General features: G+C 44.9%; 40 protein-coding genes and 3 pseudogenes. 27 read left to right on the top strand and 16 right to left on the bottom strand.

Annotation, left to right across the window (positions count from 1 at the left end):
• Positions 1-46 precede the first annotated feature (46 nt).
• From BN35_RS10905 to BN35_RS10885, 4 genes are all read left to right on the top strand, one after another.
• Entirely contained in the window at positions 47-3,184 is a 3,138-nt protein-coding gene (locus BN35_RS10905) for a SusC/RagA family TonB-linked outer membrane protein (protein WP_025072646.1), read from the top strand.
• Positions 3,185-3,221: 37 nt separating this feature from the next.
• Positions 3,222-4,745, top strand: a complete 1,524-nt coding sequence (locus tag BN35_RS10900; RefSeq protein WP_025072647.1) for a RagB/SusD family nutrient uptake outer membrane protein — start codon at positions 3,222-3,224, stop codon at positions 4,743-4,745.
• 294 nt (positions 4,746-5,039) lie between these two features.
• Positions 5,040-6,062 (top strand): phosphate acetyltransferase, encoded by a 1,023-nt coding sequence (gene pta / locus BN35_RS10890; RefSeq protein ID WP_025072649.1) that lies wholly within the window; start codon positions 5,040-5,042, stop codon positions 6,060-6,062.
• 189 nt (positions 6,063-6,251) lie between these two features.
• Complete coding sequence (locus tag BN35_RS10885) at positions 6,252-7,451, top strand: acetate kinase (RefSeq protein WP_025072650.1); 1,200 nt, start codon at positions 6,252-6,254, stop codon at positions 7,449-7,451.
• A gap of 140 nt (positions 7,452-7,591) precedes the next feature.
• Here the strand turns inward: BN35_RS10885 and BN35_RS10880 are convergent, their stop codons facing one another.
• From BN35_RS10880 to rpmH, 6 genes are all read right to left on the bottom strand, one after another.
• The gene (locus BN35_RS10880; RefSeq protein ID WP_025072651.1) at positions 7,592-8,248 is read right to left on the bottom strand and encodes a NigD1/NigD2 family lipoprotein; all 657 of its coding nucleotides are present in this window, start codon (positions 8,246-8,248) and stop codon (positions 7,592-7,594) included.
• Positions 8,239-9,390, bottom strand: a complete 1,152-nt coding sequence (locus tag BN35_RS10875; protein WP_025072652.1) for a 1-acyl-sn-glycerol-3-phosphate acyltransferase — start codon at positions 9,388-9,390, stop codon at positions 8,239-8,241. The genes BN35_RS10880 and BN35_RS10875 overlap by 10 nt, the downstream gene beginning before the upstream one ends.
• 7 nt (positions 9,391-9,397) lie before the next feature.
• Positions 9,398-10,399 (bottom strand): D-alanine--D-alanine ligase, encoded by a 1,002-nt coding sequence (locus BN35_RS10870; RefSeq protein WP_025072653.1) that lies wholly within the window; start codon positions 10,397-10,399, stop codon positions 9,398-9,400.
• Positions 10,400-10,417: 18 nt separating this feature from the next.
• Positions 10,418-11,485, bottom strand: coding sequence for an RluA family pseudouridine synthase (locus tag BN35_RS10865; protein ID WP_028901076.1), 1,068 nt, complete (start codon positions 11,483-11,485; stop codon positions 10,418-10,420).
• Positions 11,486-12,325 carry a PASTA domain-containing protein gene (locus tag BN35_RS10860; protein ID WP_025072654.1) on the bottom strand — a complete coding sequence of 280 codons (840 nt, stop codon included), beginning with the start codon at positions 12,323-12,325 and terminating at the stop codon, positions 11,486-11,488.
• 424 nt (positions 12,326-12,749) lie between these two features.
• On the bottom strand, positions 12,750-12,905 hold the full coding sequence (gene rpmH, locus BN35_RS13270) for a 50S ribosomal protein L34 (RefSeq protein ID WP_008124876.1): 156 nt from the start codon (positions 12,903-12,905) through the stop codon (positions 12,750-12,752).
• A 189-nt stretch (positions 12,906-13,094) separates the two neighbouring features.
• Between rpmH and efp the strand changes: the two genes are divergently transcribed.
• The 8 genes from efp (at position 13,095) to BN35_RS10820 (ending at position 19,566) form a co-directional block, all read left to right on the top strand.
• Positions 13,095-13,661: an elongation factor P gene (efp, locus tag BN35_RS10855; RefSeq protein WP_025072655.1), complete on the top strand. Its 567-nt coding sequence runs from the start codon at positions 13,095-13,097 to the stop codon at positions 13,659-13,661.
• A 241-nt stretch (positions 13,662-13,902) separates the two neighbouring features.
• Positions 13,903-14,955 (top strand): glycosyltransferase, encoded by a 1,053-nt coding sequence (locus tag BN35_RS10850; protein ID WP_025072656.1) that lies wholly within the window; start codon positions 13,903-13,905, stop codon positions 14,953-14,955.
• Between the two features lie 56 nt (positions 14,956-15,011).
• The gene (radC, locus tag BN35_RS10845; protein ID WP_257009523.1) at positions 15,012-15,791 is read left to right on the top strand and encodes a RadC family protein; all 780 of its coding nucleotides are present in this window, start codon (positions 15,012-15,014) and stop codon (positions 15,789-15,791) included.
• 67 nt (positions 15,792-15,858) lie between these two features.
• A complete protein-coding gene (locus BN35_RS10840) occupies positions 15,859-16,041 on the top strand; it encodes a hypothetical protein (RefSeq protein ID WP_036909201.1) in 183 nt (60 codons plus the stop codon).
• 218 nt (positions 16,042-16,259) lie between these two features.
• On the top strand, positions 16,260-17,042 hold the full coding sequence (locus BN35_RS10835) for a ZIP family metal transporter (RefSeq protein ID WP_025072658.1): 783 nt from the start codon (positions 16,260-16,262) through the stop codon (positions 17,040-17,042).
• Between the two features lie 122 nt (positions 17,043-17,164).
• Entirely contained in the window at positions 17,165-17,485 is a 321-nt protein-coding gene (locus BN35_RS10830; protein WP_025072659.1) for a metal-sulfur cluster assembly factor, read from the top strand.
• A 40-nt stretch (positions 17,486-17,525) separates the two neighbouring features.
• Positions 17,526-18,290, top strand: a complete 765-nt coding sequence (locus BN35_RS10825) for a UDP-2,3-diacylglucosamine diphosphatase (protein ID WP_025072660.1) — start codon at positions 17,526-17,528, stop codon at positions 18,288-18,290.
• A gap of 49 nt (positions 18,291-18,339) precedes the next feature.
• A complete protein-coding gene (locus tag BN35_RS10820) occupies positions 18,340-19,566 on the top strand; it encodes an anaerobic sulfatase-maturation protein (RefSeq protein ID WP_025072661.1) in 1,227 nt (408 codons plus the stop codon).
• 101 nt (positions 19,567-19,667) lie between these two features.
• Here the strand turns inward: BN35_RS10820 and BN35_RS10815 are convergent, their stop codons facing one another.
• A complete protein-coding gene (locus tag BN35_RS10815) occupies positions 19,668-20,624 on the bottom strand; it encodes an NAD-dependent epimerase/dehydratase family protein (protein ID WP_025072662.1) in 957 nt (318 codons plus the stop codon).
• Between the two features lie 194 nt (positions 20,625-20,818).
• On the opposite strand from BN35_RS10815, the gene kbl reads away from it, so the two are divergent.
• Positions 20,819-22,006: a glycine C-acetyltransferase gene (gene kbl, locus BN35_RS10810; protein ID WP_025072663.1), complete on the top strand. Its 1,188-nt coding sequence runs from the start codon at positions 20,819-20,821 to the stop codon at positions 22,004-22,006.
• A gap of 79 nt (positions 22,007-22,085) precedes the next feature.
• On the opposite strand, the gene BN35_RS10805 is transcribed toward kbl, so the two are convergent.
• The 4 genes from BN35_RS10805 to argR form a co-directional block, all read right to left on the bottom strand.
• Positions 22,086-23,750: an AMP-binding protein gene (locus tag BN35_RS10805; RefSeq protein WP_025072664.1), complete on the bottom strand. Its 1,665-nt coding sequence runs from the start codon at positions 23,748-23,750 to the stop codon at positions 22,086-22,088.
• A gap of 13 nt (positions 23,751-23,763) precedes the next feature.
• Complete coding sequence (locus BN35_RS10800) at positions 23,764-24,318, bottom strand: helix-turn-helix domain-containing protein (RefSeq protein ID WP_025072665.1); 555 nt, start codon at positions 24,316-24,318, stop codon at positions 23,764-23,766.
• Positions 24,319-24,610: 292 nt separating this feature from the next.
• The gene (locus tag BN35_RS10795) at positions 24,611-24,790 is read right to left on the bottom strand and encodes a PspC domain-containing protein (RefSeq protein ID WP_028901074.1); all 180 of its coding nucleotides are present in this window, start codon (positions 24,788-24,790) and stop codon (positions 24,611-24,613) included.
• A 114-nt stretch (positions 24,791-24,904) separates the two neighbouring features.
• Entirely contained in the window at positions 24,905-25,378 is a 474-nt protein-coding gene (argR, locus tag BN35_RS10790; RefSeq protein ID WP_025072666.1) for an arginine repressor, read from the bottom strand.
• A gap of 328 nt (positions 25,379-25,706) precedes the next feature.
• On the opposite strand from argR, the gene BN35_RS10785 reads away from it, so the two are divergent.
• From BN35_RS10785 to BN35_RS10775, 3 genes are read left to right on the top strand one after another with little or no spacing between them, the layout of a single operon-like run.
• On the top strand, positions 25,707-26,912 hold the full coding sequence (locus BN35_RS10785; protein WP_025072667.1) for an alpha/beta hydrolase family protein: 1,206 nt from the start codon (positions 25,707-25,709) through the stop codon (positions 26,910-26,912).
• 2 nt (positions 26,913-26,914) lie between these two features.
• Positions 26,915-27,283 (top strand): thioesterase family protein, encoded by a 369-nt coding sequence (locus BN35_RS10780; RefSeq protein WP_025072668.1) that lies wholly within the window; start codon positions 26,915-26,917, stop codon positions 27,281-27,283.
• A 29-nt stretch (positions 27,284-27,312) separates the two neighbouring features.
• Positions 27,313-27,582, top strand: a complete 270-nt coding sequence (locus BN35_RS10775) for an RHS repeat domain-containing protein (protein ID WP_234396750.1) — start codon at positions 27,313-27,315, stop codon at positions 27,580-27,582.
• A gap of 145 nt (positions 27,583-27,727) precedes the next feature.
• Here the strand turns inward: BN35_RS10775 and BN35_RS13265 are convergent.
• Positions 27,728-27,901: pseudogene (locus BN35_RS13265) on the bottom strand (IS1380 family transposase); the annotation flags it as partial.
• A 393-nt stretch (positions 27,902-28,294) separates the two neighbouring features.
• On the opposite strand from BN35_RS13265, the gene BN35_RS10770 reads away from it, so the two are divergent.
• The 3 genes from BN35_RS10770 to BN35_RS10765 all read left to right on the top strand — a co-directional run bounded on the left by BN35_RS10770 (position 28,295) and on the right by BN35_RS10765 (position 31,733).
• A complete protein-coding gene (locus BN35_RS10770; RefSeq protein WP_248616669.1) occupies positions 28,295-28,903 on the top strand; it encodes a GLPGLI family protein in 609 nt (202 codons plus the stop codon).
• A 129-nt stretch (positions 28,904-29,032) separates the two neighbouring features.
• The gene (locus BN35_RS14210; RefSeq protein ID WP_257009521.1) at positions 29,033-29,164 is read left to right on the top strand and encodes a hypothetical protein; all 132 of its coding nucleotides are present in this window, start codon (positions 29,033-29,035) and stop codon (positions 29,162-29,164) included.
• Positions 29,157-31,733 (top strand): TonB-dependent receptor, encoded by a 2,577-nt coding sequence (locus tag BN35_RS10765; RefSeq protein ID WP_036893425.1) that lies wholly within the window; start codon positions 29,157-29,159, stop codon positions 31,731-31,733. Before BN35_RS14210 ends, BN35_RS10765 begins: the two co-directional genes overlap by 8 nt.
• Before the next feature lie 302 nt (positions 31,734-32,035).
• Here BN35_RS10765 and BN35_RS14370 read toward each other — a convergent pair.
• Positions 32,036-32,167: pseudogene (locus tag BN35_RS14370) on the bottom strand (IS1380 family transposase); the annotation flags it as partial.
• A gap of 137 nt (positions 32,168-32,304) precedes the next feature.
• Here BN35_RS14370 and BN35_RS10760 point away from each other — a divergent pair.
• On the top strand, positions 32,305-33,531 hold the full coding sequence (locus tag BN35_RS10760) for a hypothetical protein (protein ID WP_025072929.1): 1,227 nt from the start codon (positions 32,305-32,307) through the stop codon (positions 33,529-33,531).
• 139 nt (positions 33,532-33,670) lie between these two features.
• Here BN35_RS10760 and BN35_RS14315 read toward each other — a convergent pair.
• Positions 33,671-34,484: pseudogene (locus tag BN35_RS14315) on the bottom strand (DUF4372 domain-containing protein).
• Between the two features lie 624 nt (positions 34,485-35,108).
• Between BN35_RS14315 and BN35_RS10750 the strand changes: the two are divergent.
• The 6 genes from BN35_RS10750 to BN35_RS10725 all read left to right on the top strand — a co-directional run bounded on the left by BN35_RS10750 (position 35,109) and on the right by BN35_RS10725 (position 47,500).
• Entirely contained in the window at positions 35,109-36,284 is a 1,176-nt protein-coding gene (locus tag BN35_RS10750; RefSeq protein WP_025072932.1) for a FecR family protein, read from the top strand.
• A gap of 81 nt (positions 36,285-36,365) precedes the next feature.
• Complete coding sequence (locus BN35_RS10745; RefSeq protein ID WP_025072933.1) at positions 36,366-39,920, top strand: TonB-dependent receptor; 3,555 nt, start codon at positions 36,366-36,368, stop codon at positions 39,918-39,920.
• 15 nt (positions 39,921-39,935) lie between these two features.
• The gene (locus tag BN35_RS10740) at positions 39,936-41,717 is read left to right on the top strand and encodes a RagB/SusD family nutrient uptake outer membrane protein (RefSeq protein ID WP_028901072.1); all 1,782 of its coding nucleotides are present in this window, start codon (positions 39,936-39,938) and stop codon (positions 41,715-41,717) included.
• Positions 41,718-41,797: 80 nt separating this feature from the next.
• Positions 41,798-42,697, top strand: coding sequence for an endonuclease/exonuclease/phosphatase family protein (locus BN35_RS10735; RefSeq protein WP_036893428.1), 900 nt, complete (start codon positions 41,798-41,800; stop codon positions 42,695-42,697).
• A 9-nt stretch (positions 42,698-42,706) separates the two neighbouring features.
• On the top strand, positions 42,707-44,866 hold the full coding sequence (locus BN35_RS10730; protein ID WP_025072935.1) for an alpha-N-acetylglucosaminidase: 2,160 nt from the start codon (positions 42,707-42,709) through the stop codon (positions 44,864-44,866).
• Positions 44,867-44,944: 78 nt separating this feature from the next.
• Complete coding sequence (locus tag BN35_RS10725; RefSeq protein WP_025072936.1) at positions 44,945-47,500, top strand: glycoside hydrolase family 3 C-terminal domain-containing protein; 2,556 nt, start codon at positions 44,945-44,947, stop codon at positions 47,498-47,500.
• Between the two features lie 69 nt (positions 47,501-47,569).
• On the opposite strand, the gene BN35_RS10720 is transcribed toward BN35_RS10725, so the two are convergent.
• Both BN35_RS10720 and BN35_RS10715 read right to left on the bottom strand, forming a co-directional pair.
• Positions 47,570-48,247 (bottom strand): RNA polymerase sigma factor, encoded by a 678-nt coding sequence (locus BN35_RS10720; RefSeq protein ID WP_234396778.1) that lies wholly within the window; start codon positions 48,245-48,247, stop codon positions 47,570-47,572.
• Between the two features lie 36 nt (positions 48,248-48,283).
• Positions 48,284-49,000, bottom strand: coding sequence for a Bax inhibitor-1/YccA family protein (locus BN35_RS10715; RefSeq protein WP_028901069.1), 717 nt, complete (start codon positions 48,998-49,000; stop codon positions 48,284-48,286).
• A 252-nt stretch (positions 49,001-49,252) separates the two neighbouring features.
• Here BN35_RS10715 and BN35_RS10710 point away from each other — a divergent pair, with 252 nt between their 5' ends.
• Positions 49,253-49,807 carry a sugar O-acetyltransferase gene (locus BN35_RS10710; protein WP_028901068.1) on the top strand — a complete coding sequence of 185 codons (555 nt, stop codon included), beginning with the start codon at positions 49,253-49,255 and terminating at the stop codon, positions 49,805-49,807.
• The last annotated feature ends 478 nt before the right edge of the window (positions 49,808-50,285 follow it).

Genomic DNA, 50,285 nt, shown 5'->3' with positions numbered 1-50,285 from the left:
GAATTATCTTTAACCTTAAAACATTAATTAACTAAAAAGAGAACTTATGGAAAAAAGACTAACATTGTTTCTCGCTTGCCTGTTCCTAAGCATAGGTATGGCAATGGCACAAACACAGATTAACGGTACTGTGATTTCTGCGGATGATGGTCAGCCAGTTGTTGGCGCCTCCGTCGTAGTTCAGGGAACCAAAAATGGTACCGCTACTAACATTGAGGGTAAGTTTACCTTGAGTGTACCTGCTGGTGCAAAACTCATGGTTTCTTACATTGGAATGGTGACCAAAACAGTTGTTGCTACCAACAACATGACCATTAGATTGGTAAGCGATGACAGTAAGCTCGATGAAGTAATCGTTGTAGCTTATGGTACAGTAAAGAAATCTACCTATACAGGTTCTGCAACGAATGTAGACTCTAAGAAATTGGAGAAAGTGCAGGCTGCCGATGCTTCTAAGGCTTTGGAGGGTATGGTTGCTGGTTTGTCAGTTACATCTCCCTCAGGACGTGCAGGATCGTCAACAACGATGCGTATTCGCGGTATCGGTTCGTTGAACGCTTCCAGTTCACCATTGATTATTCTCGATGGTGCTCCTTACAGTGGCGAGATTAACGCTATTAACACCAAGGATATCGAGAGCATCAACGTACTGAAAGATGCTGCTTCTGCTGCTTTGTATGGTGCACGTGGTGCCAATGGTGTCATCATGATTACCACCAAGAGCGGTAACAAGGGAAAAGTTCAGGTGTCTTTCGATGCCCGCATTGGTACCAATCAGCGTGCTGTTCCCGAATATGATATCATTACCGACCCCGGTATGTATTATAAACTTACTTGGGAGGGACTCAAAAACTCGGTTACTTTCATTGATGAACCTGAGAAAAACCCTGGACAATGGGCTTCGGCTAATTTGATAGATGAGTTGGGATATAATGTGTATAGTACACCCGATGACAAAGTAGTTGACGAAAAAGGTAATCTGACCACAGCACCTATTCGCTACGAAGATGCTGCCAACTTCAACGATTGGATAGGTACATTGTATGAACCCAAGACACGTGAAGAATATAACCTGAGTATCACCAAGGGTTCGGCTAAGTCGAAGGTGTATTTCTCTGTAGGTTACTTGAACGATCGTGGCTTCAGTATGAAGACCAAATTTGAGCGCTTGACGACTCGTATGTCATACGATTCGGATATTACCGACTGGTTACGCATCGGTGCTTCTTCGCAATTTGCCAGGACTACTGCACAAAATCCTGCGCAATATGAGGAAGGCAACTATAGTAACTTGTTTATGTGGAGCCGTATGATTGCGCCTATCTATCCTATTTTCAAGCATGATAAAGATGGTAAGATTTTGCGTGACGCTCATGGAGAGATGGTTTACGACGATTCTCAGTCTCGAATGTATGCTGGAGGTATGAACCTGATTCGGCAAACCGAACTCAATATTACGAAAAATATCAACTACTACCTCACGCAAAACGCGCGTGTAGATGTGAAACTGCCTTACAACTTTAAGTTTAGCTCTACGGCTACATTTAATGGCAACTGGTGGCGTTGGACCAACATGATGAACCCACTCGTTGGTGATGGACAGGCTTATGGTGGTATTCTTGATAAAGAAGTGAACCAAACAGTGTCACTGAACTGGAACCAAATATTGAAATGGGACAAGACCTTCAATGATTTTGGTGTACATGTGATGCTGGGACATGAAAACTATAATGAGAAATCCAACTTCTTAAAAGGCGAGAAGAAAGGGTTGCTCGATCCTACATTGCCAGAATTCCGTTCGGGTGCCAACATTTCCGACTTAGACTCTTATGGTCGCGAATATAAGGTAGAAGGCTACTTCGGACAGGTAACAACCGACTACATGGATAAATATTACGCTTCTGCTTCTTTGCGCCGTGATGGTTCTTCCGTATTCCATCCCGATCATCGCTGGGGTACATTCTGGAGCTTGGGCGCATCGTGGCGCATCAATCAGGAAAACTTCTTGAAAGACGTTGATGCTATCCAAAACCTGAAGCTGCGTGTTAGCTACGGTGTACAGGGTAATGACTATCTGTACTTGCCAAATACGGATCCTCCTTTGCGTGCTTATACGCCGTATACCAACCTTTATCGTATTGCCTCTACGGGTACCGAAAGTGTTTACGGACCTGCTTATAAAGGTAACGAAAGCATTACTTGGGAAAAGAACAACAACTTTGACGTTGGTTTGGAATTCTCATTATGGAAAGGTTTGATAGCTGGTGAACTCGACTTCTTCAGCCGTCGTACATCCGATATGCTCTTTAACCTTCCTATCTCTTCAACGACAGGATTCGATTCTGAACCAGTGAATTTCGGTAAAATGGTAAATACAGGTTTTGAATTCAACCTCTCGTCCAATGTTTACAACGACCGCAATGTCAATGTAAATGTAGGTGTGAATGGAACTACTTACACGAACAAGATTACTGAATTGCCCGAACAGTTCAGAGAAGACGGTATCTCCAAAGGTTTCCGTATCCTGAAAGAGCAGGGTGGTATCTTCGATTACTATATGGTTAAATCGGCAGGTGTCAATCCAGAGAATGGTGACCAAATGTACTGGTGCTGGAATAAGAAAACAGAACAGTTTGAGAAAGTTGGCAGCAAAGATTACAGCAGCTCGTTAAAGGACAGACAGTTTGTGGGCTCGGCTTTACCAAAAATAGCAGGAGGTTTCTATGCGAATGCAGCAGCTTATGGGTTCGATTTCTCTATTCAATTCTCTTATAGAGTGGGTGGAAAGGTTTACGATGGTAGCTATAGTGAATTAATGTCGTCAGGTAGGCCAGGTACGAACTGGCACAAGGATATCCTGAATCACTGGACACCCGAGAACACCAACACCGACGTTCCACGTTTGCATAACCAAAACCAAAAACTCAATCAGGCTTCTGACCGTTTCCTCATTGATGGCTCTTATCTCAGCTTGAATAACCTTACATTGGGCTACTCATTGCCAAAGAGCGTGTTGAATAAGGCTAAAATCCAGGGACTTCGTCTTTACTTCGCAGCCGACAACTTGGGGCTGTGGACAAAGAGAAAGGGGCTTGACCCACGTATTGCTCTCAACGGAACACAGCAGTATAGTGTCAACAGCGCCGTTCGCGCACTCTCGTTTGGTATCAACCTGAATTTATAAGAAACAGCTTTATAAACGACTATAAAACATAAGAAATATGAAGAATTATATAAAAGTTGCAGCTGCACTCGCTTTCACGTTTGGTATCGTAGGGTGCAATCTCGATCCCGAGGTTTCTGAATATGAAACTCAGCAGCGACACGATGAATTGATTGCTAATCCTGAAACACAGACAGGAGTTGCAAAGGCTGCCATTGCGAAGATCTATACGATTTTCCAAGATTTTTATGACTCCCACGATGATTTCGGTTTGAAAGCATTCCAGATAGCTACTGACTTGATGTGTGAGGATGTGGCTTATCAAAATTGGAACTGGTTCCAGTATGATTATCAAATCGATAACCGTATGGAGAATTACCGCCGTACCCGTTCTACATGGGGGCAGTTCTATGAAATCATTGCAAAGGTGAATCTGCACTTGGAGACTTACTTTGCACAAGAATCAACCGACCCTGGAGTGTTGGCTGCAAAAGGAGAGGCTTTGGCACTTCGTGGCATTGCTTATTTCCACTTGATTAACTTCTATCAGCATACGTACAAAGGACACGAAACTGCTTTGGGCGTGCCTTTGGCTTTGAAATCGACTGACCAGAACCTGTCTCGTGCTACCGTACAAGAGGTGTACAAACAGATTATTGAGGATTTGACCTTTGCTGTTAAGAACTGTAAGAACACAGGTGTTCGCACAGATGCCGATCGTGCCGTGGCTGCTGCTTATTTGGCTAAGGCTTATGCACAAATGGAAGATTGGGCTAATGTGGAAAAATATGCAAAGATTGCTGCCGAAGGTGGATCTGATAAGGTGTCCGAACCTGCTCGTGGATGGGATATTGGTCAGGCTGATATCTTGTGGGGATATGACATCAACTCACAAAACTCTACACTGTGGGCATCTTACTGGAGCCACATGGATCACTTCTTGGCTCGTGGATATGCAGCAGGTGGTAAGACAAAACTGATTTACAACTATCTGTACAACCAGATTCCGAAGACCGACTCACGTAGAAAACTTTGGATTAATAAAGAAGAATATCCTGATGTAGCATCGTCAATGCTTGCTCAAACACACAATTCAGGAATGAAATCAATTGATGATCTCGATGATTTTGAACAAGTGAAGTTTATCGCTGGAGAGGCAGGTATGGAACAAGATTATTGTTTTATTCGCGTTCAAGACCCTATCTTGCTCGAAATAGAAGCATTGGTTGAACAAAACAAATTAAGCGAAGCACAGGCAGAGCTTAACGCTTTTGCTAAAAAACGCAACCCTGCTTTCGAGGCTCCTTCTACACAAGATGCACTTCGCAAGGAAGTCCGTTTCCAACGTCGTATAGAACTTTGGGGCGAAGGTACCAACTGGTTTGATATGAAGCGCTGGAAGGAAACCATTGACCGCACCAAGGGCTATAAAGCGATAGATAAAGATGGCAAGGAGGTTGTAGTTCCTTCTAACCACAAGGCTTCTGCACAAAAGAAGATGGCAACAGACGCCAAGGAATTCTTGCATCAACTTCCTGTAAAGGAAATCAATGCTAATCCTAACTTGAAACAGAATCCTTAATAGGGTAACGTCCTTCTATAGCGTTGTTGCTATAAAGAGATGGACGCCTTCATCAAGTAGATTCAAAATATAAACTGAGGACTGTATTCTTTCGTGGAATACAGTCCTTTTTGCGATGTTTGGTATTTTTATGGGCGTTTCATTCCGCATGTCGATAATATTTGTTATTTTTGCAACTGCAATCTTGATGGATGCCAATGGATTCCCACTTCTTTTAACATCGGTGTCCAGCGGAGGTTGAAGGCATGTGGATGCCGCTATTATGACACAAATCAAAATATAAATAACAACATCATGGATTTATTACAGCAAATTGTTGAGCGAGCAAAAGCCGACAAACAACGTATTGTGCTCCCCGAAGCATTGGAGGAGCGAACGCTACGTGCCGCTGACCGTGTATTGGCCGACGACATTGCAGACATCATCTTGATTGGTAACCCAACGGAGATTCAAAAAATGGCAGAAGCGCGAGCGCTGAAGAATATCGGCAAGGCTACCATCATTGACCCTGAAAACAATCCCAAGAGTGAAGAATATGCTTCGCTGTTAGCCGAACTTAGAAAGAAAAAGGGTATGACCATTGAGCAAGCACGCGAGTTGGTGAAGAATCCTTTATACTTAGGTTGCATGATTATCAAGACCGAAGGTGCCGATGGACAGATTAGCGGAGCCTTGAGTACGACAGGAGATACTTTGCGCCCAGCATTGCAAATCATCAAGTGTGCGCCCGGTGTCACTTGCGTGAGTGGTGCCATGCTGTTGATTACGCAGGCAAAGGAGTATGGCGAAAATGGTGTAGTGGTTATGGGTGACGTGGCAGTTACCCCTGTTCCTGATGTGGATCAGTTGGCTCAAATTGCCGTGACTACCGCTGAAACGGCAAAGAGTGTGGCAGGTTTCAAGGAACCACGCGTAGCGATGTTGAGCTTCTCTACTAAGGGCAGTGCCTCTCATGAAGTGGTGTCCAAGGTTGCTGAAGCTACAAAATTAGCAAAGCAGCGTGCACCACAACTCAAAATCGATGGCGAGTTACAAGCCGATGCCGCTTTAGTGATGTCGGTAGGACAAAAGAAAGCACCGGGAAGTGCTATCGCTGGCAATGCCAACGTATTGGTGGTTCCCAATTTGGAAGTAGGAAACATTGGCTACAAGCTGGTACAACGCTTGGGCAATGCCATCGCCATAGGACCTATCTTGCAAGGAATTGCACGCCCAGTGAACGATCTTAGCCGTGGTTGCTCGGTAGATGACATCTATTATATGGTTGCCATCACCGCTTGCCAGGCACAAGATGCCAAGAAAGAGGAGGAGAAGTGATATAGTTGACGAGCGAACTCGGAATAATTCATAATTCTTAATTCATAATTCATAAATCAACAACTCGTGAACTCGGAATAATTCATAATTCCTAATTCATAATTCATAAACTAACAACTCGTCAACTCGTGAACTCGTCAACTAAAAAAACTTATAAACTCATCAACTTAAAAACTTAAAAACTTATAAATGAACATCTTAGTATTAAACTGCGGAAGCAGCTCTATCAAGTATAAACTCTACAACATGACCGACGAGTCAGTGTTGGCTCAGGGAGGTGTAGAACGTATTGGTCTCGATGAGGCCTTTGTGAAAGTAACCTTGCCCAATGGCGAGAAGAAGAAAATCATGCACGACATGCCCGACCACAAAGAAGGTGTGAACTTCGTGTTCTCTCTGCTCACCGACCCCGAAATTGGGGCTATTAAGTCCTTAAACGAGATTGACGCAGTGGGGCATCGTATCGTGCAAGGCGGCGACCTGTTCGAGGATAGCGTGATTGTAGATCAGCACGTAGAAGACGGAATCGAGAGCCTGTGCGATTTGGCTCCTGTACACAATGCAGGTCACCTGCGTGGCTTGCGTGCCGTGGATGCACTCATGCCCACCACACCACAGGTGTGTGTGTTCGACAATGCGTTCCATAGCACCATGCCCGATTATGCTTACCTCTATGCAGTGCCATACGAACTGTACAAAAAATATCATGTACGTCGTTACGGCTTCCATGGCACCAGTCACAAATATGTGTCACAACGTGTGTGCGAATTCTTAGGTAAGGACATCAAGGACATGCGCATCATCACCTGCCACATCGGCAATGGTGCCAGTGTTACAGCCATCAAGGGCGGCAAGTGCATCGATACCTCCATGGGATTGACCCCCTTGGCTGGTGTGATGATGGGCTCGCGTTCGGGCGACATCGACCCATCTGCTGTTACCTATCTCATGGAGAAGTTAGGCAAGAAGCCTCAAGAGATGGCCGACTTTCTGAATAAGGAGAGTGGCGTACTCGGTATTACCGGCATCTCATCAGACATGCGCGAGATAGAATCGGCAGCCGATGAAGGCAACGAACAAGCTCAGTTGGCACTGAAGATGTACAATTACCGCATCAAGAAATACATCGGCGCATACGCTGCTGTCATGGGAGGCGTTGATATCATCGTGTGGACAGCTGGCGTAGGCGAGAATCAGATAGGTACTCGCCTCGAGGCTTGTAGTGGATTAGAGTTCTTGGGTGTGAAGATGGACGCTGAAGCCAACAAGGTTCGTGGCAAGGAAGCTGTCATCTCTGTTCCCGATTCCAAGGTGACGGTTTGTGTGATTCCTACCGATGAGGAGATTGTCATCGCCCGCGACACCATGCGATTGGTGAACGGAAAATAATTCTCTCGATATAATAATGAGCAAAGGGGATATGCCAAACGGTGTATCCCCTTTTTGCTGCTGTGTCTATAGGTGGGTGGAACGTCGCTTTACACACGCAAATTTCAAAGTTTTTTATCGCTTAAAAGCTCTTTCTGCTCTTATTTCAAAGCAAAGCTTTTCTTCACCCAACCGCGATAGGTGTTTACAGAAAAACTGAGGGTATCTCCTTTTTTATAAACGTCTGTGGGGATGCTGATATAAAATGTGCGTGCGTAATAGCTGGGAACGTTGTTTTGATGGTGGAATAAGCGCAAGTCATGGGTCTCCTTGCCATTGGCATGATGCGTGTTCTTTTGGGTGACAATTCCAATTTTCTGCTGCAACATCGTGTCTTCTGGAGTGCCTGTCATCACGCCAATTCTTATATTCAAGTACTGTTGCGATTTACTCATCCAGCAACCTTCTAATTGCACAGGGTCGGAAGGAATCCTCTTCGGTGCCTTTTGAGGGCGCAACACCCATACATGGAGGGCTGTCATTCCTACGGTCGATTCTTCGTCTTGGGTGTAATATAGCATCGCGCGATACACGCTGTCTGGTACATGAGCCCACGAACAAGTGAACGGTACCGTGAAAGATAACTTCTTTCCCTCATCCGTCCATGCATAGTCGACCTTATTCTTTGCCGAGGTATGGATTTCTGTCATCTCGGCACGTAGATACGAGTAGCGCCCATCTCCCTTGTCATAGGAATTGATGGTGCAGGCTGTGAACAACCCGAGTAGAGCGAAGAGTACCCAATGTTTTATTTGCATGCTGCCCAATAGTTTCTTAAAGGATTGGCATACATGGTCAATATCCGCTCACGCAAAAAGGCGATGTCAGGCTGTGGTACGGTAATCTTCTCCAGCTGTTCAGAGAGATAACGTTCAAAGTTGACCTTATCTGCGGGCTGATAATGGGCAGTCTGCTCGTCCTTTCCTGTCAAAAGGTCATGCGCAATGTAGTTGTTCGGGAACAGGCGATAGTGTCGATGTATCTCTCGGTCGATGTGACGCACAATAGTGGCATACAATTCGTTCTTGGGCATCTCCGAATCTAAGGTTTGCAAATACTCGTCTATGCAAGAGGAGCAGTGATAATGAACGTGTCCTTTGTAGCCCATAATACCTGTCTGCATACTGATAATATCATCTTGTGGTCCTTTCTTCCAATCAGGATTGTCGCGTTTCAGTTGAAACTCGGCAGCTTTCAGATAGTCACATGGGTCATATTCATAAGAGATGGTCATGGGAACGATGTGCAGCTGCGTGAGTCGCTCAACAATACTCCCTTCGCCGCCCATAGACATCATCTTTAGAATACTTTCAGAGGTTCTGTCATCCGAGTCTTTCGCACGCCCTTCCCGTTGTGCAATCCATATATTTTCTTTCTTTTCCTGAATGGCAAAGTGCATGTATCTGGACTGTGTTTTGCTGGAGGTCAGCATTTCACGAAAAGAGGCACTGCGCTTGACGATAAAAGATTTGTTCACTCTTACCAAGTCTTTCACCCAAGGTAGCGATAGCAGATTGTCGCCAATGGCAATCTCGCAGGTAGTCTTAAAATCCGCATCGATGAGCAACTTAGACAGAATGGCAGAGTCGAGTACAATGTCTCTGTGGTTACTCATGAACGTGTAGTTGTGTTCAGGGCTGATGGCACTGTGGTTCATATCCCAACTCTTTGCAGCTCGGTTGAGCACAAACGTCACAAATTCGTTCCCGAAAACTTTCTGAAAGGCTAAGTTTGTTGTGCAAGCCCGCATGCGCGCACCAATCTTCTCCAATGGGACATCGGGATAAAAATAGGACAGTACACGCTGAAATTGCTGATTGTCGAGCAGCCGGTTGTAAACTTCTTGAAGCTCCTCTGGCTCAAAAGGCCGAATGTCATCAAATTCTTTTGGGGTATGCATGGTATGTCTAAAATTGGTTTTCTACGATTTCGGTCAACACTTCTGTGATGTTCAGTCCTGCAGCCCGTACCTGTTGAGGGATGAAACTGGTGGCAGTCATGCCCGGAGTGGTGTTGACTTCGAGCATGTTCACTACGTCGTTCCCTTGCTCGTCTTTTGTAATAATGTAGTCAATGCGGATAATGCCGTTGCAATGTAGAATGTCATAAATCTTACTGGTCTCTTCGGCAACCTTCTTGGCTGTGTCGTCGGCGATGCGTGCTGGTGTGATTTCCTGCACCTGACCGTTGTATTTGGCATCATAATCAAAGAACTCATTGCTCGTTACGACTTCTGTTGCAGGAAAGACAACAGCTTTCTCGCTCGTCTTATAACAGCCAATCGACAGCTCCACTCCCTTCATATAGCTCTCAATCATGGCAGCCTCGTTCTGCATAAAAGCAACCCGCAATGCAGGTGCTAACTGGTCTGAGTTTTTTACTTTTGTAACTCCGAAGCTGGACCCATCAGCAACGGGTTTGACAAAGCATGGCATGCCCAACTGTGCCTCTATTTCTTGTTCAGAAATCATTGATTCCTCACCACGCCTTAACAAGATGCTTTTTGCCACCTTGACGCCAAACGAAGCCAGATAGCGGTTCAGAACAAACTTGTTGAAGGTCAGGGCTTCCACCAAGACTCCACTAGTGGAATAGGGAATGTCCACCAATTCAAAGTAGCCCTGTATGATACCATTCTCGCCTGGTGTGCCATGAATGGTGATGTAAGCATAGTCGAAGATGGTCGACTTGCCGTTGTGAACAAAGGAAAAGTCGTTTCTATCCACTTTGACAGTGCTACCATCCTCCAAGCACACATTCCAGTCGAGCCCTCGTATCGTGACAATAAATACCTGGTAACGTTCTTTGTCAAAGAACGAATAGAGCCCTTGCGCAGAGCGTAAAGACACGTCGTATTCTGATGAGTCGCCACCACAAACGATGGCAATGTTTCTTTTCAAATTTTTCATATAAGAACAATATCTTGTTTAATAATCAAAAGTGTCTATGGTTGTGCCATGTATGTACACGCGCCATTTTTGTAAGAGTTGCTGCATGTCCTCGGGTAAATCGGACGTGAAGTTCATTTCTCGATTGGTTTTCGGATGTACGAAGCCCAAGGTCTTGGCATGTAATGCTTGGCGATGACAGAGGTTGAGGCAGTTTTGTATAAATGCTTTATACGTTGAGCTACGCTGTCCACGAAGAATCTCCATTCCGCCATATCGCTCGTCGCCAAATAGAGGATGCCCAATGTGTTTCATGTGGGCACGGATTTGATGTGTTCGCCCCGTTTCGAGGATGCACTCTATCAGCGTGACATAGCCAAATCGCTCTAATACTCGGTAATGAGTGATTGCCGTTTTGCCCACAGCACTGTCTGGAGGGAATACGCACATACGCAATCGGTCTTTGGGATCGCGTGCAATATTTCCCTCGATGCGCCCTTCCTCTTCATTGAAATTGCCCCACACCAAAGCGTGGTAGCTGCGGTGGGTGGTCTTGTTGAAGAACTGTAGTCCCAACTTTGTCTTGGCATCTGGCGTTTTGGCAATGACTAACAGCCCACTGGTGTCTTTGTCAATGCGATGAACCAGTCCCACAGCGGGGTCGTTCGCATCAAAGGTTGGTAAGTCTTTGAGATGCCATGCCACAGCGTTAATGAGCGTGCCATGAAAGTTTCCTGCCCCGGGATGCACCACCATGCCAGCTGGTTTGTTCACTACCATGACTTCGGTGTCTTCGTACACAATGTTGAGAGGAATCTCTTCCGCCTCAATGGTGCTGTCGTGTTGAGGCGCATCCAACATGAGCGTAATCACATCTAACGGGCGAACCTTGTAATTGCTCTTTACGGGCTGGTCGTTTACATGTACAAATCCTGCATCCGCAGCTTTCTGTATGCGGTTACGACTGGAATGTTTCAGACGCTCAAACATATATTTGTCAATACGCAATGGCTCCTGATTCTTGTCTACCACCACACGAAAATGCTCATACAGCTGTTGATCATCCTCGTCTTCTATCAGCGATATGTCGTTAGTCTCTTCTAACATTTATTTTTTTTTGGGCGTGTGTACGGGTGTCTTCTGTGGAGAAGGCTTCACCTTCCTTGGTGTTGCTGGCTCCGCAGGTTGGGGGTTCTTGGGGTAGCTCTTCTTGGGCGCTGGCGTTTCTTTCTGTGCATCCGGAGTCGTCTCCCCTTTGGTTGGCGTTTGGTTGGGCTTTGCCGATTCTTCCACAGGTCCACTCACTTCTACAAACTGGTCCACATCCTCATCGGATGCGTCATTGTACTCAGGATAAACGGGGTCGATGTAATTCACCGAATCGGCTTCATCTCTCATGCCATTTCCTGCTTGGATAATCAACGAGTCTTCAATCGAAATCCTGTCACCAGCAGCTACGTGCTTTCCTCGCACCAAGATGCCATATACCCAATCCTTCTCCCCTGGGATAAACTGTGGCATTCCCACCTTGAATCCCATTGCAGAAAGTTTTGCTATTGCCTCTCGCAGAGAGCTGTTGTCAATAACATCGGGCAAGGTAATAGTGGGTGATTTGGAGGCATTGATGGTGAGATAGATAATACGACCTGCTTTCACCTTTTCACCAGCAGCAGGACTTTGCTCTAAGACACAATCGGGAGGCAATGTTTTCACGTATCCCGTATCACTGACAACCGCTTTGAGTCCCATTTGTTTTAAGATGCTTTCGGCTTCAGTAAACGATTTTTTCTTCACATTCGGAATCATGATGGCTTCTCCATGGTGGGTGTACCAGTTTAGCCCATAGCGTACGCCGATGCCCATAACGAGCACCACCAATAGCATGGCGAGGAGATTTCCCCACAGATAAAAACTTTTCAATTTACCCAAGAATTCCGACGATTTCATTCGCTTTGTCTTAAAACCTGTTGACTATACTGTCTCCATAGAGATCGCAGCCCACGCCTGTTTGCTTATTTTCTATAATAGGTGCAGGTTATTAATTGCAAAGATAATGTAAACCAAAGATAGTACAAAATAAAACCTTTGGTTTTTTCTGTGTGTTGTTTTATGCCCTTTCGAGCGGCGCTTTCAGGTGGCGTTCTTATAATAATGTTATAACGCCCTTACTCCATGGAGATAACAGCCTTAAAACAATGTAATAAGCACCTTATCTCCATGCTTCAGCGGGAGCACTTTAGCTGCGTAAAGTAGAATGGCTTGTCACTCTTGCGCTCCATGATCTCACATTGGGCGTTATTGATACAAAAAGCAGCAAGAAGATAGGAATTTCTTGCTGCTTTTTGACGTAAGGCGTATGGTTTCACGCCAATTACTTACCGTGATTTTCGTCAGAAACGGTTAACTTTTTACGTCCATGTGCGCGACGGTTTGCCAATACGCGACGACCGTTCTTGGTTGACATTCTCTCACGGAATCCATGCTTGTTCACCCTTCTTCTATTGTGGGGCTGAAATGTTCTTTTCATTGTTTTTTATATTTATCGTTATTGTTTCGTACGCTTTGGGGTGCAAAAGTACTCATTATTTTCGGAATAACAAAGAAATTGACTAATTTTCACCGAAAAAAGACTGCTTTTTTGCAATTTATTTGTAACTTTGCATCGCTTTTATAAGGCATAGAAGAAAAATATTTTTAAAAACTAAGATAGCAAACAATGATTAATTCACAGGAAATTAAGATTGGAACTTGTATCCGTCTTGACGGTAAAATTTGGACTTGTATAGATTTCCAACACAGAAAGCCCGGTAAGGGTAACACTGTCATGATTACAAAGTTAAAGAATGTTTCTGATGGTCGTGTATTGGAGCGTACTTTCCAGATTAACTTTAAGTTGGAAGATGTTCGTGTAGAGCGTCGTCCCTATCAATATCTTTATGAGGATGCAACTGGTTGCATTTTCATGAACCAAGAGACTTTTGAGCAGATTCCTTTGCCCAAAGAGTCGGTAACAGGAGGTGACTTTATGAAAGAAGGCGACATCGTAGAGGTAGTCACCGATACCAGCGATGGCAGTGTGTTGTTGGCAGAAATGCCAGTAAAGACAGTGCTTCGCATCACTCATTCTGAACCCGGTATCAAAGGAAACACTGCTACCAATGCCACCAAGCCTGCTACATTAGAGACTGGTGTTGAGGTACGCGTACCTTTGTTTGTCAACGAAGGCGAGCTGATACAAGTAGATACGCGCGACGGCAGTTACCTGAACCGCGTGAGCGAATAAAAGACTTTTATAAAGCATATACAAGTCTCTCTTTATAGAGGGGAAGAATGAGAGGTTACTGCATCGGAATGGGTGTTGTAACCTCTTTTACTTTAAAGTTGATGACGAGTCTGCCGTTCGCAGTGCGCTGCATCGAAATCCGTACTGCGTTGCATCGAAATCCATATTACACTGCATCGAAACCATCAACTTGTCAACTCGTCAACTTGTCAACTAAAAAACTCGTCAACTATCTAAATTTATGAAATACAGTGTTATCGTTCCTGTTTATAATCGTCCAGACGAAGTAGATGAATTGCTGGAGAGTCTTTGTAAGCAAGCGTTTACGGACTTTGAAGTCTTGATTATTGAAGACGGCTCTACTTGCCCCTGCGAAGAAGTATGTAAAAAATACGAGTCATTTTTGGACATCAAGTATTTACTGAAGTCAAACAGTGGTCCGGGACAGACTCGCAACTACGGTGCAGAACGAGCTTCGGGCGACTATCTCATCATCTTGGACAGTGATGTGGTGGTGCCTCACGATTATTTCGTTGAGATAGAAAAAGAATTGGCAACCTCGCCTGCAGATGCCTTTGGTGGTCCTGACCGTGCGCATGCTTCGTTTACGGACACCCAGAAAGCCATTTCTTATGCCATGACTTCTTTCTTTACCACAGGTGGTATTCGTGGTGGTAAGAAACGCTTGGATAAATTCTACCCAAGGTCGTATAATATGGGAATTCGGCGAGAGGCTTTCCAACAATTGGGTGGATTTAGTAAGATGCGTTTTGGAGAGGATATTGATTTTTCTATTCGTATCTTCAAGGCAGGCTACACGTGTAGGTTGTTCCCCCATGCTTGGGTGTGGCATAAGCGTCGTACCGACTTTAAGAAGTTCTTCCGCCAAGTGTATAACAGTGGCATTGCGCGCGTCAATCTGTACAAGCGTCATCCGAAGAGCTTAAAATTGGTGCATTTGCTTCCAACTGTGTTTACCTTAGGGGTAATTTTCCTGTGTTTCTTGATGATATTTGGCTTGATTTTGTGGTCAAAACCAAGCAGTGTTGCCGAAGAACCAAACATGGGACTCATTTTGTTCATGACAGGTCTCTTACCGCTGGTCTTGTATTGCGGAGCCATTGTGATAGATTCGTGGACAAAGAATGAGAGCCTTAAAATTGGTTTACTCAGTGTCCGTGCTGCTTTTATACAACTGTTTGGTTATGGTTTAGGCTTTATGAGTGCTTGGTATCAACGGTGTATGCGTGGACGCGACGAGTTTCATGCTTTTGATAAAACCTTTTATAAATAAAGCTTTGCCGTTTCAGGCGAAGCAAGGATGCCAAATAGCATCAATCATTTCATGCCATGACAGTGCAACGGAAACATAACGCCACAGAGAAGGTTGGCTCTTCGTCCTCGCAAGATAAGCGGGAGGAGGAAGTCACACCGCCTATCTCTGAACGTCTCTCCATAGTTCATTGGGCAGAAGCCGACCGCCCACGTGAAAAGATGGAACGATTAGGGGCGAGTGCCCTGTCGCCTGCCGAACTGTTGGCTATCTTGATAGGCTCTGGTTCGGTAGATGAAAGTGCTGTGGATTTGATGAAACGTTTGTTGAACGACTGCAACAATAATCTCAATACATTAGGAAAGCAAACCCTTCAAGAACTTACACATTATAAAGGAATAGGACCTGCGAAAGCCATTACCATTCTTGCCGCATGTGAGTTGGGTAAGCGACGTGCCATGGAGAAAGCCGAAGAGCGTGCAGACTTAAGTTCGGCGTTGGCGATTTACGAGTATATGCACCCACGCATGCAAGACTTGGATGTGGAAGAGGCTTGGATATTACTGATGAACCAGCGTTACAAGCTCATCAAAGCGATGCGCATCAGTCATGGCGGAATAAGTGAGACCGCTGTGGATGTGCGAGTGATTATGCGCGAGGCGGTGTTGAGCAATGCCACGGTGTTGGCACTTTGCCACAATCATCCCAGCAATCAAGCCTTTCCCAGTACCGAAGACGACCGACTCACGAAGCGTGTTCAAGAAGCCTCGCAATTGATGCGCATCTACTTTCTCGATCATATCATTGTCACCGACCGTCGTTATTACAGTTATCGAGAGGAAGGCAGAGTGTTATAGAGAGAGGAATGCAGTGCGGAGAAAGGCACGCCAGTGATGATGGTTTTTATAATAAATGAATAGAAGTATGAAGAAATATCTTTTTTTATTTGTGCTCTTGGTAGCTATTTGCTGGCTGTGTAATTTGGTGTATTATTTCTTCTTCCAGTCAGACCAGCTCACCCTTGCTCATATCATGACCTGGGAAAGTTTCGTCTTTGCGCTACTCGCAACGGGAGCTATTTATTTCGTCAATGGAGGTAAAAAATAGCGTTCGTTGAGTTTGTGACAGTTTTATGTATTTTAAGAGAATAAACTTTTAATCTTCTTTTTTTCAATAATTCTTATTATTTGATAGAAAGAAAAAGCACTTTCTTAGTTCTACTGGCTTATAAATCATAGTTTTTATGTAAATTTGTAACCAGCTTCAGCAAGTATTCATCAAAAACGGAACATGCTGCTGTTCTTCTCATATCAATATAAGAAATCATGAATAGTGATATACTTTTAATTTTATCAATGCCACTCGCTGGAACTGTATTAGGTTCAGCATTTGTCTTTTTTATGAAAGAACAAATGTCACAGTTATTGCAAAAAGCCTTGTTAGGCTTTGCTTCGGGCGTGATGGTGGCAGCTTCTATATGGTCGCTCATTATACCGAGTATGGAGCAGTGGGCAGACATGGGCAAATGGCAAGTGTTCCCTGCTGTCATCGGCTTTGCTATTGGTATAGCTTTTTTGTTGCTATTGGATCATATTACGCCTCACTTGCATTTGGGGAGTGTTAAACCAGAAGGACCTCGCTCTCGATTAAGTCGTACGGCCATGCTCATATTAGCAGTGACTATACACAATTTTCCTGAAGGAATGGCTGTCGGTGTAGTCGTAGCAGGCGTGTTACAAGGGGATATGGGTATATCTGTTGCAGCAGCGATGACACTTTCATTGGGTATTGCCATACAGAACATTCCCGAAGGAGCTATCATCTCAATGCCGCTAAAAGCAGAAGGAAAAAGTAAACGGTACTCGTTTGTAATGGGCAGTTTGAGTGGAGTAGTAGAACCAGTAGGTTCTGCTTTGGTTATCTTATTGGCAGCCTTGCTTACCCCTACGCTTCCGTTTATGCTGTCGTTTGCCGCTGGTGCTATGTTTTACGTTGTGATAGAGGAACTGATTCCTGAAGCGTCCCAAGGCGAGCATAGCGATTGGAGTACCATTGGTTTTGCGATTGGATTCTTGCTGATGATGACGCTTGATGTTGTGTTAGGCTAAAAAGATTTTTACTTAGTATCCAATGATTACCGTTAATCATATAAAACTTTGTATCTTCTTTTCCCCTTGGCTTTTAGAGTGATTGATATTCGTGTTGCAAGCAAAAAAACTTATCAGATATGATGACTTTACAAGAAAAAACAAACATTGAAGAAAAAATAGTAGATGTACTCAAAACGGTGTACGATCCTGAAATACCAGTCAATATTTTTGATTTGGGAATGATTTATAAAATAGACGTGAAGGACAACCATACGGTTGATTTAGATATGACCTTCACGGCTCCCAACTGTCCTGCTGCTGACTTCATCTTAGAGGATGTGCGCAGCAAAGTAGAGAGTCTGGATGGAATCACCGCTTGTGTAGTGAACTTAGTCTTTGAACCCGCTTGGGATCAAAGTATGATGAGTGAAGAGGCGAGAGTAGAGTTGGGATTCGATTAAGACTTGCGCTGTCACTGGTATGGATAAATAAAATCAGAGTATGAAAAATGTATATTTCCTTTCGGATGCTCACCTTGGCTCATGGGCGATAGACCATCGGCGCACACATGAGAGACGACTGGTGCGATTCTTAGATAGTATTAAGCATCGGGCTTCTGCTGTTTACCTCTTGGGTGACATGTTCGACTTCTGGAACGAGTATCGCTATGTTGTGCCAAAAGGTTATACACGGTTCTTAGGGAAAGTCAGCGAGTTGACCGACTTGGGCGTTGAAGTTCATTACTTTATAGGCAATCATGACATTTGGACCTATGGCTATCTGGAACAGGAGTGTGGGGTAATTCTGCATCGCAAACCTTTGACGACAGAAATTTACGGCAAGGTATTTTATTTAGCACATGGCGACGGATTGGGAGACCCTGATCATAAGTTTCAATTATTGCGGAAGGTGTTTCATAATTCTATCTGCCAACATCTTTTCAATGCCATTCATCCTCGCTGGGGAATGTGGTTAGGACAGACTTGGGCAAAGCACAGCCGCTTAAAAAGAAAAGAAGGCAAAGAACTGCCATACATGGGCGAGAGTCATGAATATTTAGTACAGTTTACCAAACAGTACATGCAGGCTCATGACAATGTGGATTATTATATTTACGGACATCGACATATAGAACTTGATTTGATGCTAAGTCATCAGGTGCGAATGTTCATCATCGGAGACTGGATAACACAGTTTACCTATGTTGTCTATGACGGCGAACATATCTTTATGGAGCAATATATAGAAGGAGAAAGCCAACCATAAACTAATAAAGCTAATTTATAGAACCAGCCTAAAATCAATGTCATTCTGAATGGAAATAGCTTCACCCTTTTCGCATCCCCTTTATGTGATGACCAAGCCCGTTGGTGCTTCGTGTAACTTGGCTTGTGAATATTGTTATTATTTGGAGAAATCGAAGCTTTATCAGGGTGACGTGCGGCATGTGATGAGCGATGAACTGTTGGAAAGGTTTGTCAAGCAATATATCGAAAGTCAGACGATGCAGCACATCATGTTTTGTTGGCATGGAGGAGAAACGCTGATGCGTCCGCTTTCGTTTTATGAAAAGGTGGTGAAGCTCCAATGGCAATATGGGCAAGGAAAACACATTGATAATACCATTCAGACGAATGGTACACTGATAGATGACCGATGGGCACGCTTTTTTCACAATCACGGGTGGTTAGTAGGCGTCTCAATAGACGGACCGCAAGAGTTTCATGATGAATATCGACGCAGTCGTACAGGGAAACCTTCATGGCATGAGGTGATGAGAGGCATTCGATGCCTTGAGAAATATGCGGTAGACTGGAATGCCATGGCTGTGGTGAACGATTTTAATGCAGATTATCCTTTGGAGTTCTATCGGTTTTTTAAGGACTTAGGCTGTCATTATATCCAGTTCACTCCCATTGTTGAGCGTATCTTACCTCATGGTGATGGGCGACACTTAGCGTCAATGGCTGACGGTGGCGAAGGGCAGTTGGCTGACTTCTCTGTGTCTCCAGAACAGTGGGGGCATTTTCTTTGTACCATTTTTGATGAGTGGGTGCGCAACGATGTGGGAAAAACTTTCATACAGATCTTTGATGTAACCCTTGCCAATTGGATGGGAGTGGATGGTTCGCTTTGCACCATGGCAAAGCAGTGCGGTCATGCGGGAGTAATGGAATACAATGGAGACGTGTATTCGTGCGACCACTTTGTATTCCCAGCTTATTTACTGGGGAATATCAAAGATAAAACTTTAACCGAAATGATGTACAGTGAACGCCAACGAGCATTCGGGCAAAATAAATATTTGTCGTTGCCACAGCAGTGTAAGCAGTGCACCTATCTCTTTGCGTGTTACGGGGAATGTCCGAAGAACAGGTTTTCTACCACGGAGCAAGGGGAGCCTGGGTTGAATTATTTGTGTAAGGGATATTATCAATTCTTCGAACATGTGGCTCCATACATGGATTTCATGAAAGGTGAACTTGAAGCCCATCGCCCTCCTGCGAATGTGATGGAGGCGATTAGGAGAGGAGATTTGTAGTATTTGTCTCGAAAATCTCGTCAATCATGAAAAACAAAAAGGGAGAAAGATTAAATCTTTTCTCCCTATCAATATCGTTCGTTGTCATCGAGTCGATGCGTCTAACATCCTAACTTGATGGTAAGCTTTTCTAACATGTCCTTTGTCATACTATCCAAATCGTAGGTTGGCTTCCACTGCCATTCGTTGCGGGCACAAGTATCGTCCATCATGTTAGGCCAGCTCTCTGCAATACTTTGTTTCAAGGGGTCTACCTGATATACCATTTCAAATTCGGGTTTGTATTTCTTAATAGCGGCATAAATCTCTTCTGGATCGAAACTCATGGATGCGATATTGAAAGCATTGCGATGAATGAGTTTGTCGGGATTAGCCTCCATAATCATCATGGCAGCCTTTAGCGCATCGGGCATGTAAATCATATCCATCTTTGTACCAGCCTGAATAGGACAGACAAACTGGTCGCCACGTACCGCATTATAATAAATGTCTACAGCATAATCGGTCGTGCCACCTCCGGGAGGAGTGACGTACGAGATAACGCCTGGAAATCTTACGGCACGAGTGTCTACACCATATTTATGAAAATAGTAATCGCTGAGCAATTCGGTGGTTACCTTAGATACGCCGTAGATCGTCTTGGGACGTTGAATGGTGTCCTGTGGCGTCATGTCGTGTGGCGTGGTAGGACCGAATGAGCCAATAGAGCTGGGCGTAAACACAGCACAATGGTTCTCACGAGCCACCTCTAAGATGTTCCACAAACCATCAATTCCTATCTTCCATGCCAACCGTGGCTTTGACTCGGCAACGACCGACAGCAATGCCGCCAAGTTATAAATGGTGTCGATGTGATAAGATTTCACTACTTCTGCGATTTGCTGAGGATTGGTTACATCAGCAATGGCGGAAGGACCGCTTTCTTTCAATTCGCCAGTAGGCTCAGCACCCGGAATATACCCAGCTACTACATTTTCGTTACCATAATTTTTACGTAATTCTCGGGTCAACTCCGAACCGATTTGTCCAGTTGAACCTATTACTAAAATGTTCTTCATTCTATTTGTTTTTGAGAGTTAGCTCTAAAAGATTCTGTTTGCAAAATAACAACTTTTTTTTGACAATGACACATGAAAGACTAAGAATTTGCATGCCCGCCGTCATTTTATTTTATAAAAAATAACACTTAACACGCTGTGGTCTCAAAAATATTGTCTTACTTTGTAAGTAGAATCATTTAAATCTAAATCTTATGTACGGTAAAATGAAAGAACATCTTAGCCAGAGCCTCGAAAAGCTAAGAGAAGCAGGACTTTATAAAGAGGAGAGAATCATTGAAAGTCCGCAGGATGCGGCAATCCAAGTAAAAGGAAAGGAAGTGTTGAACTTCTGTGCCAATAATTATTTAGGTCTCTCCAATCATCCACGACTCATCGAAGCGTCCAAGAAGATGATGGATCGTCGCGGTTTCGGCATGTCTTCAGTACGCTTTATCTGTGGTACACAAGACGCTCATAAAGAGTTGGAGGCAGCCATTTCTGATTATTTCAAAACCGACGATACCATTCTCTATGCGGCTTGTTTTGATGCCAACGGTGGTTTGTTTGGTGCGTTGCTCACCGATGAGGATGCCATTATATCCGACTCGTTGAACCATGCCTCCATTATCGACGGTGTACGTCTTTGCAAGGCGAAGCGTTATCGTTATGCCAATGCCAATATGGAGGAGCTGGAGAAGTGTTTGCAAGAAGCACAGGCACAGCGTTTCCGTATCATCTGCACCGATGGCGTATTCTCTATGGATGGCAATGTGGCACCGATAGATAAAATATGCGATTTGGCAGAAAAGTACGATGCACTGGTGATGGTAGACGAAAGTCACTCGGCAGGTGTCGTTGGTGCAACTGGACATGGTGTGAGTGAACTCATGCACACTTACGGTAGAGTAGACATCTATACAGGCACTTTAGGCAAGGCGTTTGGCGGTGCGCTTGGTGGATTTACGACAGGTCGAAAAGAGATTATCGAGATGCTGCGCCAAAGCAGTCGTCCTTATCTCTTCTCCAACTCGTTGGCACCTGGCATTATTGGCGCCAGTTTAGAGGTGTTCAAGATGTTGAAAGAAAGCAATAGCTTGCACGATCACTTGGTAGAGAATGTGGAATATTTCCGCGACAAGATGATGGAAGCTGGTTTTGACATCAAACCTACACAAAGTGCTATTTGTGCAGTGATGCTGTACGATGCACCTTTGTCGCAGAAGTATGCTGCCAAATTGCTCGAAGAGGGCATCTACGTGACTGGTTTCTACTACCCAGTAGTGCCCAAAGGCGAGGCTCGTATTCGTGTTCAGCTCTCTGCTGCTCATACGCGTGAACAATTGGATAAGTGTATTGCTGCATTTATCAAGATTGGTAAAGAATTAGGCGTATTGAAATAAGATGAATAGCATTTGCTATATTTAAGAAAAAACGCTGTGCAGAATTCTGTACAGCGTTTTTTGCAATATTGTTGGCAATCTATGATTGCTTTTGGTTATCTTTCTCTCTGATTTCCACTCGACGAATTTTTCCACTGATGGTCTTTGGCAGTTCGTCCACAAACTCGATGACACGGGGATATTTGTAGGGAGCCGTTTCGTGCTTCACGTGATTTTGCAACTCCTTGATGAGCGTGTCATCGGCTTTCGACTTCCATTCATCCGCCAATACCACAGTAGCTTTCACCACCATGCCACGAATGTCATCGGGTACGCCCGTGATAGCACACTCTACAACAGCAGGGTGGGTCATGAGTGCACTCTCTACCTCGAACGGACCGATGCGATAGCCTGAACTCTTAATGACATCGTCCGAGCGACCGACAAACCAGTAATAGCCGTCTTGATCGCGCCATGCCATATCTCCTGTATGGTAATAGCCATGGTGCCATATTTTTAGTGTTAGGTTTTGGTCACGGTAATAACCTTTGAACAAACCGATTGGTTTATTATTTCCGATATAGATACAGATTTCGCCCTTTTCGCCATCCTCGCATTGTGTGTCATCGCTTCTGAGTAGTTGTACGTCATATTGCGGATTGGGTTTTCCCATAGAGCCTGGCTTAGGTGTCTGCCATGGGAATGTTCCTAATGTCATGGTGGTCTCGGTTTGCCCAAAGCCTTCCATGAGTTGGATGCCTGTTAGTTGGAAAAACTTTTGGTACACAGCAGGGTTGAGGGCTTCGCCTGCGGTGGTACAATAGCGCAGGGCACTCAAGTCGTACTTGGAAAAGTCTTCTCGAATCATAAAGCGATAGACCGTTGGTGGTGCGCAAAACGAGGTGATATGGTATTTCTCCATTTGTCTCATGAGTGATGGTGCATTAAATTTCTCATGATCATAGACAAAAACAACCGCTCCTGCAAACCATTGTCCATAGAGCTTCCCCCAAACAGCTTTTCCCCATCCCGTGTCCGCCACTGTGAGATGGATGCTATCTTCTTGCAGATTGTGCCAGTAAACGCCCGTCGTGATGTGTCCCAAGGCATATAGAAAGTCGTGCGCCACCATCTTTGGTTCACCACTGGTACCACTGGTAAAATACATCAGCATGGTGTCTTCGTTAGAGTTCACGTATTTGGGACGAACAAATGGAGGTGCTTGTTTCCATTCTTTCTCCCAGTTGTGGAATTCTGGATGTACGGTTTCTCCAATGCTAATCACCGTTTCAACGGTTGGACTCTTGGGTAAGGCTGCTCGAATTTGCTCAATAATATAGGTATCGTCTGCACAGACAATGGCTTTGACACTGGCTCGCTGATTGCGATAGATGATGTCGTGCGTGGTTAGCATGTGGGTGGCAGGGATGGCTACCGCTCCTAATTTATGCAAGCCCAGCATGGCGAGCCACCATTGGTAATGACGCTTCAAGATGAGCATTACTTTGTCGCCATGCCCAATGCCCAGACTCTGAAAATAAGCAGCGGTCTGGTCTGTTTGTTCTTTTAAGTCCTGAAACGTAAATCTTAACTCTGCGCCCTGCTCATTGGTCCATAGCAATGCTAACTTATCTGGTCTTTCTTCTGCCCATACGTCCATGACGTCATAAGCAAAATTAAAATTCTCGGGTACCTTAAAGTGCAAATTCGCCTTGAAATCTTCCTCTGAAGTAAACGAAGTTTGCGTTAAAAATCTTTCTACCATGAACTTATGTGTTTTAGATAACGATACACAAAAAACGACAAGGCTCGTCATTGACAGCTCGCATGCAGTGCATCTTCGAGGAATCAAAATAGATGCTGTCACCCGGTTGTAGTACCAGAACCTTGTCTTCTATTGTAATCTCCAAGGTTCCTTCAATGATGATGTCAAACTCTTGACCCTTGTGTGTATTCTTATTATATTTCTCATTATCTGGCAACGGGTCTACTTGAACTAAAAACGGGTCTACTTTCCTACCCCTAAAGCCACTCGCCAAACTTTGAAATTTGTATTCTTGATGTCTGTCAACGGTCAGTCCTTGCCCCTTACGGGTAATGAAATAAGAGCTCATGCGAGGCTCCTCACCAAACAGCAACACATCGAGCGCAATGCCATAGTGCTTGGATATTCGCGTTAACCGGTAGAGTGAAGGGTCGGCTTCTCCCGCCTCAATCTTTTTGTAATGCTCTGTCGAGATGTTACACAGTTGCGCAATCTCTTCGGCTGGGATGTTCAAGACCTCTCGCAGTCCTTTCAGTCGCTGTCCTATTTGTTTTATTGACTCTTCCATGCGTTGTTATATTAATAATGTGTGGTATTCAGGAAATTCCTGATAGCCGTTCAAAAGTATAAAAACCTTTTGGAATAGAATTTACCTTTTTGTTATGTAGTGCTAACAATTGTTGATAAATAATAAAAAATGCACAGACTCTTATTGCCTGTGCATAAAATATGCGATATCGAGAGAAATGGTAGTATTCATTTCTTAGCCTTTACCAAATCAGGCGGACATACTCTCCCCTTCACACCGACGCAGCGTGCATGCCGAGTCGATATGTTTGGAAAGGGTTGGCAATGCCATGTTATTTCTTAGGAAGAATCATCCACAAAAGAATGTAGAGAATCACTCCGCTAAAGGCGGTGAATAAGGTGATAACGGCATAAAGCGCACGAACTAATGTTTTGTCTAAATCAAAATATTCGGCTATTCCGCCACATACGCCACCAATCTTTTTGTCATTTGACAATGTCAGTTTTTTCATTTTTCTTTTCCTTTCTTTTAGTGAGTGTTTAGAAGTGTATCGTGTTGCCACCTATGTAGTCTGTGCTTCCCTGTTTTGGGGTAAGGAATGCACAAAATGTTTGGCTGCGATGACTTATATCTTGAAGACTAACTCGTGGAGCAAGTCAATGATTTCAAATTCTTGGACTCCTTCTTTCACCACAATCATTATGGTGTCGTCGCCAGCTATGGTTCCTAATATCTCGGGTATGTCACTGTTGTCAATGTTGTAAGCGATACTGCTGGCGTAGCCTGGGCGTGTTTTGATGACTCCAATATTCCCAGAAAACTGGATGGACAGAAACCCAGGTGTCAACATCATTTCGCGAGCGGGAAGAGGCTTCTGTACCCTTCGGTACATCGTTTCATTGGGGAGTACATATACGTATCTGCCGTTCATGCTGGCGGCTTTTGCCACTTTCAGCTGTTTGAGGTCGCGACTCAATGTCGCTTGTGTAACAATAAATCCTTCTGCCTCCAAGGCTTCCAACAATTCTTTCTGACTTCCTATTTCTTGGCTCGATATGAGTAGCTTAATTGCTTCAAGTCTGTCGTTCTTAAATCTCATTCACTGTAACTTTATACGTTTCTATTCACAAAATTAAAAATATCTGCATAATAGGCAAGTAATTTATCGCTAAAAAAGCTTTATTTCGACAATTATTAACAAAAACGCTTGATAATTTTGTCGTTTCCAATGCTGTCATTGCATAGATATGTTGATATCATATGCTCTCCTTCTTGCTTTATCCATTATTTGAGCCAACAGGACTGGCGTACTGTTTGGAAGTATTCAGGCGATTGGAGGTCTTTTGAAAAGAAACAAGTATTTTAGAACGTTGCGCATTGCATTGTAAAAAAAGTAGTATCTTTGTCAAACAACAAATCATGAAACGATGAAATTGGTTCAACTAAATACAAAATGGAGCCTTTGTCTGATAGGGTTCTGTTGTTTCAGTCTCCACCTGTTTGGACAGTCAAAGCGTGCCATGCGTGAACGTGCGATGGCTAAGCCCGAAGTGGCACTGGTGGGAGAGCGATTGAAGAAAGATTGGGTAAAGCTCACCAAGGCACGGTTAGGACTTTATTACCGTCAGCGTACGCTGACCCATAATGGCGTTACAATGTCCTTGTGGTGGGTGACCTACGGTGAAAAACCTGCCGATGGTTATAGCTTGTTTATCTCACTGCATGGGGGCGGTGGAACGACTCAAGAGACGAACAACCAGCAGTGGGAGAACCAAAAGTATCTTTACCGTCCACAACAGGCGGTATATGTCGCACCTCGTGCGCCATGGAATTTATGGGATATGTGGTGTCACGAAGGCATCGACCCACTCTACGAACAACTTATTCAGATGTGTGTGGCTTTCGAGGGCGTCAATCCTGACAAGGTGTATCTTATGGGCTATTCGGCTGGTGGCGATGGCGTGTGGCGCATGGCTCCACGCATGGCAGACTCGTGGGCAGCAGCTTCTATGATGGCAGGACATCCGGGCGATGTGTCATTGCTGAATCTGCGCAACACGCCTTTCATGATTTGGTGTGGTGAGCACGATGCTGCCTACAATCGTAGTACGTTGGCAGCACAGCGAGGACTACAAATGGACTCACTGCAGCAGCACGACCCTTTGGGATACGTTCATCAAACACATATTATAAAAGGTGTGGGGCATTGGATGAATCGGGTTGATTCGGCTGCCGTGCCATGGATGGCAAAGTTTAGACGCAATCCGTATCCAAAGAAGATTGTCTGGCAACAAGCCGAAGTGGTGAAACCTTACTTCTATTGGTTGGGCGTGCCACCAGCAGAATTGGCACCGGGTAAAATGCTCAGGGCTTATATCCAAGGAAATTGTGTCCACATCACGCAGTGTGATTACACAACGCTTACGCTTTATCTCAATGACGAGTTGGTCGATTTGGATAAGTTCGTCACTGTTAAATACGGCAAGCGAGTGTTGTTCAAAGGACGTCTGAAACGCAAGGAATCCACGATGCGACAGACACTTTTTGAGCGCAATGACTGGAGTTATATGTTTCCTACCAGTGTCACTGTGACCATGAAACCGAAAAAAGTAAATCTTAAATCGAAAGAATGATGATGTTAAAAGAAGGATTATCGCATACCAGTGTTTTAACCGTTACCGAAGCTTATACAGCGCAAGCCTTGGGCTCTGGCGACCTTCCCGTGTTGGGTACACCTGCCATGTTGGCACTTATGGAGAACGCTGCCATGTTGGCTGTGGCAAACGAATTGGATGAGGGGCAAACCACAGTGGGCGGTTATCTCGGAGCATCACATGTCAAGCCCAGCAAGCTCGGTGCAACCGTAGAGGCTACAGCAACCTTGACAAAGGTCGACCGCCGCAAGCTCTCATTCCATGTTGTCGCAAAGGAGAATGGCGAGGTGATTGGCGAGGGCGAGCATCTTCGCTTTATCGTTGACAGGCAACGCTTCATGCAGGGATGAAGCGCAGTGCTTTCGCCAGAATAAAAAGGATGAAGCTCTTTTGTAGCTCACTTTTTATAATAGGTGGCTGGCTCTTAGTTGACCAGATACGCCACTATGATGCTGTGTTGGGAAGATGGATGTGTGTGGATCCGTTAGCAGAGAAATATCTAAATATTGGAAACTATGTGTATTGTGTAGGGAATCCTGTAAAGTTGATAGATACAGATGGAAAAGAGATCTTCTTGCCTGGAAACAAAAAAGCTCAAGATGCATATGTCAAGATGTTATATACCTCAAATCCGCAACTAAGCCCTTGAACGTCCTTATTGCGTTTACACGTCCTCTCATTACTGAATTTGCAGATAATTTGAACTTGAAGCACCCACTTCTGCCTACAATATCCCCTTAACCCACAATGTGACTTGAGGCAATACGCTATATCATTTCCATAAGTTGAAGGCATTATCCAAAATCAGTCTGGAAAACATCTGCGTAAGCATTATTACAGGTATAGATATTCAGCACATACCGCCTTGATGTCCTGATCCACTTGGCTGGTACAGAGATAAACCTGAAGACAAACGCTTTTATGCGACTTGTTGCATTGAGTCCGAACTTCTTTACGTCAAGTCTTTGTGGAGTCAAATTGCTCCATGATTGAAAATAATCCCCCAAAAGGAGTGAGTCTCTCAGATTTAATTTGTATCTTCGCCATGCCTATCGTCGGATTCTCTTGTTTTTTTTGCAACACTAAGATAAGTGAAAATTCTGACATGGCAAAATCCTGAGCAACTTTTTGTTGCTTAGGTACTTAAAAGGTTTAATTTATAATCGTTTTGCGGAATTAAGGGTGAACTAAAATAACTAGCGTATGGAGACAATAGCAAACAGATTGAACAAATAAACCTTGTACTTTGTGACGAATAATTTAATTTAGAGAGTGTCGGACCTTCTTTTGGAGTGTCCAACATTCTCTTTGCCGAAGATAATTATGAATAAATTTATATTACTTATTTTATTATTTTAATTATGAATAAATATATATTACTTATTTTATTATTTTTTTCGATTATCGATACTACAGAAGCTCAAACCATTGACTTCTCTCAGCTGAAGAATCCGCCTAAGAGCGATACGATAGCAAAGAAGATATTGGAGACGGCGCAGTATGTGGTGACCTATGACTACAAGTACGCCAAAGATGCAGCCTATCCCGACACGAAAAGGGAGGGACTGACTGTGTTGCAAGTTGGCGAGAGATATAATCGCTTTTGCGACTATTACGAACTTCAGTTTGACTCGCTGATTGACGTGACGGCAAAGGAGAAGCTTCCGATAATCCAGACGGGTCCGATGATGCTAAGCGTTATGAAAAAGGAACAATTCCGGGAAAGCATCATCATCGACAAGCAAAAAGACAAGGAGACGATACAGCGCACGGCTGGACTGAAGCAAAAGTACCAATACAGCGAGGACTGCCCAAAGCTGGAATGGGAATTGCTCGAAGGCGACTCAACCATAGCGGGATATAAATGCAACAAGGCGAAAACAACGCTCTTCGGAAGGACATACACGGCTTGGTATGCGCCAGAAGTAAATATGTCTTATGGCCCTTACAAGTTCAACGGACTGCCGTGACTGATATTCAAGGTCGTTGATACCCAAGACAACTTTATCTTCACACTGGTAGGACTGGAAAAGGCGACCACTTCAACACCTATTTATTTTTGGACAAAGAGCGACATAATAAAGACTAGCCGCGAAAAGGTGAGGAAAATCTACAAGAACTACTGTGCCGACCCCGTAGGAGCACTCACTTCCGACGGAACTATCAAGGTGGATGCTGAGACGAGAGCTAGCGTAAACTCCAAACCTTATAATCCCATAGAACTTGAATAGCAGCATCAGTAGAGCCTTCGCCATCATTCTCTTTTTTGCCATTGGCTTTGCGACAGCCATTGCGCAGACGGGCAAACTGGAGTTTGTGGTGAAAGATTCGACAACACAGAAACCACTTGTCAGCGTGACGTGTCGAGTATATTCGTCGCAGGGCAAGAAGTACCGCTATGCCATTTCCGGCAATGGCGGCAGGCTATCCGTAGCCTCTGCCCAAAACGACATGTTGGAGTTCTCTCTCATGGGTTATGCGAAGAAAAAGCTAAGTGCGAGCAGATGCAGTCAGTCGGGCATCAACACAATATTGTTGCAGCAAACGGAGACGCAAATAAAGGAAGTCGTAGTCAAAGTGCCGCCAATAAGGGCGAAGAGCGATACGCTGGTGTACAATGTCAGTTCGTTTGCAAAGGATGGTGACCGCCACCTTGAAGACGTGTTGAAGAAGTTGCCTGGAGTGAAGGTGTCGAGCGACGGGGCGGTTTCGGTGCAAGGAAAGGCTATCAACAAGTTCTATATTGAGGGACTTGACTTGATGGGCAGCAGCTACAACCAAGCCACTCGCAACATGCCGATAGAGGCTGTGAAGAGTGTGGAGGTGATAGAGAACCACCAACCCGTTAAGATGCTTGAAGGCAGGCAGATATCCGACCGCGCCGCACTGAACATAAAGATAGACAATAAGCACAAGTCAAGGCTCTTCGGCGAGATACAGGCAGGGGCAGGCATCAATCCCGACAGGTGGGATAACAATCTCTTTCTCACCCAGATAATGGATGGCAGTCAACTGCTTATATCGGGAAAGATGAACAACACGGGAACGGACATCTCGACAGATACGAAAGAGCATATCGACATGACGGACATTGATGCCTACGAGCCACAGATGCTAAAGGCTCTCTCAACCGAAATGGTGGAGGAATCATTGCCGCAGGAGAGGTATCTCCTCAACAAGTCGTATTCGGCAGGATTGAACTGGCTGAAGAAGTTGACCGACAATTCCACATTCCGTTGCAACATCGTCTATTATGGCGACCATTCAACGAGCAGCAATGAGATAAGCAACACTTACGGCGGCGACTATCCACTAACTATCAGCGAGAGCAAATCCTACAAGAGAAAAACCTTTGCGCTGATGCCAATCATGAAATATGAGTTGAACTCAAAGGAAATATTCTTGTCGGACGAGCTGCGCTATTCCATCAATCGCTCAACACTTTCGTCGTTGATCGGCAGTCGAGGTGCATCCATTGCCGAACGCACATATAGCCGTCCCGCTTACCTGCAAAACTACTTGAACTCATTGTTCCAGTTGGGCAGACTGGTATTGCGTGCGAAAACACTTTTCCGCTATTACGACCGAAAGGAATCTTTGGACAACAGTAGCGACTCCTTCGCAATATACAATCTCCGCGAGTCGCTCGTCTCAAAGTCCATGATGATAAAGAACCTCCTGTCGACGAATGTTCCTCTCTTCAACAACTATCTCGACATAGATGCAAAGGTTTATTATCGCGATAACAGCTACGAGATTGTTTCCAACATGCACCGCAAGCAGCTCAAGCTATCCGTTCTCCCAAGTTATTATCTGAGGTTTAGCGACAAGGGCGGCATATCCTTGGCTCTGCCCATCGAATATTCCCACGTAAGCATTAGTGGCAACGACTTTGTCGGCAAGTCTCGCTCTTATTGGTGGATGTCGTCAACTGCCACCCTGCGCCACAAGTTTTCCAACAGTTTCAGCGCAACGATGTCAGCTTCGCTTACCCCTAGCGACAATGCCTTACCATACTATTCTCCATGTCAATACTTTACTGGTTATCGATCAATAGTCATTCCGAGCAACAACATTTACAGGAATGTCAATAGTCGGGCATCGCTGTCGCTAAGATATCGAGACTTGGTCAACATGTTTTTCGCCAATCTCACAGTTCTATATACCCACGAGAAAGCGGAAGCCTACAACAACTACGAATATACATCCGACTACAACGTGATAACCGAAGTCGAGGGCACGAACAATCGCCACTCATTTATGGCTATATTGTCAGCCGACAAGTCATTCACTGACATCGGATTGTCGCTGAAGACGGAATTCTCATACTCCCAAAACAGTTATATGCTTTCGCAATCGCAACAGACAACGACCAACCATTCCAACATATTTTCCGTTCACGTTGAGTCGATATATCAGAAACTGAAATGGTTGCGAATTACAGTCGATGCCACAGGCAATGCCTATTGGGAGCGAAACGACATCAGCAATTCCAGCACCCTAAAGTCACTCGTCGCCAATGCCTCCCTCTCGCTATTTCCAATAAAGAGCGTTGAGATAAAGGCAAAAATGCAGAGCATCACCAACGAGATTGCCACCGAAGATTATAAATCAAGCACCTTCATCGACGGCTCCGTCCGCTACACCATCAACAAGTCGTGGGCTATTGCAGGAAGCTTCGCCAATGTGCTCAACTCGAAGTCGTATGTCGTAGCCCCAAACGCCGGCATCAACACCTATCGCTCCGTATTGCCGTTGCGAGGTCGAGAGTTTATGGTGCATTTGTTTGTTAGCATATAAAACTCATCATTCATCTCTTTCAAAATATATCCTATAAAAACAGGGGAAAGAAACAGTGGGACAGGTTCCTGTTTCAGATAAAATGGAATACGTAATATCGAGTTAATGGCAAGGCAATCCAGACAACCTTCAGGAACGGGGATATATCAAGTGATGATGCGTGGTATAAATCATCAAAACATTTGTTATTCCCCTCAAATCCGCAACTAAGCCCTTGAACGTCCTTATTGCGTTTACACGTCCTCTCATTACTTACTGAATTTGCAGATAATTTGAACTTGAAGCACCCACTTCTGCCTACAATATCCCCTTACCCCACAATGTGACTTGAGGCAATACACAATAGATGATAATGTGGAGTCAAATTGCTCCATGATTGAAAATAATCCCCCAAAAGGAGTGAGTCTCTCAGATTTAATTTGTATCTTCGCCATGTCTATCGTCGGATTCTCTTGTTTTTTTGCAACACTACGATAAGTGAAAATTCTGACATGGCAAAATCCTGAACAACTTTTTGTTGCTCAGGTACTTAAAAAGTTTAATTTATAATAGTGTTGCGGAATTAAGGAATATGAAAAAAACACTACTAATCACTTACATTTTTTGCATGATAGTTGCCACTGGGCATGCCTGCACGGCCGCGGTAATAACGGGCAAAGCCACCAAAGACGGTCGGCCTATGATATGGAAAGTGCGTGATACAGACGCTCTACAAAACTGCATGCGTTTTTTCAAAGGACAGAAATATGACTTTATTGGCGTTGTAGATTGCCAACCTCGATCAAAAGAAGAAGTGTGGTTGGGAACAAACACGGCTGGATTTTCCATTATAAACACACAATCATTCAACCTTGAGAAAACGGTTAACGGTATAGAGCCGGGTGGGAAAAATGGCGAGTTCATGTACAAAACGCTTAGCGTTTGCGCCACCGTACAAGACCTAAGGCACTATCTTGACACCACTAAGCTCGTAGGATTGTGCGCCAACTTTGGTGTAATCGATGCTGAGGGTGGAGCCGTGTGGGTGGAAGTGAGCACGCGAAGTTATCATTTTTTTGACGTAAACGACCCCAAAATAGCACCCAATGGATATGCCGTGAGAACAAATTTCAGTTTCACAGGAGAGCCCAACGAGGGGTTGGGATACGTGCGTTATAAAACTGCCGATGATGCTTTAAGCCAAGCCGCAAAAGCCAAAGCTATCACCCCCGACTGGATATTCGAACATTTAGACCGCTCTTTCCTTAACCCCAAACTTGGCATAGACCTACACGATGGCGCCCATAACATTCCCAACACATCCGGATGGTTTGTTGACCACGATTTCATCTCAAGAGTGGGAACAGCTTGCTCGGGTGTTATCGAAGGCGTAAAACCGCACGAAAACCCTGAGCTAACAACCATGTGGACCGTCATTGGCTATCCTCCTGTGAGCACAGCTTTTCCCTTTTGGGTTAAAAACGCGGATAAATTGCTACCAGCTTTATACACGATCGGGGCAGGCCAGAAAGTGACCGTTTTTGGAAAGAAAGTGGACACGCTAAAAGATCGGGTTTATTCCTATCACCAAGGAATTGGTTCTGACAGATATTTCAATTGGGAAGCGCTCTACAACAAACAGGGCGATGGAATTATGCAAAAATTGAAACCTGTTGAGAAAGAAATTTTCAACAAGACCAACACCGTGTCCATGAAATGGTATGAGAACGGTAAAGTTAACACAAAAGAGCTCGAATCATTATACCTTACGCTAACCAATTATGTCACATCAAGTTACGAGCATCTGTTCGATTTGTAACACACGACTGCTTGATGTATGACAAATAAGAAACGGATTGAAAATTTACAATTATTACTGTCCGCTAAACATAGAACTCCTCATTCCTACTCATTGAGACACAATAGTTCGGATGACAGCATGTTAGTGACAAGCCCCCTTATTCATTTTCTGTTACCTCTGGTAGCGATTCAACCGCTGCTTCAAGCATGAGTTTCATGTCGGCATCTGGCATGTTGAAGAAATTATTCATGTTGAGGTATTCCATAAGTACTATGCGCACCATAGTAGCCAGCCCTGAGAAACTCCATCGCCTCTGCAAGGAGCTTTGCAGCAGTGACAGTAATAGATTGGCAATGAGTGTGACCCAAATCTGTATCTTGATGGCGTTGGCACTCTCCCCATAGAAGTATCTCAGCGGGAAATTCTGTTTTATCCGCTTGAAAAGAGACTCTATCTGCCACCTCCTGCGGTAGATGGCTACGATCGTCTCCATGGACATGTCAAAGTCGTTGGTAAGCAAGGACACCAACTTTGGCATCTTTCCCTCTTGATATCGTGATGGAATCGATGATTCTCAGACGTTTTATCCATTCCTCCGTACCATTGCGTCGGCTGTCCGAAGAAAGTCTGTCCTTATTGGACTCGTAAAGGTCATGGTACACGTCCTCAAAGAACTTCTCCGAGCGTCTGGCATTCGCGTCTGACAGGGTACTGCGCTTAGGAACCCTGTCAATGCCTATGTGGTGAAGCTTGCGCACCTCAGCCGTCATTGCCGCCTCTATCTCGCGCAGGGAGTCGAAGCGCATGATGACTGCATACAGCATCGTAAGAAGATGGGTGAAGCCGTCAAAGGTTTTCACATACCGATCATCGCCATTTCGGCGGCTTATTTCAACTATTTTGTCATGGTCGAGAGATTTTATTAGCTGACCATATTCCGGCTGTCCGAAGAAATGTGTACTTTTGCCCATGTTATCTGAGTTGGGAAACAAAAGCAAAGATAACAAAAAGGGCTGATACCTCGTGAGAAGTGTCAGCCCTAAATTTGTATCTTACCCAAAAGTTTAGCGGACAGTAATAATTTTGAATATTTGAAGTAGCCTTTCCTCCTTCCCCAAATTCGCAAAATATGGGTTCATCTTATAAATAACTGGAAGCGAGTGTGTTATATCGGTATAACCGAAGTCTGGTTGTTTCCTGCTCCTGTTTTCGCATTGAAAAACAGCTGAAAGATGTGCTGAAGCAATGCTTTAGTGCCTCAATAGCAGCTTGGAAGGGCGACAATATACATGCTGTTGTTGCCTTGACACAATGCTTTACTGCTATAAATGTATTTTCCTTGGCAAAAAATCCATATTTCTTTGTCATTTACAGGTTTTCCTTTTCTATTTTACAGCTTTTCATCTACGGTATTTTTGTCATTCGCATTTACATAAAGGAATGGTGGACGTGCGGTGTGGCAATGTTTTACTGCCGATAAAAAGTCACTAACGTCGGAGTATTCTGTTAAAAGATGTTATTTCCGCAAAAAAGTCGTGCTTGAATGTCTACAAATTCTTACTTACGTTGTCTTACAGTTAAATTTTTGAGTAACCATGGATACTGAAGAACAAATGCCTAAGTCTTACGAAGACTTCTTGCTGGCAGAGGATGGCAGCTTTGTCATTTGGCGCCTCACGGGCGATTCTGAATTAGGCGCCCATTGGGAGAAGTACTGGCAAAGTCATCCCGAGTTGGAGCAAGAGATACAGAAAGCCATACGTGTTGCCGACAGCATACGCCTCAACGATTTTGCGTACGGTGAAAGTGAAACCTTGCTGCAAAACATTCAATGTAGCATTGCCCAACAGCATAAGCGGCAGCAATGGTACCGTTGGGTGGCTGTCGCAGCCATGCTGGTGCTTTTGGCTCTTCCGTTAGGCTATCTGGCTCTTGGGCGATGGGGTGCGGGACAGACTTACCAAGAAAGCCTTGTTGCCAAAGTTCAGGGCACAGATGTCGTGCTGACGGTTGGGGGCAAAAGTGTGTCAGTGTCCTCTACGGAACCCATAGTCGTTAGCAAGGGGCGCGTGTATGGAAGGGACAGGATGCTCCCTTTGCTGAGCGGTGATAGGTGCTATATATCCGTTCCTTATGGGAAGCATGTTGCGATGTTGTTGGATGATGGTTCACAATTGTGGGTAAACGCCAATACACAGGTGGAAATGCCCACTCGCTTTGGTAAGACGGCGCGGAATATAAGGGTGAATGGAGAAGTTTATGTCGATGTGGTACATCAGCCATCTCGGCCTTTTACAGTTTATACAAAGGACATGAGCGTAGTGGTGCATGGTACGAGTTTCGGTGTTTCGGCCTATCATGATGGCAGTGTGCCATCGGTGGTGCTTGTTAAAGGAAAGGTTACGGTACAATCGACTACTGGGCAAGCGGTTGTCATGTCGCCAAATGAGCAGGTCCAGCTCGTTGGCAATCGCATGGAGAAGCGTGATGTTGACGTACGCTCCTATGTAAGCTGGAAGGATAACTACTTGTTGTTTGACAACACCCCCATTGCGGAGGCCTTCCAGCAGGTGGGTAAGTATTATGGCATTGCGCTTACAGCCGTTGATAGCCATACCATGCGGCAGAATATTTCAGGTAAGCTGTACCTGTCTGACCGTGTCGAAAGCGTGCTTGATGCCATTGCCTTGCTCACCCATGCTACATATACCACACGCGGCAGCAAGGTAGAGTTCTCGAAACGTGCAGAAAGAGAGTCGTCCACGCAATGAGGTGAATAGCTTTTAATGCCAAGAAAATCTAATAATATCACTAACCTAAATTTATAAACTAACATGAATCTATTTAAAACTATGTCTCACAATTTGTCGCCTCAGCCTTACCGGCTGTCAGCAAAGGTCATGGCTCTTGCAGCCATCCTGTCGCTCTCTGGCGTGCAGGCCGTTCCTGCGGAAGTCATGAATGACCAAAGTTTAAGAGTTACGCTCAATGTGGCAAACATGACTGTTGCTGACGCCATCAGTAAGATTGAGCGTTCTGGCGGTTATGTTTTTGTGTACAACGACGATGTCAGGGGCGAGCTGCGCAACAAGGTAACGCTTCGCAGCCACAACCGGCAGATAGACGATGTGTTGCAGCAGCTTTTTGCCAGCACCAACATTGCTTATCGGCGTACGGGAAGGCAGGTTACGCTCTATAAGGATGGGCAGCGAAAGGTGTCAAAAGAAAGTCCAGCCGGTCGCCATGACCGCGAAAAACAGGCCGTGGGGTATGTGGTGACAGGCAAAGTGGTTGACAATGCTGGCGACCCTGTTGTAGGAGCCACTGTCAGAGTAAAAGGTCACAACATAGCCACGGTGAGCAATGTAGATGGCTTCTTTACGATAGACATGCAGGATGGGACGGCGCTGGATGTGTCGTATGTGGGCTATCATTCTCAGACAATCAACAAGCCCAAGACCAAAATCACTGTCGTGTTGGCAGAAGATAATGCGGACATTGCCGAAGTGGTGGTAGTAGGCTACGGCGTGAAGAAAAAAGCCAACCTCATAGGTGCCGTGAGTACAGTGACAGCAGATGAGTTGAAAGACCGTCCTGTAAGCAGTGTCGGGCAAATGCTTCAGGGGCAGGTACCCAATCTTACCATTACCTTTGCCTCGGGTACACCAGGAGAAACAACACGTATGAACATACGTGGAGCCACCTCTATTGTCAACAGTGGCGCACCGCTGGTGCTTATTGATGGTGTGGAAGGTAATATCGACCGTGTCAATCCCAACGATATAGAGTCTATATCAGTACTAAAGGATGCCGCATCGGACGCCATTTATGGCGCCAGAGCAGGGTTCGGGGTGATTTTGGTAACAACAAAGTCAAACAAGGACGGGCAGGTCCATATTACCTATAATGGGCGTTACAGCTGGTCGGCACCAACTACAAAGACATCCTTCATGACCTGCGGTTATGACGCTGCACGGCTGGTAGATCAGTTCAACATGGCCACCAATAACAATGGTTATACTAATTTTACGCAAGAAGACTATGCTGAATTGAAGGCTCGGCGTGATGATGCTACAGAAGTTCAGCAACGCCCTTGGGTTGTTACAGGAAAAGACGGTCGTTATCACTACTATGGCAACTTTGATTGGTATAATTATCTATTCGACTACAGCCAGCCTACATGGAACAACAACTTGAGTATCAGTGGAGGTAATAAGAAGTTCAACTACATGGTAAGTGGCAGTGCCAACGACCGTAAAGGTATTTATGCCATCAATACCGATAAATACCATACACGCACATTGATGGCTAAGTTTAATACAACTGCTACTTCATGGCTTGACATTTCGTTTAGTGCCTTACTATTCAAATCGAAATACAAGCAACCTGGTTATGACTATGAGGATGGTGGCAACATTGGCAACCTCACCTTTCATGCTATGCCTTGGATAAGTCCTGCGAATCCAGACGGTACGAATGTATACACACTGCCAAACTCGGGCAATCGACCCGCAGACGGATTTGCTGCCATGCTTAGAACGGGTAATGGATTTACGAACGTAGGGAAGACCCAGCATACATACTCTATGGGAGCTACTGTGCATGTGCTGCCAGGACTCGACGTTACGGGTAAGTATACCTATCGCACTTATATTAAGGATAAGCAATTCAGACAGGCTAACTTTGAATATTCCGAACGACCAGGTGTGGTGCTTACTGCCAACTCGGGATTTTTCGCCAGCCGGTTGAAGGAAATACGAACAACCGAGGATGTTTCCGTTTATGATTTGTTTGCCTCCTATCATAAGACTTTCCAGCGTGCACATAACCTGAACACAGTGGTTGGTATGAACTATGAAACCGAATTTTACAAAAATGTTGAGGCTTCATCATACGGCATCCAGTCGGACGTATTGAACGATCTGGCACTCGGATCGGGTAACAAAGGTGCTAAGGGCGGAAGGCATGAGTATGCGCTGTTGGGCTATTTTGGCAGGGTAAGCTATGACTATCTGGGCAAGTACCTGGCCGAAGTCAACATGCGCTACGATGGTACATCTCGTTTCTTATCTGGCAGCCGTTGGGGATTCTTCCCCTCTGTGTCTGTTGGTTGGCGCATGAGCGATGAGCGTTTCTTCAGTCCTTTGCGCAGCGTGGTAAGCAACCTGAAGATACGAGGTTCTGTTGGATCGCTGGGCAACCAAGTTACTGACGGATATGCCAATCCTTATTATCCGTTTATTCGTCGTGCTTCTGTAGTGGGTACGGAAAACATCCATTATATCTTTGACAACAAGCGCGATGCCTATACCAGACTTGATGCTCCCGTTTCGGGTAGCCTGACTTGGGAAACTATCGTAACTAAGAATGTCGGGATAGACGTAGGCTTCTTTAATAACAGGCTCACAGGTGTACTTGATATTTACCAGCGTGAGACCAAAGAGATGTTAGCCGCTTCGCTAACCTTGCCTGCTGTGTATGGATATAATGCTCCTTTGGAGAATAATGGGCAGCTCAGAACTCGTGGATATGAGTTGACGATTAACTGGAGCGATATGTTCAATCTTGCGGGGCATCCTTTTGCTTACAGTATATCTGCCTCTTTGGCTGACAGCAAGGCCAAGTTGGTGAAGTTTGCTGGTAACGAGACTAAAACGCTGGGCAAGAACTACGAAGGCATGGAGTGGGGAGAAATTTGGGGCTATCATGTAGAAGGTATATACAAGACAGATGATGAGGTTGCCAAAAGACATGTAGACCAAACCTTCTTGGGAGGAAATCGTTTCACCTCCAATGCTGGTGATTTGATATTCTCTGACATTGATGGTTCTAAGAAGATTGACAATGGAAAGGGAACGCTTGATGATCATGGTGATTTGCTGAAATTAGGAAACAGGATGCCAAGATACCTCTATAGCTTTACGGCAAATCTGTCATGGCTGGGTTTTGATGTGTCCATGTTTTGGCAAGGGCTTGGCAAGCAAAATCTGTATCCTGGTGATAATAACATGTTGTTCTGGGGACTTTACTCACGGGCTTACAGCTCTTTCATCCCATCTGATTTTGCAGAAAAGGTGTGGACTCCTACAAATACAGATGCCTACTTCCCAAGGGCAGGGGCAGACCAGGCTCGTTGGTTTGCCATGAAGCGAGTAAACGATAGGTATCTGCAAGACTTGGCCTATTGCCGTCTGAAAAACCTTACGATAGGATATACCATTCCAACTTCTTTGACCCAGAAGCTGAGCTTGAGCAAGGTGAGAGTTTACTTCAGTGGCGAAAATCTGTTTACAACAACCAAGCTGAAGAATGACTACCTCGACCCAGAGCAGATGACAAGTGACGCCAATGGACGTGTGTACCCATTTTCAAAAACTTATTCTTTTGGTCTTGACATTTCATTCTAATAATACTGATAATCTATGAAAACAATACATTATATAACTGTTGCGCTGGCATTGGCCTCTCTATGTAGTTGCTCGTTGGACAGAGAGCCAATGGATGCGCTTGGCGCAGAGAACTATTTCAACAATCGTTCCGAGTTGGCAACTTTCACAAATGGCTTTTATGCCGATTTTCCCAATGCTGAGGCTTTGTATGGCGAAACAGCCGACCTCATCATACCCACCAGCCTAACCAATGAAGTAATGGGAACGCGTGCCGTACCCAGCTCTGGAGGTGGTTGGTCGTGGGGCAGCTTGGTCAATATTAATACTTTCATGGACCGTGCGGAAAGATGTCCTGATGCTGCGGCTCGCAAAGAATATGAGGGAGTTGCTCGCTTCTTTCGTGCATACTTCTACTTTAATAAGTTAAAGCGGTTTGGAGCTGTCCCTTGGTTTGAGACACAGTTAGGGTCTACCGATAACAGACTGTACGCACCACGCACGAGTCGCGACGAGCTTCTCGGAAATATCCTCAAGGATATAGACAGTGCCATAGAAAGTCTGCCAAGTACTGTGAATGTTTACAGAGTTACCAAGTGGACTGCATTGGCTTTGAAGTCCCGGATCTTCTTATTTGAGGGGACGTTCCGTAAATATCATGGCATAGCTGGTTACGAAACCTGGCTTAAGGAGGCTGCCAGTGCAGCTGAAGCTTTCGTATCTGATAGTCCTTATACATTACACACAGAATCTGCAGAACCTTATCGCCAGCTTTTCATTGCTGATAATGCATTGAAAGACGAAGTGATATTGGCGCGAAACTATAACCTGAAGCTCAATATTGTGCACAGCGTAAACCAGTATTTTCTTACAGGTGGAGCCAAGCCAGGAATGAACAAGAAGATAGTGGATAGCTATTTGATGATGGATGGTACTCGTTTCACGGATAAAAAGGATTACCGTGAGCTAGATTACTACGATGAGATGCAAGGACGCGATCCAAGATTGTCGCAAACAATTGTCGCACCAGGACACAAACGTATAGGGTCAAATACAGTGGTCTCTCCAAACTTCGCTTCTGCTACTACTGGGTATCAAATATCGAAGTGGGTGAGCGATGGAGGACAAGACAGTTATAACAAGGCTCATACTGACATCATACTATTCCGTGCAGCAGAGGTGTACCTCAATCTGGCGGAGGCAAAGGCGGAGCTTGGAACGCTGACACAAGCCGATTTGGATCGCACGATATCTAAGTTGCGGGCAAGGGTAGGAATGCCGCCACTCATAATGGCAGCAGCCAATGCCAATCCAGACCCCTACTTGATGAGTGCCGAGACTGGGTATCCACAGGTTGATGGACCCAACAAAGGCGTGATATTAGAGATAAGGCGCGAACGGACCATAGAACTCTTTTGCGAGGGTTTTCGCTATGATGATCTGATGCGTTGGAAAGAGGGAAAGGCTTTTGAAAAGCAGTTCAGAGGAATGTATGTTCCTGCACTGGACCCGGAAAAGAAGTTTGTCGTGCTGGATCTCAACGGAAACGGGAAAAGCGATGCACTGGATGTTTGTGTGTACGAAGGTGAGCAGGCACCGACAGAAAGTGTGTATCCAGAACTTTCCGGTATCTCTACGTTCCTTAAGCTGGGTGACAATATAGAGTTGGAGCATGGAGCTAAAGGTGGAAACATCATTGTGCATGACATTGGGAAGAAACCGAGGAAATGGAACGAAGGGCGTGACTATCTCTATCCCATTCCGCAAGACCAGGTGACGCTCTACGGTGGAAAACTTACGCAGAATCCGAATTGGTAACCGCTTGCGTGGAATCCGTAACATATATTCACCGCATGTCTATGTTAGAGATGCGGTGAATGTTAAATATTTTTTTTAACATGAATTATAAAACAATATTACACACTATGATTTTCAACTTGCTCTTGGCTTTGACTCTTTCGGCATGTGGCGGTGCAGATAACAATCATGCAAATGTTGTGATCGATGACGGCTCGGAAATAACAACAAACGATTATAAATATGTAAAATCGTCAGGCGACATACGAATCATGACCTATAACTCATTCTACTGCAAAGGTAATAACAGAACCCCCACCTTTTCGGATGAGAACACGCACCGTTTTGCTTCTGTAATAGGAGCTTTGGCTCCCGATGTGGTGGCTATTCAAGAACTTGATAGTAGTTGCGTACATCGCAACAAACGTTATCTCTTGGAAGAGATAAGCAAGTACACGGGTATCGATTATGAGCTGTTTTTTGGGTCGGCAGCCAACTTTGATGGAGGACGTATAGGATGTGGCTTATTGGTAAAGCGCAGCATGAAAGTTGACGATGTGCAGTTTACACCTCTTCCTGGGGATGAGCCTCGTATGCTTATTGAGGCGAAGTTTCCCAAATTTACGGTGTTTGCCACACATATGGATCTGAATCCCATGAACCGAAAGGCAAGTGCAGAACTTATTAACCGCAAAGCCAGGGAATCTGGCGTGCCACTCTTTTTGATAGGCGACCTTAATGATTCTCCAACATGGAAGCCCGAACAGTCTGCATTCCCAGAGCTGATGCAGAAGTTCAAGATAGTAAGCGATGTGTCGGGTAGTCTGCCAGAACAGCCTGGTGTGACGATAGACTATGTACTTCTTGGACAGCAACATGCGGCAAAAATTACGGTAACAGGTACTCACGTGGTAAGGCGGCTGTCCGTAAAAGGTGAGCAGCTCGACCTTTCTACTGCATCCGACCACTATCCTGTATTTGCTGATATACGCCTTAAATAAGCAATCGTTATGTTACAAATATTTCTTAGGTTTTTAGGATTTTTGTCGGTCTTGGGGTATGCGTCGTCTTGTCTCGCTCTTGACTTCAGCGGTGTGCATGAGATGGTGCGTCGCCAGATACCCTCTCTCTCTAACCATATCATTTTTAAGTTGTTGCCGTCAGAATCCAAGGAAACCTTCGAATTATCTACGAAAGAAGACAATGTCGTTGTGAGAGCTAATTCGCTGTCTGCGGCATCGGTAGCCGTCAACTATTACCTTAACCAGGTGTGTCACCAAAGCATCTCGCATTGTGGCGACAATCGGCAGCCCATTGAGCGTGTTGTGCCTATCGCCAAGCCCATCCGCATATCAACGCCTTTTCACTATCGCTACTCGCTCAACTATTGCACCTATAACTACAGCTATGCTTTTTATAGGTGGAAAGATTTTGAGCGCGAGCTCGACTGGATGGCTCTTCACGGTGTCAATCTAATGCTTGCTCCTTTGGGCATGGAGAAGGTTTGGCAGGAAACGTTGCGAGCCTTTGACTTTGGTGACAATGATATCGCACGTTTTATTCCAGGACCAGGTTATACGGCTTGGTGGCTAATGGGCAATCTTGAGGGATGGGGCGGTCCGATGAGTCAGCAGATGATTGACGACAGATATAAGTTACAAGTCAAAATTCTACGACGAATGCGTCAGTTGGGCATTGAGCCTGTCGTGCAGGGATTTCCTGGTATTGTTCCTTCTTTTTTGCACGACAAGTATCCCAAGGCTTGTGTCGTGAGTCAAGGAAAATGGAACGGATTTCAGCGTCCAAGTATTCTGTTGCCACAGAGTCAACTCTTCAACCGTATGGCCAAGGTTTATTATGATAATATGAAAAAGTACTACGGTACTGACTTGCGTTACTTTGGGGGAGATCTTTTTCATGAAGGTGGGAACGCTAAAGGGGTAGACCTTTCTTCCATGGCATCGAAAGTACAAAAGTGCATGTTGTCGCATTTTCCAGACGCCAAATGGGTATTGCAAGGTTGGAATGACAATCCAGCCCCAGCCTTATTGGCAGGATTAGACAAAAAGCATGTGTTGTTAATCAATCTGGCGGGCGAGATAGACGCATCATGGAAGCAGTCAGATGAATTCGGGCAAACACCATGGATATGGGGAAGTGTCAACCATTTCGGAGGGAAAACCGACATGGGCGGACAACTGCCTGTATTGGTAGAACAACCGCATCGTGCATTAGCAGCCTCGCAGCATGGTAGGCTTAAAGGCTTGGGCATCCTGCCCGAAGGCATACACACGAATCCTGTTGTGTACGACTTGGCTCTGCAAACAGCATGGAGCGATACTGTTCCTTCTGTTGACCATCTGCTGCGCCAATATATATGGTATCGTTATGGAACATGGAACGATGATTTGTACCGAGCATGGCAGTTGTTGGCGAATTCGGTGTACGGTGAGTTCGAGGTAAAGGGGGAAGGCACATACGAGTCTGTGTTTTGTGCACGTCCATCGTTGCATGTAACCAGTGTCTCCACATGGGGACCAAAGAAGATGCAGTATCAGCCAGAGAAACTCCTTCAGGCTCTTGTCTTGTTCAGGAAAGCGGCAGTACATTTCAAAGGCTCAGAAACATACGAATATGACTTGGTAGATTTGGCAAGGCAGGTAATGGCAAACAATGCACGCAATGTGTATAACCAAGTTGTGTATGCCTACAATGAAAAGGATTCCTTGGCTCTTAACAGGTATAGCTCGACATTTTTACACCTCATTGACCTGCAGGATAGTTTGCTGTCCACCAATAAGTTCTTCTTGTTAGGCAAATGGTTACAGGCAGCCAGACAGTATGGGGAGAATGAGCAGGATCAAAAGCAGGCTTTGGTGAATGCTCGTACCCTTATTTCTTACTGGGGACCCGATGATGCGACAACGAGGCTTCACGATTATGCCAACAAGGAGTGGGCAGGACTGTTGAAGCAGTATTATGCACCTCGTTGGCGTGCCTTTTTTGCCATGTTGGCAGGGCAGCTTAGAGGAGAGGAACCTCAGACACCAGACTTTTTCTCCATGGAACGAACATGGGCAATGAGTGGTGGCGATGAAGTGATGCAACCCAAAGGTGATTACCTACTGATGGTGGATAGTGTCATAGCAGCTGTGACAGTGAACCAATGATGCAATGGCAGTGAGAAACGCAGTTTGCCAAAAAACATATTGACAGATGACAATCATTCTATAATAAACAAAGAAAAAATGAATTATTTACGCAAGACTTTATATATTGTTGTTGTAGCTCTAATTTCTCCATTGTGTATGTCTGCACAAACACTACCGTTTCAACAGAAAACACTCTCTCCACGTGAGCGAGTGAATGACTTGGTAGGGCGAATGACATTGAACGAAAAAATATATATGTTGCAGAGCGACTTCTTTTATCGAGGATGCGAACGTTTGGGAATTCCATGTCTGGAAACAGCTGATGGTCCTTTGGGAATTGCCTCATGGGGACTCAAAGGCCGAGCTACGGCATTCCCCAGTCAGCTTTCCTTGGCAGCTTCGTGGAACAGGGAGCTTGCTTATCGCATTGGTGCCATTTATGCAAAAGAATGGAAAGCACGTGGCATTCAAGTCTTTTATGGACCTGGGGTAAATATCTACCGTTCATCCAAAGATTCTCGAAACTTTGAGTACATGGGTGAAGACCCTTATCTTGCTTCAGAAATGGCAGTTCCTTTCATACAGGGGATTCAGCAAAATGGAATATTGGCAACAGTAAAGCATTTTGTGGCGAACGACCAAGAGTTCGATAGGTATCACGTCAGTAGTGAAGTCTCCGAAAGGGCTTTGCAAGAAATCTACTTTCCTCCGTTCAAGGCTGCTATACAGCGTGCTGGAGTAGGAGCAGTCATGATGGGGTATAATTTGGTCAATGGAGTATATTGCGCCCAAAACAAATATCTCATGTCAGACGTATTGCGACGTAAATGGGGATTTCAGGGAACTATAATGTCGGATTGGGGTGCCACTCACAGCACATTGGAATCTGTTCGGGCAGGATTGGACATGGAACTGGGAACGTTCGATTACCTCAACCAACGGCAACTGCTTCCGTTAATAAAGTCTGGTGCGATAAAGACAAGCGAAATAGATTCTATGGTTACCCACATCCTACTGCCTTGCTTCAGATTGGGTTTGTTTGACAAGCCAGTGAGTAGAGATGTTTCCGTGCCTACCTATAATGAGGAAGCTAACCAAGCTGCTTACGAAGAGGCATGTGAGGGAATTATCTTGCTCAAGAACAACGAAGGAATCTTGCCACTCAAGTCACCAAGTTCTATTGCTGTGATTGGACCTAATGCCAACCCTAATGTCGTGTCAGACAATTGTTACGATGTGAAAAGTTGCTCATATGGTGGTGGTGGGAGTTCAAAGGTTAACCCTTGGTATGTGGTGACTGATTTGGAAGGTATCAAAAAAGCTTTTCCACAAGCACAGGTGTCATATCATGAAGGAGTATCCAACGCATACAAACGTAGATTGTTTAGCAACAGCGTGTTTACAACATCTCAAGGAAAGCGTGGCTTGCAGGCGTGCTATGTGCCGTTGGTTGATACAGGTAAAGTATCGACTGGTACCCATTCTATAAACCAAATAGACAAACAGATTGATTTCAGGTGGGAGGAAGGTGCCTCAGCGGTAAGGTCTTTAGGTGCTGCCTATCAGGTAGAGTGGAAAGGAGTCATCGCATCAGAACGCAACGATTCTATTCTTATTTTTGTTGATGCACAAGGAGGTTATAGGTTGGATGTTGATGGCAGCACTGTCATAGACAAGAGGCATAGTCAGACGTTTGCCAACCAATGGATAAAGATTCCTTCGCGAAAAGGACGAAAGCATACAGTGTGCCTCACTTATTGGAATCGCAACTGTCACCCAGCCGAGATAAGGATGGGTTGGGATTATGCGCATGCAGTTGACTATTCTGAAGCCTTGGACTTGGCACGGAAGGCAGATTGTGTGGTCTTCTGTGGAGGACTGGATGCCAGCTTGGAGTTTGAAGGGACTGATCGGTCTTTTGAATTGCCTTATGGACAGGATGCGCTTATTCAGGCTCTTGTCAAAGTCAACCCTCGTACCATTGTGGCAATGCATGGTGGAGGTGCCATGGATATGTCTGCATGGATAGACAAGGCGCCTGCACTTTTGCACATGCTATATCCTGGACAAGAGGGAGGTACAGCTTTGGGACAGATTCTTAGCGGTAAGGTGAACCCCTCTGCCAAGTTGCCGTTTACCATGGAGCGTAGATGGGAGGATTCTCCTGCCTATGGCAATTACGATGAAACGCGAATGTTGCGTAAGGTGTTTTATCGAGAAGGTATTTATGTAGGATACCGGGGGTATGAGCGCAAGGGCATCAAACCTTTGTTTGCCTTTGGACACGGATTGTCTTACACGACTTTTGCTTACGACAATCTGTGCTTAGTTGTTACAGACAAGAAAAAAGGAATGGTAAAGGTTGCTTTTGATATTACCAATACGGGGAGAAAAGACGGAGCTGAAGTGGTACAATTGTATGTGCACGACCCCGTTGCTATGGTCGACAGACCTTACAAGGAGCTAAAGAATTTTGCCAAGGTCTTCCTGAAGGCTGGTGAGACCAGGCATGTGGAAATGCTTTTGCGAGATGACGCATTTAAGTATTACCATCCCAAGCGTCATGCATGGGTGTTGGAACACGGAAAATTTGATATTTTAGTTGGGGCTTCCTCGGCAGATGTGAGGCTTAGGGGGGCAATCAAGCTTTAGACAATTTTATGGCAGCCTGATGGCAGGAGTGCCTGTAGGTATCTTTAAGGGGATTGTTGTAGGGCTTGCTCACGATGTGGCAAGCCAATAGGTAATTAGGGCGGACAGCAGCGGATTGTGCAGCTGTTTGCCCTTTTCGCGTAATGTAGTCATGGCTCTGTACACAATCTTGCGTACGGAGTCGGGATGCATGTTCATCAGTATAGCAATATCATGATAGTCCATGCCGTGCATGTAGCGCAGGTAAATGGCTTCGCGCTGTCGGTCGGTAAGTACTTCTAATAGCTTGGCCACAGTCTCTGCCACGTCTTGACGTTGTTCCTCGCTTATCAATGTGTCTGTAACGTTTACCTCTGTGGAAAAGTGTATTTGTACAGTCTCCACATCGCTTATGTGTGCCTTCTGCTTATAGGCATTCAGTAAAGTGTTCCTAAACGACTTGAATAAGTAAGCTGTAATGTCGGTAACGTCTTTTAGCCGTTTGCGGTGTGAGTAAAGAGTACAAAATACATCGTGAACGCCATCCTCACAAATAACAGTTTCAAAACCAAGACCTCGCCCATATGCCATTAGTTCATTCACAAAAAGGCGGTACAGCGAGGAGAATGACTCTGCACGATTCTCTTCGCTGTCACTATTCACAAACAGGTGCCAATAGTGTTCACGCTGCAAGTTTTTACCGTCTTTGTGCATGATAAGATGTACCTGTCTTTGGTAAGAGTTCGGCTGGTTGTAGCGGGTATGCATTGAGGGGCATTTCCCTCTGCCGGCATTTCTTATGCCTTACTCCCGACTGCCAAATATTCGCAACAAATGCAAGAACAGGTTGATAAAATCAAGGTACAGTGACAATGCACCCATGAGCGCAATCTTCTGTGCGCCTTCGCCCATGTCTGTTTGTAAGGCAAGCATTTGCTTAATCTTCTGAGTGTCATAGGCGGTCAGTCCTACGAATATCAAAACACCGATGTAACTTACAATCAAGTCAAAGCCACTACTCTTCACGAAGAAGATATTTACCACGCTGGCAATGATAAGCCCAATCAATGCCATGAGCAACAACTTTCCTAATGAGGTAAGGTCACGCTTGGTAAAATATCCATAGGCTGCCATGACTCCAAAGGTGCCTGCCGTGATGAAGAATACGCTGGCTATCGATGTAAGGGTGTACGCCATAAAGATGAGTGACAAGGTGGCACCATTGAGTACCGAATAAAGCACAAACAACAGGGTGGCTGTCGTCAGTGAGAGTCGGTTGATGGCTGCGGATACCGTTAACACTAATGCCAATTCGGCAATAATCAGTCCCCACAAAATGGCAGGCTTCTGTACCAGCCACATCATAATATTGGGCGATGATGCCACTCCGTATGCCGTTATGCCAGTGATGACCAAAGCCAATGTCATCCATACATATACTTTGCGCATCAAGGCAGGGAAAGCCAATGACAACGAACCTTCCTTTTCTCTAATTAGTTTTTCTAACTCTTTTACTTCCATAAATAATTTACTTCTTGAATTTTTTGCTAAGATAAATGATTTATGACAAACATGCAAACGCCATGCCATTTTTCCATGAAAAACTACAATAATTAACAATCTTAGCCCTCGTTGTCCACAATTATTCTTATATTTGTAGGCATAGAGATACCTTACAAAAATGATGAGGTCTATGCAACGGACACGATGAGCAATGTTAGTTATCCGTGGACTGTTGCTTGCATTTAGACAAACCGCTCAATTCTTGATGAGATGAAGACAGAATTCGAAAAGATGCGCACAGAGGAGTTATATTCCTTTACTGACCCAGAAATTGCTGCCAGTCTTGCGCATGCCAAAGAACTGTGTCGCCAATTGCAAACCATGACAATGGACGATGACCGTTATCGTGAAATCATAGAGGAACTTGTTCCTGGCATTCCTTCATCTTCAGCCATCTGTCCTCCCTTTCATTGCGACCATGGGCATGGTATTGTGATGGGTGAGCATACGTTTCTCAATTATAACTGTACTATCTTGGACGGTGCTTATGTGCGCATTGGGCATCATGTCCTTATAGGTCCCAACTGTCAGCTGTACACTCCGCAACATCCGATGAACTACTTGGAGCGTCGCTTGCCGCAAGAGGTTTCTCACCCCATCAGTATTGGCGATGATACATGGTTGGGTGGGGGCGTCATTGTGTGTCCAGGTGTCCATATTGGTAGGCGATGTATCATCGGAGCGGGTTCTGTGGTAGTGCATGATATACCCGATGACTGTTTGGCAGTGGGCAATCCTGCAGTTATAAAAAAGCGTCTGCGATAAAACTTCTCCGCTCGGATCTTTTACGATTTACACTTGCGTCTTTTTTTTATTCCTCAAGAGAGAATCTACCCAAAAAGTTTACACGGAAAGCTTGAAAAAAGCGTTCAGGTATTCTATTGAAAAATGATACTCCGAGCGATGAGGAATTAGGTATGTTTGTCCTCTTTTTTTACCATAAAAAAGGGGTCATCATGGGGTTGTTTTTTCGTTGGAAATGAATCGTTCGTTGAACAACCGTGAGAGAACCGTTGAAGAACCGTTCAATTTTACCCCTCTTAACTCGTTGATAATCAGACCCCGTTCCTTATATATCAATAATATCAATAATATCAATAATATCAATAATCCGACGACGAAACGCGCGTGAGATCGCCGACGTCGACGTTTTGTAAAGTTTTTTCAGAAAGGATATAAATCGTCTACTCAAATCTCGAGTCGGCAGGTGACGTTACACAAGTCGATAGTTGTCGTTGCACGA

It is taken from the genome of Hoylesella timonensis 4401737 = DSM 22865 = JCM 15640 (assembly GCF_000455445.1).
Lineage (GTDB): Bacteria > Bacteroidota > Bacteroidia > Bacteroidales > Bacteroidaceae > Prevotella > Prevotella timonensis.
Note: the sequence above shows the minus strand (reverse complement) of the source record. Positions and strands in the feature narration are given on the sequence as shown.

What these genes read in the sequence shown, in the direction of transcription:
- BN35_RS10770 (WP_248616669.1), top strand. Translation starts at nt 28,295, where the DNA reads ATGAATAAATATATATTACTTATTTTATTATTTTTTTCGATTATCGAT.
- BN35_RS10745 (WP_025072933.1), top strand. Translation starts at nt 36,366, where the DNA reads ATGTCTCACAATTTGTCGCCTCAGCCTTACCGGCTGTCAGCAAAGGTC.
- BN35_RS10860 (WP_025072654.1), bottom strand. Translation starts at nt 12,325, where the DNA reads ATGAAATCGTCGGAATTCTTGGGTAAATTGAAAAGTTTTTATCTGTGG.
- argR (WP_025072666.1), bottom strand. Translation starts at nt 25,378, where the DNA reads ATGAGATTTAAGAACGACAGACTTGAAGCAATTAAGCTACTCATATCG.
- BN35_RS10815 (WP_025072662.1), bottom strand. Translation starts at nt 20,624, where the DNA reads ATGAAGAACATTTTAGTAATAGGTTCAACTGGACAAATCGGTTCGGAG.
- BN35_RS10730 (WP_025072935.1), top strand. Translation starts at nt 42,707, where the DNA reads ATGTTACAAATATTTCTTAGGTTTTTAGGATTTTTGTCGGTCTTGGGG.
- BN35_RS10825 (WP_025072660.1), top strand. Translation starts at nt 17,526, where the DNA reads ATGAAAAATGTATATTTCCTTTCGGATGCTCACCTTGGCTCATGGGCG.
- BN35_RS10905 (WP_025072646.1), top strand. Translation starts at nt 47, where the DNA reads ATGGAAAAAAGACTAACATTGTTTCTCGCTTGCCTGTTCCTAAGCATA.
- BN35_RS10850 (WP_025072656.1), top strand. Translation starts at nt 13,903, where the DNA reads ATGAAATACAGTGTTATCGTTCCTGTTTATAATCGTCCAGACGAAGTA.
- BN35_RS10800 (WP_025072665.1), bottom strand. Translation starts at nt 24,318, where the DNA reads ATGGAAGAGTCAATAAAACAAATAGGACAGCGACTGAAAGGACTGCGA.
- BN35_RS10775 (WP_234396750.1), top strand. Translation starts at nt 27,313, where the DNA reads ATGAAGCTCTTTTGTAGCTCACTTTTTATAATAGGTGGCTGGCTCTTA.
- BN35_RS10805 (WP_025072664.1), bottom strand. Translation starts at nt 23,750, where the DNA reads ATGGTAGAAAGATTTTTAACGCAAACTTCGTTTACTTCAGAGGAAGAT.
- BN35_RS10760 (WP_025072929.1), top strand. Translation starts at nt 32,305, where the DNA reads ATGAAAAAAACACTACTAATCACTTACATTTTTTGCATGATAGTTGCC.
- BN35_RS10900 (WP_025072647.1), top strand. Translation starts at nt 3,222, where the DNA reads ATGAAGAATTATATAAAAGTTGCAGCTGCACTCGCTTTCACGTTTGGT.
- BN35_RS10870 (WP_025072653.1), bottom strand. Translation starts at nt 10,399, where the DNA reads ATGAAAAATTTGAAAAGAAACATTGCCATCGTTTGTGGTGGCGACTCA.
- BN35_RS10750 (WP_025072932.1), top strand. Translation starts at nt 35,109, where the DNA reads ATGGATACTGAAGAACAAATGCCTAAGTCTTACGAAGACTTCTTGCTG.
- BN35_RS10820 (WP_025072661.1), top strand. Translation starts at nt 18,340, where the DNA reads ATGGAAATAGCTTCACCCTTTTCGCATCCCCTTTATGTGATGACCAAG.
- BN35_RS10795 (WP_028901074.1), bottom strand. Translation starts at nt 24,790, where the DNA reads ATGAAAAAACTGACATTGTCAAATGACAAAAAGATTGGTGGCGTATGT.
- BN35_RS10885 (WP_025072650.1), top strand. Translation starts at nt 6,252, where the DNA reads ATGAACATCTTAGTATTAAACTGCGGAAGCAGCTCTATCAAGTATAAA.
- BN35_RS10740 (WP_028901072.1), top strand. Translation starts at nt 39,936, where the DNA reads ATGAAAACAATACATTATATAACTGTTGCGCTGGCATTGGCCTCTCTA.
- efp (WP_025072655.1), top strand. Translation starts at nt 13,095, where the DNA reads ATGATTAATTCACAGGAAATTAAGATTGGAACTTGTATCCGTCTTGAC.
- BN35_RS10835 (WP_025072658.1), top strand. Translation starts at nt 16,260, where the DNA reads ATGAATAGTGATATACTTTTAATTTTATCAATGCCACTCGCTGGAACT.
- BN35_RS10785 (WP_025072667.1), top strand. Translation starts at nt 25,707, where the DNA reads ATGAAATTGGTTCAACTAAATACAAAATGGAGCCTTTGTCTGATAGGG.
- rpmH (WP_008124876.1), bottom strand. Translation starts at nt 12,905, where the DNA reads ATGAAAAGAACATTTCAGCCCCACAATAGAAGAAGGGTGAACAAGCAT.
- BN35_RS10715 (WP_028901069.1), bottom strand. Translation starts at nt 49,000, where the DNA reads ATGGAAGTAAAAGAGTTAGAAAAACTAATTAGAGAAAAGGAAGGTTCG.
- BN35_RS10840 (WP_036909201.1), top strand. Translation starts at nt 15,859, where the DNA reads ATGAAGAAATATCTTTTTTTATTTGTGCTCTTGGTAGCTATTTGCTGG.
- kbl (WP_025072663.1), top strand. Translation starts at nt 20,819, where the DNA reads ATGTACGGTAAAATGAAAGAACATCTTAGCCAGAGCCTCGAAAAGCTA.
- BN35_RS10865 (WP_028901076.1), bottom strand. Translation starts at nt 11,485, where the DNA reads ATGTTAGAAGAGACTAACGACATATCGCTGATAGAAGACGAGGATGAT.
- BN35_RS10875 (WP_025072652.1), bottom strand. Translation starts at nt 9,390, where the DNA reads ATGCATACCCCAAAAGAATTTGATGACATTCGGCCTTTTGAGCCAGAG.
- BN35_RS10830 (WP_025072659.1), top strand. Translation starts at nt 17,165, where the DNA reads ATGACTTTACAAGAAAAAACAAACATTGAAGAAAAAATAGTAGATGTA.
- radC (WP_257009523.1), top strand. Translation starts at nt 15,012, where the DNA reads ATGACAGTGCAACGGAAACATAACGCCACAGAGAAGGTTGGCTCTTCG.
- BN35_RS10880 (WP_025072651.1), bottom strand. Translation starts at nt 8,248, where the DNA reads ATGCAAATAAAACATTGGGTACTCTTCGCTCTACTCGGGTTGTTCACA.
- BN35_RS10710 (WP_028901068.1), top strand. Translation starts at nt 49,253, where the DNA reads ATGAAGACAGAATTCGAAAAGATGCGCACAGAGGAGTTATATTCCTTT.
- BN35_RS10720 (WP_234396778.1), bottom strand. Translation starts at nt 48,247, where the DNA reads ATGCATACCCGCTACAACCAGCCGAACTCTTACCAAAGACAGGTACAT.
- pta (WP_025072649.1), top strand. Translation starts at nt 5,040, where the DNA reads ATGGATTTATTACAGCAAATTGTTGAGCGAGCAAAAGCCGACAAACAA.
- BN35_RS10725 (WP_025072936.1), top strand. Translation starts at nt 44,945, where the DNA reads ATGAATTATTTACGCAAGACTTTATATATTGTTGTTGTAGCTCTAATT.
- BN35_RS10780 (WP_025072668.1), top strand. Translation starts at nt 26,915, where the DNA reads ATGTTAAAAGAAGGATTATCGCATACCAGTGTTTTAACCGTTACCGAA.
- BN35_RS10735 (WP_036893428.1), top strand. Translation starts at nt 41,798, where the DNA reads ATGAATTATAAAACAATATTACACACTATGATTTTCAACTTGCTCTTG.